This window comes from Shewanella sp. BJSY2023SW001, assembly GCF_047314685.1.
Classification (GTDB): domain Bacteria; phylum Pseudomonadota; class Gammaproteobacteria; order Enterobacterales; family Shewanellaceae; genus Shewanella; species Shewanella indica.
In genome coordinates, this window is sequence record NZ_JBKORF010000044.1 from 1 (window position 1) to 57671 (window position 57671).

45 protein-coding genes, 4 tRNA genes, 4 pseudogenes and 2 riboswitches (1 of these 55 running past the window's edge) are annotated in these 57671 nt (G+C 52.6%); of the genes and pseudogenes, 23 read left to right on the forward strand and 30 right to left on the reverse strand.

The window, feature by feature from the left end:
• Window positions 1-497 precede the first annotated feature (497 nt).
• Together ACMHXH_RS10495 and ACMHXH_RS10500 are read right to left on the reverse strand one after the other, a co-directional pair.
• Window positions 498-1934, reverse strand: a complete 1437-nt coding sequence (locus ACMHXH_RS10495) for a curlin (protein WP_335912696.1) — start codon at window positions 1932-1934, stop codon at window positions 498-500.
• A gap of 18 nt (window positions 1935-1952) precedes the next feature.
• Window positions 1953-2381: a curlin gene (locus ACMHXH_RS10500; protein ID WP_052248246.1), complete on the reverse strand. Its 429-nt coding sequence runs from the start codon at window positions 2379-2381 to the stop codon at window positions 1953-1955.
• A gap of 412 nt (window positions 2382-2793) precedes the next feature.
• On the opposite strand from ACMHXH_RS10500, the gene ACMHXH_RS10505 reads away from it, so the two are divergent.
• The 4 genes from ACMHXH_RS10505 to katB all read left to right on the forward strand — a co-directional run bounded on the left by ACMHXH_RS10505 (window position 2794) and on the right by katB (window position 8345).
• Window positions 2794-5295: a S8 family serine peptidase gene (locus tag ACMHXH_RS10505; protein ID WP_335912694.1), complete on the forward strand. Its 2502-nt coding sequence runs from the start codon at window positions 2794-2796 to the stop codon at window positions 5293-5295.
• A 252-nt stretch (window positions 5296-5547) separates the two neighbouring features.
• The gene (locus ACMHXH_RS10510; RefSeq protein ID WP_039035581.1) at window positions 5548-5985 is read left to right on the forward strand and encodes a PaaI family thioesterase; all 438 of its coding nucleotides are present in this window, start codon (window positions 5548-5550) and stop codon (window positions 5983-5985) included.
• A 267-nt stretch (window positions 5986-6252) separates the two neighbouring features.
• Window positions 6253-6534, forward strand: a complete 282-nt coding sequence (locus ACMHXH_RS10515; protein ID WP_039035580.1) for a YgjV family protein — start codon at window positions 6253-6255, stop codon at window positions 6532-6534.
• A 347-nt stretch (window positions 6535-6881) separates the two neighbouring features.
• Window positions 6882-8345 (forward strand): catalase KatB, encoded by a 1464-nt coding sequence (gene katB / locus ACMHXH_RS10520; protein WP_144361616.1) that lies wholly within the window; start codon window positions 6882-6884, stop codon window positions 8343-8345.
• A gap of 64 nt (window positions 8346-8409) precedes the next feature.
• On the opposite strand, the gene ACMHXH_RS10525 is transcribed toward katB, so the two are convergent.
• Window positions 8410-8967 (reverse strand): TMEM165/GDT1 family protein, encoded by a 558-nt coding sequence (locus ACMHXH_RS10525; RefSeq protein ID WP_162206895.1) that lies wholly within the window; start codon window positions 8965-8967, stop codon window positions 8410-8412.
• A gap of 93 nt (window positions 8968-9060) precedes the next feature.
• A riboswitch (yybP-ykoY riboswitch) is annotated at window positions 9061-9161 on the reverse strand.
• Between the two features lie 503 nt (window positions 9162-9664).
• Between ACMHXH_RS10525 and ACMHXH_RS10530 the strand changes: the two genes are divergently transcribed.
• On the forward strand, window positions 9665-10858 hold the full coding sequence (locus tag ACMHXH_RS10530; RefSeq protein ID WP_071476926.1) for an aromatic amino acid transport family protein: 1194 nt from the start codon (window positions 9665-9667) through the stop codon (window positions 10856-10858).
• Window positions 10859-10994: 136 nt separating this feature from the next.
• The gene (locus ACMHXH_RS10535) at window positions 10995-13151 is read left to right on the forward strand and encodes a S46 family peptidase (RefSeq protein ID WP_039035577.1); all 2157 of its coding nucleotides are present in this window, start codon (window positions 10995-10997) and stop codon (window positions 13149-13151) included.
• 239 nt (window positions 13152-13390) lie between these two features.
• Here ACMHXH_RS10535 and azu read toward each other — a convergent pair whose 3' ends face one another.
• Window positions 13391-13858, reverse strand: coding sequence for an azurin (gene azu, locus ACMHXH_RS10540; RefSeq protein ID WP_335912691.1), 468 nt, complete (start codon window positions 13856-13858; stop codon window positions 13391-13393).
• Window positions 13859-14066: 208 nt separating this feature from the next.
• Between azu and ACMHXH_RS10545 the strand changes: the two genes are divergently transcribed.
• A complete protein-coding gene (locus ACMHXH_RS10545; protein ID WP_144361612.1) occupies window positions 14067-14588 on the forward strand; it encodes a DUF2059 domain-containing protein in 522 nt (173 codons plus the stop codon).
• Window positions 14589-14655: 67 nt separating this feature from the next.
• On the opposite strand, the gene rbsK is transcribed toward ACMHXH_RS10545, so the two are convergent.
• A complete protein-coding gene (gene rbsK, locus ACMHXH_RS10550) occupies window positions 14656-15561 on the reverse strand; it encodes a ribokinase (RefSeq protein ID WP_039035575.1) in 906 nt (301 codons plus the stop codon).
• A 3-nt stretch (window positions 15562-15564) separates the two neighbouring features.
• On the reverse strand, window positions 15565-16503 hold the full coding sequence (rihA, locus tag ACMHXH_RS10555) for a pyrimidine-specific ribonucleoside hydrolase RihA (protein WP_039035574.1): 939 nt from the start codon (window positions 16501-16503) through the stop codon (window positions 15565-15567).
• Window positions 16504-16650: 147 nt separating this feature from the next.
• Here rihA and ACMHXH_RS10560 point away from each other — a divergent pair, with 147 nt between their 5' ends.
• From ACMHXH_RS10560 to ACMHXH_RS10580, 5 genes are all read left to right on the forward strand, one after another.
• On the forward strand, window positions 16651-17916 hold the full coding sequence (locus ACMHXH_RS10560) for a DUF3592 domain-containing protein (protein WP_335912689.1): 1266 nt from the start codon (window positions 16651-16653) through the stop codon (window positions 17914-17916).
• Between the two features lie 252 nt (window positions 17917-18168).
• A complete protein-coding gene (locus tag ACMHXH_RS10565; protein WP_039035572.1) occupies window positions 18169-18516 on the forward strand; it encodes a DUF805 domain-containing protein in 348 nt (115 codons plus the stop codon).
• A gap of 148 nt (window positions 18517-18664) precedes the next feature.
• Window positions 18665-18858, forward strand: a riboswitch (cobalamin riboswitch).
• A gap of 91 nt (window positions 18859-18949) precedes the next feature.
• Entirely contained in the window at window positions 18950-20899 is a 1950-nt protein-coding gene (locus ACMHXH_RS10570; protein WP_335912688.1) for a TonB-dependent receptor, read from the forward strand.
• Window positions 20900-21007: 108 nt separating this feature from the next.
• Window positions 21008-21628: a GDSL-type esterase/lipase family protein gene (locus ACMHXH_RS10575; RefSeq protein ID WP_071477368.1), complete on the forward strand. Its 621-nt coding sequence runs from the start codon at window positions 21008-21010 to the stop codon at window positions 21626-21628.
• Window positions 21629-21773: 145 nt separating this feature from the next.
• Window positions 21774-22496 (forward strand): HDOD domain-containing protein, encoded by a 723-nt coding sequence (locus tag ACMHXH_RS10580; protein ID WP_039035569.1) that lies wholly within the window; start codon window positions 21774-21776, stop codon window positions 22494-22496.
• Between the two features lie 48 nt (window positions 22497-22544).
• On the opposite strand, the gene ACMHXH_RS10585 is transcribed toward ACMHXH_RS10580, so the two are convergent.
• Window positions 22545-23447 carry a LysR family transcriptional regulator gene (locus ACMHXH_RS10585; protein ID WP_039035568.1) on the reverse strand — a complete coding sequence of 301 codons (903 nt, stop codon included), beginning with the start codon at window positions 23445-23447 and terminating at the stop codon, window positions 22545-22547.
• 165 nt (window positions 23448-23612) lie between these two features.
• Between ACMHXH_RS10585 and metE the strand changes: the two genes are divergently transcribed.
• On the forward strand, window positions 23613-25883 hold the full coding sequence (gene metE / locus ACMHXH_RS10590) for a 5-methyltetrahydropteroyltriglutamate--homocysteine S-methyltransferase (RefSeq protein ID WP_335912686.1): 2271 nt from the start codon (window positions 23613-23615) through the stop codon (window positions 25881-25883).
• A 74-nt stretch (window positions 25884-25957) separates the two neighbouring features.
• Here metE and ACMHXH_RS10595 read toward each other — a convergent pair whose 3' ends face one another.
• Window positions 25958-26284 carry a hypothetical protein gene (locus ACMHXH_RS10595; RefSeq protein WP_039035566.1) on the reverse strand — a complete coding sequence of 109 codons (327 nt, stop codon included), beginning with the start codon at window positions 26282-26284 and terminating at the stop codon, window positions 25958-25960.
• Between the two features lie 132 nt (window positions 26285-26416).
• Between ACMHXH_RS10595 and ACMHXH_RS10600 the strand changes: the two genes are divergently transcribed.
• A complete protein-coding gene (locus ACMHXH_RS10600) occupies window positions 26417-26620 on the forward strand; it encodes a dodecin (protein WP_335912684.1) in 204 nt (67 codons plus the stop codon).
• Window positions 26621-26628: 8 nt separating this feature from the next.
• Here ACMHXH_RS10600 and queG read toward each other — a convergent pair whose 3' ends face one another.
• Window positions 26629-27774, reverse strand: coding sequence for a tRNA epoxyqueuosine(34) reductase QueG (gene queG / locus ACMHXH_RS10605; RefSeq protein WP_260852994.1), 1146 nt, complete (start codon window positions 27772-27774; stop codon window positions 26629-26631).
• A gap of 158 nt (window positions 27775-27932) precedes the next feature.
• On the opposite strand from queG, the gene ACMHXH_RS10610 reads away from it, so the two are divergent.
• Window positions 27933-28754 (forward strand): substrate-binding periplasmic protein, encoded by an 822-nt coding sequence (locus ACMHXH_RS10610; protein ID WP_083399901.1) that lies wholly within the window; start codon window positions 27933-27935, stop codon window positions 28752-28754.
• 22 nt (window positions 28755-28776) lie between these two features.
• Here the strand turns inward: ACMHXH_RS10610 and ACMHXH_RS10615 are convergent, their stop codons facing one another.
• Window positions 28777-30633, reverse strand: coding sequence for a diguanylate cyclase (locus tag ACMHXH_RS10615; RefSeq protein WP_413738029.1), 1857 nt, complete (start codon window positions 30631-30633; stop codon window positions 28777-28779).
• A 264-nt stretch (window positions 30634-30897) separates the two neighbouring features.
• On the opposite strand from ACMHXH_RS10615, the gene ACMHXH_RS10620 reads away from it, so the two are divergent.
• Window positions 30898-31335 carry a DUF3069 domain-containing protein gene (locus tag ACMHXH_RS10620; protein WP_335912682.1) on the forward strand — a complete coding sequence of 146 codons (438 nt, stop codon included), beginning with the start codon at window positions 30898-30900 and terminating at the stop codon, window positions 31333-31335.
• 57 nt (window positions 31336-31392) lie between these two features.
• Here the strand turns inward: ACMHXH_RS10620 and ACMHXH_RS10625 are convergent, their stop codons facing one another.
• From ACMHXH_RS10625 to ACMHXH_RS10645, 5 genes and pseudogenes are all read right to left on the reverse strand, one after another.
• Entirely contained in the window at window positions 31393-33081 is a 1689-nt protein-coding gene (locus ACMHXH_RS10625) for an NAD-dependent malic enzyme (RefSeq protein ID WP_039035563.1), read from the reverse strand.
• Window positions 33082-33306: 225 nt separating this feature from the next.
• Window positions 33307-33771, reverse strand: coding sequence for a DUF1456 family protein (locus ACMHXH_RS10630; protein WP_039035562.1), 465 nt, complete (start codon window positions 33769-33771; stop codon window positions 33307-33309).
• Between the two features lie 104 nt (window positions 33772-33875).
• Window positions 33876-35039 carry a serine hydrolase domain-containing protein gene (locus ACMHXH_RS10635; protein ID WP_335912680.1) on the reverse strand — a complete coding sequence of 388 codons (1164 nt, stop codon included), beginning with the start codon at window positions 35037-35039 and terminating at the stop codon, window positions 33876-33878.
• Window positions 35040-35048: 9 nt separating this feature from the next.
• Window positions 35049-35585: pseudogene (locus tag ACMHXH_RS10640) on the reverse strand (divalent metal cation transporter); the annotation flags it as partial.
• Window positions 35577-35819, reverse strand: a pseudogene (locus ACMHXH_RS10645) (PH domain-containing protein); the annotation flags it as partial. The pseudogenes ACMHXH_RS10640 and ACMHXH_RS10645, both read right to left, overlap by 9 nt.
• 214 nt (window positions 35820-36033) lie before the next feature.
• Between ACMHXH_RS10645 and ACMHXH_RS10650 the strand changes: the two are divergent.
• Together ACMHXH_RS10650 and ACMHXH_RS10655 are read left to right on the forward strand one after the other, a co-directional pair.
• On the forward strand, window positions 36034-38616 hold the full coding sequence (locus tag ACMHXH_RS10650; protein WP_039035560.1) for a TonB-dependent receptor: 2583 nt from the start codon (window positions 36034-36036) through the stop codon (window positions 38614-38616).
• Window positions 38617-38858: 242 nt separating this feature from the next.
• Window positions 38859-39485 carry a glutathione S-transferase family protein gene (locus ACMHXH_RS10655; protein ID WP_028780886.1) on the forward strand — a complete coding sequence of 209 codons (627 nt, stop codon included), beginning with the start codon at window positions 38859-38861 and terminating at the stop codon, window positions 39483-39485.
• A gap of 44 nt (window positions 39486-39529) precedes the next feature.
• Here ACMHXH_RS10655 and ACMHXH_RS10660 read toward each other — a convergent pair whose 3' ends face one another.
• From ACMHXH_RS10660 to ACMHXH_RS10675, 4 genes are all read right to left on the reverse strand, one after another.
• Window positions 39530-40033: a DUF4447 family protein gene (locus ACMHXH_RS10660; protein WP_025888809.1), complete on the reverse strand. Its 504-nt coding sequence runs from the start codon at window positions 40031-40033 to the stop codon at window positions 39530-39532.
• Between the two features lie 60 nt (window positions 40034-40093).
• A complete protein-coding gene (locus ACMHXH_RS10665) occupies window positions 40094-40498 on the reverse strand; it encodes an SMI1/KNR4 family protein (RefSeq protein ID WP_039035558.1) in 405 nt (134 codons plus the stop codon).
• A gap of 68 nt (window positions 40499-40566) precedes the next feature.
• Window positions 40567-41349, reverse strand: a complete 783-nt coding sequence (locus ACMHXH_RS10670; protein WP_335912679.1) for a RelA/SpoT domain-containing protein — start codon at window positions 41347-41349, stop codon at window positions 40567-40569.
• A gap of 142 nt (window positions 41350-41491) precedes the next feature.
• Window positions 41492-43591, reverse strand: a complete 2100-nt coding sequence (locus ACMHXH_RS10675; protein WP_071237054.1) for a M13 family metallopeptidase — start codon at window positions 43589-43591, stop codon at window positions 41492-41494.
• Between the two features lie 289 nt (window positions 43592-43880).
• Between ACMHXH_RS10675 and rsuA the strand changes: the two genes are divergently transcribed.
• Complete coding sequence (gene rsuA / locus ACMHXH_RS10680; RefSeq protein ID WP_335912678.1) at window positions 43881-44573, forward strand: 16S rRNA pseudouridine(516) synthase RsuA; 693 nt, start codon at window positions 43881-43883, stop codon at window positions 44571-44573.
• Window positions 44574-44620: 47 nt separating this feature from the next.
• On the opposite strand, the gene ACMHXH_RS10685 is transcribed toward rsuA, so the two are convergent.
• The 5 genes from ACMHXH_RS10685 to ACMHXH_RS10705 all read right to left on the reverse strand — a co-directional run bounded on the left by ACMHXH_RS10685 (window position 44621) and on the right by ACMHXH_RS10705 (window position 48917).
• Window positions 44621-45559, reverse strand: a complete 939-nt coding sequence (locus tag ACMHXH_RS10685; RefSeq protein WP_144361600.1) for a DUF4097 family beta strand repeat-containing protein — start codon at window positions 45557-45559, stop codon at window positions 44621-44623.
• Window positions 45556-46080: a hypothetical protein gene (locus ACMHXH_RS10690; RefSeq protein ID WP_039035554.1), complete on the reverse strand. Its 525-nt coding sequence runs from the start codon at window positions 46078-46080 to the stop codon at window positions 45556-45558. Before ACMHXH_RS10690 ends, ACMHXH_RS10685 begins: the two co-directional genes overlap by 4 nt.
• Window positions 46077-46634, reverse strand: a complete 558-nt coding sequence (locus ACMHXH_RS10695) for an RNA polymerase sigma factor (RefSeq protein WP_371873330.1) — start codon at window positions 46632-46634, stop codon at window positions 46077-46079. The genes ACMHXH_RS10690 and ACMHXH_RS10695 overlap by 4 nt, the downstream gene beginning before the upstream one ends.
• 325 nt (window positions 46635-46959) lie before the next feature.
• Window positions 46960-48063 (reverse strand): metal-dependent hydrolase, encoded by a 1104-nt coding sequence (locus tag ACMHXH_RS10700; RefSeq protein ID WP_082014351.1) that lies wholly within the window; start codon window positions 48061-48063, stop codon window positions 46960-46962.
• Between the two features lie 218 nt (window positions 48064-48281).
• Window positions 48282-48917: a hypothetical protein gene (locus ACMHXH_RS10705; RefSeq protein ID WP_143078420.1), complete on the reverse strand. Its 636-nt coding sequence runs from the start codon at window positions 48915-48917 to the stop codon at window positions 48282-48284.
• A 188-nt stretch (window positions 48918-49105) separates the two neighbouring features.
• Here ACMHXH_RS10705 and ACMHXH_RS10710 point away from each other — a divergent pair.
• Both ACMHXH_RS10710 and ACMHXH_RS10715 read left to right on the forward strand, forming a co-directional pair.
• Window positions 49106-49465: pseudogene (locus ACMHXH_RS10710) on the forward strand (transposase); the annotation flags it as partial.
• Between the two features lie 499 nt (window positions 49466-49964).
• On the forward strand, window positions 49965-51827 hold the full coding sequence (locus ACMHXH_RS10715; protein ID WP_039035553.1) for a methyl-accepting chemotaxis protein: 1863 nt from the start codon (window positions 49965-49967) through the stop codon (window positions 51825-51827).
• Between the two features lie 209 nt (window positions 51828-52036).
• On the opposite strand, the gene ACMHXH_RS10720 is transcribed toward ACMHXH_RS10715, so the two are convergent.
• Window positions 52037-53659, reverse strand: coding sequence for a methyl-accepting chemotaxis protein (locus ACMHXH_RS10720; protein WP_335912675.1), 1623 nt, complete (start codon window positions 53657-53659; stop codon window positions 52037-52039).
• A 225-nt stretch (window positions 53660-53884) separates the two neighbouring features.
• Here ACMHXH_RS10720 and ACMHXH_RS10725 point away from each other — a divergent pair.
• Window positions 53885-55083 (forward strand): annotated as a pseudogene (locus ACMHXH_RS10725) (ISL3 family transposase).
• Between the two features lie 48 nt (window positions 55084-55131).
• Here ACMHXH_RS10725 and ACMHXH_RS10730 read toward each other — a convergent pair.
• The 5 genes from ACMHXH_RS10730 to ACMHXH_RS10750 all read right to left on the reverse strand — a co-directional run bounded on the left by ACMHXH_RS10730 (window position 55132) and on the right by ACMHXH_RS10750 (window position 56622).
• Window positions 55132-55218: transfer RNA gene (locus ACMHXH_RS10730), tRNA-Leu, on the reverse strand.
• Window positions 55219-55251: 33 nt separating this feature from the next.
• Window positions 55252-55338 (reverse strand) — tRNA-Leu (locus ACMHXH_RS10735).
• A gap of 40 nt (window positions 55339-55378) precedes the next feature.
• A tRNA-Leu gene (locus ACMHXH_RS10740) sits at window positions 55379-55465 on the reverse strand.
• A gap of 52 nt (window positions 55466-55517) precedes the next feature.
• Window positions 55518-55593: transfer RNA gene (locus ACMHXH_RS10745), tRNA-Phe, on the reverse strand.
• Window positions 55594-55860: 267 nt separating this feature from the next.
• Window positions 55861-56622, reverse strand: a complete 762-nt coding sequence (locus ACMHXH_RS10750) for an outer membrane protein assembly factor BamD (RefSeq protein ID WP_071475756.1) — start codon at window positions 56620-56622, stop codon at window positions 55861-55863.
• Window positions 56623-56744: 122 nt separating this feature from the next.
• Here ACMHXH_RS10750 and rluD point away from each other — a divergent pair, with 122 nt between their 5' ends.
• A protein-coding gene (gene rluD / locus ACMHXH_RS10755) for a 23S rRNA pseudouridine(1911/1915/1917) synthase RluD (RefSeq protein WP_039033048.1) crosses the window boundary here: on the forward strand, window positions 56745-57671 show its 5' portion. It continues 48 nt past the right edge of the window; the window shows 927 of its 975 coding nt (coding positions 1-927); its start codon is at window positions 56745-56747; its stop codon lies off the right edge, out of view.

Genomic DNA, 57671 nt, shown 5'->3' on the forward strand with positions numbered 1-57671 from the left:
GAATTGGTGTAATTCTGTTAGCACTGAGTAGCTTGAAACATCTGAAGTGTCTGCAGACATACACCTCATTTTCAGGCACAGGTGGAACTGTGACCGTCGAAAACAGGGACGTTTTCGTCGAGCGCCCAGGGATGGGTTCACAACAACTTCCTTGTTTAACGGCCAGCTCACCATCCCTGGCTCGCGCTCGAAAGCATGTTGCTGCGCAACTCTCGCCTTGTCACAGGATCGCCTGTGCATAAGCCTGCGGTAGGCAATGAGAAACATCCGTCGCCGGAGGCTCTGCCAATACTAATTAGTAACTTTTAGTTAGAAGCCATGATAGCCACTGTTCCAGCGGCGAATACTCGCCTTGTTATTCGATGCTTATGGTATGGGGTTCCCAGGAAACCGCTGGAATCATGAGTTTTCAAGCCACAATGACTCACGCTCAGTTGGCAATTGGGCAAACAAAAAGGGAGCCAAGAGGCTCCCTTTCGCATAAAGCACCAGAGTGATTAGTTCTGGATAACAGTGGCAACGTTGTAGTCGCCGCTTTGGGTTACGCTGATAGCGTTGCTGGTACCGGCCTGAGAACCGACAACCAGGTTTTCGTTACCGCTTTGGGTGATCATCAGGCTGTTACCTGTACCAACCACGGCGAAGGCGCCGCCGTCAACACCGCTCACCCAGTTGTTGTCACCGCTTTGAACGATTTGAGCCAGGTTGTCATCACCGAGGATCAGCAGGTCTACCAGGTTGAGGTCACCGCTTTGAGTGGTTTCGATATCGGTATTGTCATAGCCAACAACAGTGACCAGAGCTTCGTTGGCGCTGCCATCTTGCTCCATATCAACTTCGTTGTTCTCACCTTCCAGCTCGGCATAGGCAAAGTTCTCAGTGCCTTCCTGATGGATTTCGATCTGGTTGTCTTCGCCTGTGGTGAAGGCGACCAGTTCGTTGTAATCCCCCTGCGAAGTCAGGTCCATGCTGTTGTCAGTGCCATAGGCGGCGGCAGTAGCGAAGTTGGTGCTGCCATCCTGCTCCAGGTCGATGTTGTTGTCGTCACCCCAGATTTGGAATTCAACGCCGTTGGTGTCGCCTTCCTGCTGGATATCGACTACGTTGTCGCTACCTTGAATATCGGCAACCAGCAGATCGCCTACCGCGTTGCCATCACCTTTCTGGTAGATTTCAACGTCGTTGTCATCACCTGTGGTGAATTCGAGCACTGCGGTGTTGGCAGTGCCGGTTTGCATCATTTCGATGTTGTTTTCAGAGCCGGACAGGGCGTAAACAAAACCAGTGTTCAGAGCGCCAGCCTGATCGATTTCGATACTGTTGTTATCACCGGCAACGCCGCGAACGCCACCTATGTTGCTGTTGCCTTCCTGCAGTACGGTCACAGAGTTACCGTTGCCTACGTTGGGGCTGAAATCAACGGCTATCATGCCGGCTTCGTTGTTGTTACCGTTTTGGCTGATATAGCCGGAGTTGTCGTTGCCGTTGACACGGAATACTGCGAAGTTGGTGTCACCGTTTTGGTTTACTTCGGCACTGTTGTTGTCACCGATCAGCTCAACATTGGCTTCGTTGAAGAAACCGGATTGAGCGACAGTTGCTGTGTTGACGTTACCGTCTACATCGACGCTGGCCACGTGCCAGTCTTCATTCTGAGTCACTATAACTTTGTTTTCGTCGCCCTTGGAATCAACATAGGCTTCGTGCCAAACACCGTCTTGAACCACGGTGGCTTCCTGGGCAGAACCTTCCTGATTGATGACTGCCAGGTTCAGAATGCCGGTTTGCTCGGCATAGACTTCCTGACCTACAGTGCTGCGGCTCTGCTGGTTAACTGAGATTTCATTGACACTGCCGGCGAAGGCTTGGGCACTCATACCCAGACCCGTTGTGATAGCCAGTGCAATCAGTGACTTTTTAGCTTGAGATTTCATTAAACGCTCCCTGTGTTTTTAATACTGCGTGATGCTGATAGTGGCAGCATCGGCAATTTGTTGTATCGAAAAATTGGCGCTGCCAAGCTGGTTGAGTTGCACCAGATTGTCATTGCCTATTTGAGTGATGTTTGCCTTATTGGCGTCACCTACCTGCATCATTTCAACCTGGTTATTGACCCCGAGTTGTACTACTTGCGCCTGATTACCCAATCCGACTTGGGTGAGGACGGCGCCGTTGTCAATTCCGGCTTGAATTATGATGGCTTGGTTGAAACTGCCTTGTTGCATCAGGTCGACCAAGTTGTCACGTCCCTGAGTTTCCAGCAGTGTCTGGAGGGTGACTGGCAACTCCTGTAATGCATTCACCTGGCGCTCTGTCGCTGCTGTACCAAGACTGGTCAACAAAACGGTTGAACCAAACAGGATTTTTGCGAGTACCGACACCTAAGACTCCTTTTCGTACATATCCTTGATTGAACCAGAGTGGAACAAATCAGCAACAAAAGTTACGCGTATAGGATGGGTGCCGCAATTGGAGTTAAAGGCTATTTAGGCTTTAGTCGATATTGCTTTTTGTAATAATGGTGGTTTGACTTATTTTTGTTTTAAAACAATGCATTGTGTTTTGTTTTTGGCGGCTTATAAGATTATCTATACCTAACACGTCTAGTATCAAAGTCGTATTTTACCGTTTGCTACTATCGCTATCGTTTTCATTGCGGTAACAATCTATTTGCAATAAATAAACGCCGGATTTCACTCGCTGGTCACTGTTTGCCTGTCGTTTCAAGGAAGTGCCGCAGATGCAAGCCGTTCCGGATACCAAGGGATTATAAGGACTATAGGAAACCCGAATATGTTGAAAAAATTCTCGCCATTGGCAGTAGCTGTCGCTGGGGTTATGGCGCTTGGTAGCGCGCCTGCAATGGCTAAAAACGAGATCCGTTACGCCAAGGACTCTATCCTGGTGGTTTACAAGGATAATGCCACCAAGGAGGAGCGCATCGCGGCTCAGCGCCTGGTACGTGGTACTTTGCGTGATGCCAATGCCGATGGTATAGATGACAAATTTGCCCGCTTGCTTGATGGTCGTCTGGCCAAGCTGAATCTGCGTCAAGGAGCCGATATTGAGCAGGCGATCAAGATGATTTCCAGTCACCCGGCGGTTAAATATGCTGAACCCAACTACATTCTGCGGGCCATAGGCATGCCGGATGATCCCCGTTTCCCTGAGCTCTGGGGCATGCACAACACTGGGCAAACCGGTGGTGTGGCTGACGCCGATATTGATGCTCCCGAAGCCTGGGATGTCACCACAGGCAGCACGGATGTGATCATCGGAGTTATCGACACCGGGGTTGACTATAACCATCCGGACTTGCAGGCCAATATGTGGGTTAACCCGGGTGAAATTCCCGGTAACGGCATAGATGATGACGGCAACGGCGTGATTGATGATGTTCACGGTTTCAGCTCGGCCAACAACAATGGCGATCCCATGGACGGCAACGGCCATGGTACCCATGTATCCGGCACCATTGGCGCCAAGGGAAATAACGGCCTGGGTGTCGCCGGAGTCAACTGGGACGTGACTATTATTGGCTGTCAGTTTCTTACTCCTGCCGGTACAGGTTCTACCGCAGATGCCATCGCCTGTATCGACTATATGACAGATCTTAAGGTGAATCATGGTGTCGATATCAAGGCCACCAACAACTCCTGGGGTGGTGGTGGTTTCAGCCAGGCTCTGAAGGATTCCATTGAAACTGCCGGTGACGCCGGTATTCTGTTTCTGGCTGCGGCCGGTAACGACACCACAAATAATGATGCCAGCCCTCATTATCCGTCCAACTATGAATCGGACATAGTGATGTCTATCGCCAGTACCAATAGCTCGGATGATATCTCCTGGTTCTCCAACTGGGGTGCTACCAGTGTAGATATGGCCGCGCCAGGCAGTGCCATTCTGTCAACGGTTCCTGGTGGTGGCTACGAGAGCTATTCGGGCACCTCAATGGCGACACCTATGGTGAGTGGCGTCGCGGCTCTGGTATGGTCTATCAACCCGGATCTGACACCGCTTGAGATGAAAGCACTGTTGATGAATTCGGGTGATGCCAATGCGGCCATGACAGGTAAGAGTGTTGCCGGTACCCGTCTGAATGCGGCCAATGCACTCGATCAAGCTAATCCAAGCCCAAGTTATCGCTTTAGCGTGAGCCCGGCTGCCCGCACCATTGAAGCCGGTGAAAGCACCAGCTATGACTTTAGTGTCGGTAGTGTCGCCGGTTGGAATGGCAGTGTTGAGCTGAGTGTCAGTGTGGAACCCGCTCTGGAAGGGGTATCTTTGTCTGCTACCAATGTTGGTGCCGGTGACAGCTTTACCCTGAACGTCGCCAGCACAGCCGAGACTCAGTGGGGTGATTACGCCATCACGGTATCGGGTAATGACGGCAGTATTGAAAAGAGCAGTGTGGTGAGCCTGGAAATCATCCCTCAAGGGCTGAATGACTTCCCGTACAGCAATGATACCCCGGTGGCTATTGCCGATAACACCACAGTGACCAGCACCATTGAGATCGCCGATCCGCTGCAGATCTTCGGGGTCAACAGCAACGTCAACATCAGCCACACCTGGATTGGTGATTTGACTGTGACCCTGACTTCGCCATCCGGTACCGAAGTGGTGTTGCATAATCGTGAAGGCAGTAGCAATGATGATATCGTCAAGAGTTGGGATTTGAGTGACTTCAACGGTGAAATTGCCCAAGGAACCTGGACTCTGAGTGTGACTGACCATGCCGGTGGTGACAACGGCACCCTGAACAACTGGGGGATGGTGATCACTGCGTTGGGTGAAGCCGGTCCTTCAGCACCTAATGCCGGCTTTGACTATCAAGCCGAAGGTCTGAGCGTCAGCTTCAGCAACAGCAGCTCTGATATCAATGATGATATCACCGGCTACCACTGGGATTTCGGTGACGGCTCTGTTTCCAGCGAGGCAAACCCTCAACATGTGTATGCCCAGGCTGGTACCTACACAGTGACCCTGACAGCGACCGATGCCACCGAGCTCAGCGACAGTGTCAGCATGGAAGTGCAGGTATTTGCCCACAGCATCTCTGCCGATATCAGCCGCGCCCTCAAGTCCCGTCGTGGCAGCGCCATGGTCGATGTTAACTGGAATGGTGCCCTGGGTGATGAAGTGGCGATTTTCCGCGATGGTGAGCAGGTTGCGACCACCGCCAACGATGGTCAGTTTCGTGATCGCTTCAGCACTGAAGCCGAGAGCGTGACTTATCAGGTTTGTGAACTGGAAGCCGAGCTTTGCTCTGATCCTGTTGTTGCTCAATTCTGATAACCCAAATGGATGAAAGCGGCCAGCTGGCCGCTTTTTTTATAAACACATCGCGCAAAAATTAATTTTTGATGACAGGGGGAGATAACTTCAGAACTTCGCAATCATTTACGCAGGGGGGCGATTGCCCCATTGCTTTACCTTTCATTGAAGTTGCGTCGGTGCAAGCTTATCTGCTTGGTCGGGTTTACTTGGATGTTGGCGGCCAAGTACACTGATTTTCCTAATTGGAGTACTAAGGATAACAATAAGATGAGTATTTGGTTTCGCCCTATCACCCTGGAAGATTGTGCCAAACTGGATGTTGGTATGAGTGGCAAGGGCACCCTGATGCAGACCCTGGGGATCCGCATCACAGAGATAGGTGATGACTATATGGTAGCCAGCATGCCGGCGTCTCCGGCTATCCACAACCCACTTGGGATAGTCCATGGTGGTGCCAATGTGGCGCTGGCAGAGACGGTGGCCAGCTATGCCGCCAATTTTGCGGTGGACTTTGAAAACTACTATTGTGTCGGTCAGGAGATCAACGCCAATCACCTGCGGGCAGCCCGTAATGGAGAACTCAAGGCAACCGCCAGAGCGGTACATTTGGGCAAACGTAGCTCTGTCTGGGAAGTGCTTATTCATAATAGCGCCGGTGAGCTGACCTGTATCTCCCGTATGACCGCGGCCGTGATCAAGCGTTAGGGCCATATGCTAGCGCTGAGTTTGCGTAAAAGCATAGATTAAGGCCAATGTATCGCCTGTTTTTCAAGATTATTTCACTCGCATGGACAACGGGCCTAGTTGCAATTGGGTAGATTGCCAACAGGCCCAAAGCCAATTTTTTAGCTCCAGTATTCATTCTTGCTCCTGTTTGTAAGCGACTATCCTTATAGGCGAGGGGTTGGGAATTTGGCATTCAGGGGCGTCATGATTCGAAGACAGTTGCTGCTGTGAAATAGGGGAGCTTGGATGGATACAATCAATATATGGGAGTGGGTCGGATATCTGGCATCAGTAGTGGTGGCTATCTCTCTGATGATGTCCAATATCAAACGGTTGCGCTGGTGGAACCTGCTTGGAGCGGCACTGTTTGTTGCCTATGGTGTGGCCATTGCTGCTTATCCTGTGGCTTTGGTGAACTTCTTTATTGTGCTTATCGATGCCTATTACCTGGTTAAACTCTATCGCACACCAGCGCCTGAATTGCAGTCAAGTGATCAAATAAACGGCGAAAAATCAGATGATAAGTAAGGCTGGCAAACCACCGGCGCCCGAGTAATCTCATGGTGCCGGTTTCTATAAAGTTTGTTTCTTGCTTTCGTGACGATGTCAGCTTGTTCTGCTTCAGCCGTTTTTCATCTCGACTGGTAGTCACTGCTATCTCGGTTATCCATTTCTTTATCCTCCACTTATTAAGCCAGCCCCAAAGCAATCTATAAATGGAATTATGACAATCAGTTTTAATCGTTTTTAAAAAAATGGTCGTTTGACTAAGATGACCACATCGCCAATATGACTGCTCAAGGGAGCACCTATGGCCACCCTATATGATGTGATTGAAAACTGGTTAAACAAAACAAAGGACTAAGGAGCACGAGATGAGTCAGAAGCAATATATCACCAGCCAGAGCGGCGCCCCTATCGCAGACGATCAGAATTCCCTCTCCGCCGGAGAGCGTGGTCCTCTGTTGCTGCAGGACTGGCACCTGATTGAAAAGTTGGCCCACTTCAACCGCGAGCGGATCCCAGAGCGGGTTGTGCATGCCAAAGGCACGGGGGTTTATGGCACCTTCACAGTGACCAATGATATGAGTCAATACACTATAGCCGAACATTTCCAGGGTGTAGGCACCCAGACCGAGGCTTTTGTTCGCTTCTCGACCGTAGGCGGTGAGATGGGCAGCGCCGATGCCGAGCGCGATCCCCGTGGTTTTGGAGTGCGTTTTTACACCAAACGCGGTAATCACGACATTGTGGGCAATAACACCCCCACTTTTTTCCTGCGTGATGGCATCAAGTTTCCTGACTTTATCCACACTCAGAAGCGTAACCCGCACACCAACTTGAAAGATCCTCAGGCGATGTGGGACTTCTGGTCGCTCAACCCGGAGTCCTTGCATCAGGTGACGGTCTTGATGTCTGACCGGGGCATTCCGGCCAACTATCGGCAGATGCATGGCTTTGGCTCGCACACCTTCTCATTTTGGAATGCCAAGGGTGAGCGCTTCTGGGTCAAGTTCCACTTCAAGACTGAGCAGGGCATAGCCAACCTGACTGAAGAGCAGGCCGCCAAGGTGAAGGGAATCGATCCGGATCATGCCCAGCGCGACATGGTGGCGGCAATCCAGGATGGTAACTTCCCCCGTTGGAAGCTCAAGGTGCAGATAATGCCGGAAGCCGATGCCAATACGTACCATATCAATCCGTTTGATTTGACCAAGGTATGGCCACATAAGGACTACCCGCTGATTGAGGTTGGGGTACTGGAGCTCAATCGTCTGCCACAGAACTACTTCGCTGAAGTAGAGCAGGTGGCACTGGCGCCAAGTAACCTGGTTCCCGGTGTTGGCGCGTCGCCGGACAAGATGTTGCAGGCTCGCCTGTTTGCCTATGCCGATGCCCAGCGTTATCGGATAGGAGCCAACTATAACCAGTTGCCGGTGAACTGCCCCCATGCGACTCAGGCCAATCACCATCAACGTGCCGGTGCCATGGCCGGGGCTCAGTGCCCTTATCAAGGAAGCCAGACAGGTGGCGATGCGGCGGCAAACTATGGCCCCAACTCGCAGCCAAGCGGCCTGCAGGATGCCACAGAGTTCAAAGAGCCGCCGCTGCGCCTGGATGGTGAAGCTGACAGATACAGCCGTTATGGTCAGGATGACTACACTCAGGCTGGCAACCTTTACCGCTTGTTGCCGGAAGAAGAAAAGGCCAGGCTTATCAGCAATATCTGCGGTACTCTGAGCCAAGCGACTCAGGATGTGCAGCAGCGAATGATAGGTCACTTCAGTCAGGCCGATGCCGACTACGGCCGCCGGGTGCAAGAGATGCTGGCCAGCTGATAATTGCACGCCGGAAATAACAGGGGCAGCTTGAGCTGCCCCTTTTGCGCTGTCAGCGGTTGCCCTATTCCCACAACAGGGTGGCAATCCCCAATAGGGCAAACAGCAGGGCGCAACCTCTGTGGATCCAGGTCATGGGCAGCTTGTCGGCACTGAAATGGCCGGCCAGTACCACAGGAACATTCGCCAGCAGCATGCCGACAGTGGTGCCTGATACTACCATCAGCAGGCTATCGTATTTGGCTGACAGCACCACGGTTGCGACCTGGGTCTTGTCACCCATTTCGGCGATAAAGAACAGCAAACAGGTGGCCACGAAAGGGCCATAGCGGTAGAAGCGGCTTTCTTCGGCATCGACCTTATCGGGCACCAGCACCCAGAGGGCGATGACAAAGAAACTACCGGCAACAAGGTAACGGCCGACATCGGCGCTGAGCCAACCCATGGCCCATTGGCCCAGCCAGGCGGCGGCAAAATGGTTGAGCAGGGTGGCGATAAGGATCCCTGAGATGATTGCGGTCTTGTTTTTGAAACGGGCGGCCAACAATAGGGCCAACAGCTGAGTCTTGTCACCGATTTCGGCTACGGCGACAGTGAGAGTTGAGGCGATGAGAGCTTCCAAAATGGGCGTTCCTTCGGGGTGGCAAAATTCCAAGCACAGTCTACCGCCCACCCCTTTATAATTAGTGCGGTATACCGTACTCAGGTCTTGCCGGGCAAGCCTAAGCTTGCTGTAAGCACCATGGCATGAGGCCAAGTGTGTTGATACTTACCCCTGGGCGGGACCCAGGTTAGCTACTCCCCTAAGACAGAGGCGGCCATTATAACGATAAAGTTCGTTATGGCAACACTGCTCTGATTTCGATAAAAATGAGATTTCTTTATCTGGGAAAGAGGGGGGCTGTCGATTTTTTACGCCGCTGAAAGTCGAGAAAATGGTTTATGTTTCCGTTTGACAGCCCTGTATCAGGAATCAAGTCGAAGCATAGGGTAACTGGCTGATAGTCGCGCTTCCCTGCTTGCCCAAGGGCTGTGGCTCTGTTAATGTCCCGGTTAAGTTAATTTTTGAGAAAGAGCCTCAGTGTTGAGTTTGCATCTTTGCAGTCCCCAATTCCGCTGTCCACGATTTAGTTAGCCCCAGTGGCTTGGTGGCATACCTCTTCTGTTTGCTGAGCTGTTGGGGCCAATGAAACTCCGTAAGGCGGAATTTCATCTGCGGCCAAGACGTTACAGCTTGCCAGCTGCGCTGACAATTCGCCTTTCCCCTTGGGTAAATCTGACCTTAAAGATAACAAGACAAAAGAACAGGACGAATTTTAGTGAACTTTAAAATATTGGGCTCTGTAGCCATAGTCGCAGGTACAGCGATAGGCGCCGGTATGTTGGCCTTGCCATTGGCAACGGCTGCTCTGGGCTTACTGCCGGCCCTGCTATTGATGTTGGTCATTTGGGGCATTTCTGCCTACACCTCATTGTTGATGTTGGAAGTCAATCTGCGCTCCGGCGTGGGGGATAACCTGCATGCCATCACAGGTAAAGCCTTGGGTAAGACGGGGCAACTGATTCAAAGCGCCGCCTTTCTCAGCCTGCTGTTTGCCCTGACCGCTGCCTATCTGACCGGCGGCGCCGATCTCCTGGTGCTCAAGGCCAAGGCCTGGTTCGATATGACCCTGGATGGCCAGGACGCGGTACTCTTGTTTACCCTGGCTCTGGGCAGTTTTGCCGCCTTGGGAGTCGGTTGGGTCGATAAGCTCTCCCGCGGGCTGTTTTCCGCCATGATAGTCATGCTGGTGCTGGTGGTACTGTTTCTGTTGCCTGAGGTGAATATGAACACCTTACTGGAGCAGGCGCCGACCGATTCCTATGCCAATGTGTGGCTGGCCGCCGTGCCTGTGGTATTTACCTCTTTTGGTTTCCATGTCTGTATTGCTACTCTGGTGCGCTATCTCGATGGTGACACGGTTTCCCTGCGCAAGGTGCTGCTGATAGGCTCCGGCATTCCGCTGGCCTGTTATCTGCTTTGGCTGCTGGTAACCCTGGGTACCGTCGGCGGCGATACCATTCACGGCTTTGGCGGTTCACTGTCGAAACTCATCAGTGCCTTGCAGGCTATCAGCGAGCAGCCTTTGGTGAGCAAGTGCATTGGGCTGTTTGCCGACTTGGCGTTGATCACCTCGTTTCTTGGAGTGACCCTGAGCCTGTTTGACTTCAGCGCCGAGCTTATCCGCGCCAAGAGTAACTTTGTCGGCCGCTTGCAGACTTGGTTGCTGACCTTTATTCCGCCGCTGGCCTGCGCCCTGTATCTGCCGGAAGGTTTTTCAGCGCTGCTGGGGTTTGCCGCCGTGCCTTTAGTGGTGATCATCATCTTCCTGCCGATAGCCATAGCGCTGAAACAGCGGCGTGAGTCGCCGGAAGGCTACAAAGTTGCCGGTGGCAAGCCGGCGATGGCGCTGATGGCCCTCCTGGGGATAGGCATTATAGCTGCCCAGCTGTATGCGACGCTGGGGGCCTAAGCTAAGCCCTTTGTAAGGGAATTTTTCCGAGTCTGTAGCCGCTTGGTAGTCTGTGTTAAAGTCGGGACTTGTGCCCGGCTTTTTTGTTGCACAAAAACAACAAATTGAACTAATACCAGCGAATGGACTTACTAGAATGAAAAAATGGTTACTTGCAACGGCCATAGCCACCAGTTTTGGTGTACAGGCCGATGAGGGCATGTGGCAGCCCTACCAACTGCCGGCCATGGCCGATGAACTCAAGGCCAAAGGACTGGAAATAGACGCCAAGTCTATCTCCAAGCTGACCGAATTCCCGATGAACGCCGTGATAAGCCTGGGCGGCTGCACCGCGTCTTTCGTTTCGCCCAAGGGTCTGGTGGTAACCAACCATCACTGTGCCTACGGCTCCATCCAGTACAACTCCACCCCGGAGAAGAATCTGCTGCATGATGGCTTCCTGGCGAAAAACTTTGCCGAAGAATTGCCGGCAACTCCGGGCTCGCGGGTATATGTCACCGAAGAGGTCACCAATGTGACCGACAAGGTGAAGAAAGGCCTGGACAACAAGCAGGGCGACGCTTTCTACAAGGGCGTCGAGGCGGCCGAGAAGTCACTGGTGGCCCAGTGTGAAAAAGAAGATGGCTATCGCTGTCAGGTTTACAGCTTCCACGGTGGTCTCGAGTACTATTTGGTGAAGCAGCTGGAAATCCGTGATGTTCGCCTGGTGTATAACCCAGCGGCCAGCGTGGGTAAGTACGGCGGTGATGTCGACAACTGGATGTGGCCGCGCCACACGGGCGATTTCTCCTTCTACCGCGCCTATGTCAACAAAAATGGCAAGCCGGCCGATTTCTCCAAGGATAACGTACCTTATGAGCCCAAGAGCTTCCTCAAGGTGTCGGCCAAAGGGGTCAAGGAAGGGGACTTTGTGATGGTGGCCGGTTACCCGGGACGCACCAACAGATACCGCACCGGCAATGAAGTGGAAAACCAGTTTGAGTGGTCCTATCCACAAGGCAAGGAGCTGCGTGAGCGCTTTATCGAGATCATTAAAGAGACGGCCCCGGAAGGCAGTGACGAGCGCATCAAGTACGAGAGCCTGATCGCCGGTCTGGCCAACTATGCCAAGAACTTCACCTCAATGATCGAGTTCTACGGCAAGTCGACCATGCTGGAAGACAAGCGTGCCCTGGAAGCCAAGCTCAAGAGCTGGATCGATGCCGACAGCAGCCGCAAGGCCCAGTATGGCGAGGTGTTGGCACAGCTGGACAAGCTGGTCGCTCAAAGCCAGGCGGATCAGCAGCGTGATATTATCCTGGGCTATCTGGGGTATACCACCATGTTGCCAACGGCCCGCGAACTCTATCGTCTGGCCAATGAAAAGGCGCTGCCGGACATGGAACGCGAGCCGGGTTTCCAGGAGCGTGACATGATCCGCTTCAAGGCCGGTATGGAGCGTATCGATCGCCGTTATGCCGCCAGTGTCGACAAGGCGCTGGTGTTTGAGATGCTCAAGCGTTATGCGGCGCTGCCCAAGTCTGAGCGACTGCCGGCGCTGGACAAGTACTTCGGCATAGGCAACAAGCTCGATGAGGCCAAGCTGAAGAAGACTCTGGACAAGATGTACAAGAATACCAAGCTGGATAACAAAGATGTGCGTCTGGCCTGGATGGACAAGTCGGTTGCCGATTTCAAGGCCTCGAAAGATCCTATGATCCAGTTTGCCGTGGCCTTCTATGACACAGGTATGCAGCTGGAGCAGAAAAAGAAAGAGTTGGCCGGTGAGCTGATGAAGGTGCGTCCTCAGTACATGGAAGCCATCATTGCCTACAACCGTGAGCAGGGTAAACCTGTGTATGCCGATGCCAACTCCAGCCTGCGGGTGACGGTGGGTCATGTGAAGGGCTACTCACCCAAAGACGGTCTCTACGCCGTACCTTTCACTCGTCTGGAAGGCATAGTGCAGAAAGACACCGGGGTTGAGCCTTTCGATGCTCCCAAGAAAGAGCTGGAGCTTATCAAGGCCAAGCAATACGGTGACTTCTACTTCAAAGATATTGACTCGGTACCGGTCAACTTCCTCTCAACTCTGGATACCACAGGCGGTAACTCAGGCTCGCCAACCCTCAACGGCCGCGCTGAGCTGGTGGGACTGCTGTTTGACGGTGTTTATGAGAGCATCATAGGTGACTGGAACTACGACGATAACATCAACCGCTCCATTCAGGTGGACAGCCGTTACATGCTGTGGGTGATGAAGTATCTGGATAATGCAGATAACTTACTGCAAGAGATGGAAATCGTTAAGTAAGCTTCGCCATTAATCTGAATCCCCGCCAAGTTGCGGGGATTTTTTTAACTAGCGCTGGGGGGGGGAGAGTTGCAGGGCCTGATTCAACAGCTGGCATACCTCGGCGGCCGGGCGCTCAACCTTATCGGGCAAACATTGCGGTACCCCGCGGGCCTTGACCAATGATGATTAGGAAGTCTGCTGTCTTACGGTAGGGAAATGTTTCTTTGGGCCCCTTGCAGGGCCCAAAGCGCGCAGGCTTAGCCTTTGATACTGAAGCTGCCTTGCATCACGGCCCAGTGGCCAGGGAAGGAGCAGAAGAAGTTATAGCTTTCTTCCGGTGTCATGCCTTCGGTGCTAAAGCTGATGCTGACTGATTCGCCGCCACCAACCAGAGGTGTGTGGGCAATGACCCGTTCATCACCGGCTTTAACATAGGCGGCATCGGCGCCTGCTGCCATACCATCAGTGGCAATGCCCTGCATATCGGCGCTCTTGCTCAGAACCCAGTTGTGGCCCATGGCTGTCACAGGTAGGGTGCCGGAATGAGTCAATGTCAGTTCTACCGTCTTGCAACTGGCGGGAACGCTGAGTTCTTTGGTATCAAATTGCATCGCATCGTTGGCTGTGATGGTCAGGCTGCATTCGTTGGCGCTGGCAGTACTGCTGATAACGGCGCCGGCTCCCAATAGGGCAATACCCGCGAGTCTCTTGGTTAACTTATTCATTTTCAATTCCTTTTCTGGTTTTAGGGTCGATATTTCTCTCGACAGTACGAGAGCCCCGCAGGCTCCCGCCTGGGTTAATCATAACGGTATCTAGCTTAAATGAGAATTAATCTCAGAATTTTAACTATCAGCCGCGGCCGGAGCAGCTGACAGCTGTTTGGGTTGTGATAGACTGACAGTCGAATCAATATTTGCCACGGAGGCACTCATGAAAGGTCCTGGTTTTTGGTCATCTCTTGTTCTGGGTGGTGTATTGCTCACCAGCCCTTTGGCGTTGGCCGATGACAGCGCTCGCCGGGCCCAGGTGGAGCAACTGCTGCTGGAAATGCAGATGGACTCCATGATGGACACGGCTTATACCCAGATGGAACAGATGATTTTGAGCATGCAACAAGAGTTCAATATCAAGGAGAGTGAAAAGCCTTTATTTGAAGAGTTTGCCCGCAAGAGTACGCAGATCTTCAAGCAGGAGCTGGGCTGGGACCGTCTGAAGCAGCCATTGACAGATATTTATGTAAAGCACTACAGTGACAAGGAAATTGCCGATATGCTGGCGTTTTATGCCAGTGACACAGGGCGCTCCATGGTTGCCAAGATGCCGGCCGTGATGCAGGAGTCGATGATGATGACTCAATCGCTGAGCCAGGGACTGCTGCCCAAAATGGAGCAACTGCAGCAAGAGTTTACCAATAAGCTCAAGGCTCATAGAGAAGCCAATCCAGGCGAATAACTTGAGTGGCAGCCAGCATAAAAAACGGGAGTCTATGACTCCCGTTTTTGTGTTGTTAGTGGCTTGATTACAGCTCGCGGCGGTAGGGAATACCGCGCTGGGCGCCATGACGGGTCACGGCTATGGAGGCTGCCTTGTTGGCAAAATCCACAGCTTGCTCCATGACCAGCCCTTCACTTAAGGCCACCATCAGGGCACCGTTGAAAGTGTCTCCTGCGGCTACAGTATCAATCACCTTGACCGGATAGCTAGGCACCAGGCCCTCAAACTCTGGGTGACGCACGTAGGCACCGCGGCTGCCGAGGGTGATTACCACTGTACCAACCCCTTTGGCTTGCAGAGCGGCTGCCGCTCTGGCAGCGCCGGCCTCATCTTCGACCTCGATACCGGTAAGCGCTTCTGCCTCAGTTTCGTTGGGAGTGATGATATCCACCAAGGCCAGCATATCGTCTGCCAAGGGGCTTGCGGGAGCCGGGTTGAGTATGGTCACTGTGCCCTGTTGCTTAGCCAGTTGCAGTGCAGTTTTGACTGATTCCAGAGGCGTTTCCAGCTGTGCCAACAGATGGCTGGCGTCTTCGAACAGGTCTTGATGACAGTGGACATCGGCAGGTTCCAGGCTGGCGTTGGCACCCGCGGCCACTCCGATACAGTTTTCACCGTTATCACCGATGAAAATCATCGCACTGCCGGTCGCCATTGCCGGCATCTTCTTCAACCCCTGTGGGTGAATGCCATCGTCCAACCAACTCTTAATCATGGTATCGGCAATGGCGTCGTCCCCAAGATGGCAGATAAAGTCCACTCGGGTACCAGGCTGTGCCAGTCTGGCGGTGGCGACCGCTTGGTTGGCCCCTTTGCCGCCATGTTCCAACCGGTAGCTGCGGCTCATCAGTGTTTGCCCAGGCTCGGGCAGGTGACTGAATTCCATCACATGATCGGCGTTGGCACTGCCGATTATCACTAGTCTGCTCATATTTTAATCCTGATAGGCGTAGAGGCTATCAACCAGCAGATCCACAAAGCCTTCACGATCCAGATGCATCAGCACCTTGGCGTTTGCGGGTTTACCGGTCAGGTGGTAACGATCGACAACAGTCATCCCTACAGTCAGTTCGCTCTGGGTTTCGATGGCCACATGGCAGTCCAGGCCGATGAACAGCTCAGGCTTGAGCAGCCAGGCTATGGTGCAGGGGTCATGCAGTGGTGCGCCATCAAAGCCCCACTTGGGATCCTTGTGGTAGATAACAAAGAATTCCAGCAGATCGGCAACACACTTGGCAACCTTGTTGGGAATAGCGCGGAAACGGGCCACATCCTGTTCCATGATCTGCGCCTCATGGGTCACATCCAGCCCGGCCATGACGATGGGGATACCTGACTTGAACACCATGTCGGCCGCTTCCGGGTCAACAAAAATGTTGAATTCGGCGGCAGGAGTCCAGTTGCCGACACCGGCGGCGCCGCCCATCAGCACTATCTGTTCGATACGGGATTTGAGTTCGGGATAGGCACTCAGGAAAATCGCGATATTGGTTAATGGCCCGGTGGGCACCAGAGTCACCGGCTGGCTGCTTTGGCGGATTTTTTCGGCCATCAGTTCCCAGGCCATTACCGGCTGAGGTTCAAAGGCGGGATCCGGTAGTTCAGGACCATCGAGCCCGGATTCACCGTGAACATTGTCGGCAATGATCAGCTCCCTTGCCAAAGGCTTGGGGGCACCGCTGGCTACAGGTATATCGGTTCTGCCCAGTAGAGTAAGCACTCGCATGGCATTGTTGAGTGTTTTTTCCTGGGTTTGGTTACCGGCGCTGGTAGTCACGGCCAATAGTTCCAGTTCAGGGTTGGCCAGGGCCAGGATCAAGGCAATGGCATCATCATGGCCGGGATCGCAGTCGAGAATGATAGGGCGTTTCATGCTGTTACTCCTTTCGCAATTTGCCCGAGCATAGCATGACTCTGTGGCGTGCGCAGACCCCAATGGCAAACTGTGAAGTGTTCCTCAACTGATTGTTGAAATCTGCTACAATCCGCGGCCTTAAAGGATTGAATCAAAGGGGGCTCGGTGGGAAAGATACGGGCAATCTGGAAAGACCTGGCTTTTATCGGCTCTTTTGCGCTTGCCGGTGGACTGTTCTCGGCTCTTGGGCTCTTTTTTGTCAAGGACAGTGTTGAATCCTGGCAGGAAGTGAATATCCTGCTCGAGCGAGGTGTCGAGACCCAAGGTTATATCGCCCGGCGTGCTCAACAATATGTGCCCCCGGGGCGCTGGGGTGTCGGCCGTTATGAGTGGGATTGCCTGGTGCATTACCAGTTGCCTAACGGCGGTGAGCATTATATCTGGAATCCCCCAGGCCTGCTTTGCGACTCAAAAAGCGTCGGTGAGGCTGTGACCCTTTGGTATTTGCCTGAGGAACCTGGCATAGCGCGCACCGATATCCAGTACTATCGAGAGCAACAAAATACCTGGCACGAACTGTTGGGTATTCTATTGGCGTTGCCTATGTTGGCGCTAGGCGGTTGGACTCTGGCCAAAGCGGGTCAATGTTTACGCTTTTTCCTGGCCAGAGAGCGACTCTCTCCTCGGCTTGAGCCGTTGCTGGAGGCCGATAACCCCGACGAGTTACTGGCATTTCTTGAAGTCAACCGGGCCAGCCCGGCCAGTAGCTATTTGGGGCGGCAGGCCCTTGGCTATATTGCCGCCAGACCTGAATGGCAGACGCGTTTTCTTGCCTGGTTTGTCCCTGTGTGCCTCAAATGGGAGTCGCCAAATAAAAGAGAAGAGATCTGGGAAAGCTCAGTTCTCGGGCTTTCATTGCAATGGACTCTCGGTCGTCGTTACCCTGAGTTTACTCTGGCACTGCTCGATGGCATTCGCAGCCTGTTTACTGAGCATGAACTGGCGAAGATGGTCTTCTCCCAGCATCTGACCGAGCTGCAACGCAAACCTTGGAGCACTGAAATTCAGGGGCAATTCAATGCCTTGTTATTGGGGCGGCAAATGCCTTTGGGTGACAACGGATTTATCCACACCGAGGTGAGTCGCTTGGTATGTCTTGGCTGGCTTTTGAATAACCTGGAATCGCTGCCAGAGGTTTGGCGCGGCGCTACTGCAGCCTTGCTCAAGGCGCTCGCAGCGCAGCGGCCACTCAATCCTTTGAGCCGTAAACAGCGTAAAAAACAAGTGTCATACTGGCGCAATATTCTCACCAGTCTGGCATCCAAGTCTAACTCGGGGGCAATAGGTCGAAAGCGCCAGGCACAGCTGGATCAAATGGAAGCCGATATCCAGGCTCTGGCCGCCAGCCGCGGTTTTAAGCTGACCAGGTAAGATGAAAAAGCGTCGATGTGCTATCTATTGGCGATATCTGTAAACCAATGACGACTGACGGGGTGAGATATCTCTGATTCTGTGGCGAACGGAATGTAAATCTCTTTTCTGTCACTTTGCAGTTCATTCAGGTATGTTAAAATTGTTTGCTGTTTCAGGGAGTCAGAAACTCTGGTGAAACTTTGGTTGCCTTAAGCCATTCAATAATTGGTGCGGCGTTTTCGGATCTTGGATCTGTTATTGGGAGAAAACATGGAACATTTCATCGGAGCCATCAAAAAATACGCCGACTTTACCGGTCGAGCCCGACGGACAGAATACTGGATGTTTGTTCTGTTCTATATCATTTTCAGTATGGTTGTCAGTGCTATCGACTATGCTCTGGGTACCACAGTGCTGGGGCTGATTTATTCTTTGGGTCTGCTATTACCCTCTATTGCGATTGCGGCGCGTCGACTGCATGACACTGACCGCAGTGGTTGGTGGCAGCTGTTAGGGCTAATCCCTGTTATAGGTTGGATTGTACTGCTGGTCTTCTACTGCCAGGACAGCGAAGTGGGTGACAACCGTTTTGGCAGTAACCCCAAAGAGCTGGGTTAATAGCTAAGAGCATAAAAGGGGAGCCTCGGCTCCCTTTTTGTTTTTCAGGGTAAATCTGCGGCGGTCCGTCGTCGTCAAAATTAGACATTTATCCATATAGACGTCTATAATGCCCGCTCTCGGCCAGGCCGGGAATGACAGCACAGTATTTCAGTCAACCTCTCGTGGTGCCCCGGAATTAAAGACCGGGGATAATCGGGAAGCCGGTGAGAATCCGGCACTGCCCCCGCAACGGTAAATGGTGAGAGACAGGCGCGCCCAAGCGGCGTCATAAAAGCCGGTTCTTGCGCGGTCAACCGCATAGCCAAAGTCCGGAGACCGGCCCTGGAGGTATTTCGATGATTTCGGTGGGCAGATCTCGAAATGCGGCAGCCAAGGGGCTCTCCCTGCCGTGGCACTCTTGCCCCGTTTCCCTTTCAGGAGTCAAAGGAAAATGGGTTTCAAACTAAATCATCTCGCGCTGCTTTGCGGTGCATTTACCTCTGTTCCCGTCATGGCGAGCGTGACGCCCAAGGCTGTGGATGAACAGCTGGTGGTCATTGGCCGTCAGGATGACACGCCGCTCAATATTGCTGCCAATGTGGTGGTCATAGATGCCGCCGATATTCAGCAAAGTGGTGCCAGTAATCTGAGCGAGTTGCTGCGTGGCCGCAGTGGCATTCAAATATCCGACAATAACTCAGGGCCTGTGCTGGCGATGCGCGGTTTTTCGGCCAGTCAGGCGGTGAATAACACCCTGATACTGATTGATGGTCGCCGACTCAACAATATCGATATTGCCGCTCCCAGTCTGAGTGCCATTGCAGTCAATCAGATTGAAAGGGTGGAGATCCTATCCGGCAGTGCCGGGGTGCTTTATGGCGATCAGGCCGTCGGTGGGGTGATCAATATTATCACCAAGGCGCCCAATGCCAGCGGTGGCAACCTGACCCTATCAGGTGGCAGCTTCGATACCTACGAAGGCCGTGGCGATCTGTCCGGTGCCATCAATGACAACTGGCGTTACTATTTGGCTGCTGCTTATAACGAGAGTGACAACTACCGTAAAAACAATGCCAACGAAACCGGTTCGGTACTGGGGCGTCTGCAATATGATTCAGAGCTGACCAATTTCTTTGTCGAAGGCAGTTACTACGATAATAAGCGTCAGACCCCTGGTGCGTTGACCAAGGCACAGTTTGAGGTCGATCCTCGCCAGGCGACATCGACGCCGGGGGATTACAACCATGAGATGACTTCCGCCTGGCGTGCTCATATTCAGCGCCAGGTGCACGCCAACTGGGCTTTGGTTGCGGACCTTAACTACAGTGACACTCTAGTGTCCAGCGTCAGCTATGGCAGCCCAGGTCGGAATGAGCGCTCGTTGTTGGAATTCAACCCCAAGGCGCTTGGGCGTTATCAGACCCGCAATGGTGAGCTGAGCATAGTCATAGGTGCAGATATTCAACGGGGTGAAACCGAGTTCGATCTCAGTTATATGCAGCGCAGCAATACCCAAACCATGACCAGCACCTATCTACAGGCCAATGTGCCACTGACCAGCAGCCTGAGCTATGTGGTGGGTGGGCGCTATGCCAAGGTCAAGGATGAACTCAAGGATGGTAAAGTTTATCCCAATGGCATAGATCTGGATGAAGACGCTCACGCGCTCGAGTTGGGGCTCAACTATCGGCCGCTGGAAGGCCACAGATTTTATCTTCGCGGTGATGAGAGCTTCCGTTTCGCCAAGGTCGATGAGCAAGCTTATACGCCGCCAACGGTCGTCGGCCTCAAGCCGCAGACCGGCCGTTCCATTGAAGCCGGCTGGGATTGGACCTTGAGCAACCAGAGCCTGCGTCTGAACCTGTACCGGCTGTCGCTGGAAGATGAAATTGTCTTTGATCCCAGTGCCGATATGCCTATCGGCGGCGCTTTCCCCGGTGCCAACGTCAATGCCGATGCTTCCCGTCGTTATGGCGCCAGCCTCGACTGGGACTGGCAGCTCAATGAGATGCTGCAGTTGGGACTTGAGTACAACTATATCGATGCCGAATTTACTGAAGGCGCCAACAAAGGCAAATCTCTCTCCTGGGTGGCCGAGCATTCAGGGCGTGTCTACACCAGTGTGGACTTTGGTCAGCACTGGCAGCTATTTGTCGAGGGCCAGTATTTGGGTGACAGATATATGGAAGGTGACAATGGCAATCAGCACGATAAACTGGACAGCTACTGGCTGGGAAATATCGCCCTCAACTACAGCCGTGATGCCTGGCTTGCCAGCCTGAGGGTCGACAACCTGTTTGACAAGCAATATGCCAGCTCAGGTTATTTCAGTACCTTGGGCGATGGTTATTACTCAGGAAGCGGCCGGGCGCTGAGATTCAGCGTCAGCTATCGCTTCTGATAGCATAGAAAGCCGGGGTTTCCCGGCTTTTTTCTGCCCGTATTTCTATCGGTTGTAGTTTAGAACCTGGGCCTTTTCGAGCACCGACAAGGAGGCAAGAGTCGAAATATGAAAGCTGATTTTAGGTATGGTTTGAGAGGCGGGGTTATAGCCCTGTTGTCGCTGTTTTTGCTGGCGTGCTCAGAACCCAAGCTGGCTTATATCGGCAGTAATGGCAAACTGCTGGCCTTCGGTGACAGCCTGACCCAAGGCGTGGGTGCCAAGGCCGGGCATGATTATCCCAGCCGTCTGGCTGAGTTGTGCCGTTGTGAGGTGATCAACGCCGGGATTTCCGGTGAGCAATCGGCTGCCGGGCTTGAGCGTTTGCCGGCGCTGCTGGATGAAACCAAGCCGGATCTGCTTATTTTGCTTGAAGGCGGTAACGATATTCTCCGCGGTCGCAGCCAGGCGCAATTGACGCAAAACATTGAGACCATGTTACTTGAGGCCAAAGAGCGGCAAATTCCGGTAGTGCTGCTGGCTGTGCCGCAAAAGAGTCTGTTGCTGTCACCTCTGCCTTTATATGCCGAACTGGCCGACAAGCACGGTGCCATATTGCTGGAGGATACTCTATCTGAGCTTTTGCGTTCAAACGAGCTCAAGTCAGATAATGTACATCTTAATCAACAGGGTTATTTACGTTTGGCACAAATCATCTTCTCCAAGCTGCAGGAGGCGGGCGCTTTTTGATGCTACTTTTTTGATTCTATTTAGCAAAAACCGGGCTAATTATCGATTGAACTTGACCCTGGTGGGCGTTTTGTGGGTAAATTCTCTGCCATAATAAATGGCAATAGTGCCTTCATAATAAATAACAGCAGGTTTAAAGAATCACATGACAGATCTTGAGCAGCAGGTTTTTACTCAAGTGCGTGCCATTATTGCCAACGAAGAGCAGGTGATAGGGCGCCGCGGCATCCTGATCCCGCTTAAGAAGGCTATTATTGCCGATGGTGATATCCGCAATGTGATCGATATTGTCGCGACCGATCCCGCGCTGGCAGCCCATTTGCTGTGGCGCAGCAATAACGCGCTCTCACCTTCAGTCCAGCCCAACCGCAGCCTCAAGGATGCCTTGGTGCGCCTTGGACAGGTCAATATCTACCGTTATGCCTTTAGTTTCTATCTTAAGGAGCGGCTCGATGAATTGCCGCAGCCATATCGCAAGCTGGTACAAGGCTATTGGCGTTTGACCGAGTCAGTGGCGATCGAATCTGTGGACAGTTTGCATCAGATGCAAGGGGTACAGATAGACGCGGACGAAGTGCAGACTCTGGCACTATTCAGCGTATTCGGTCAGATAATAGCCCTGACAGCGTTTGCTTATCTCAACGCCGAAGCCGAGCAATGCTTTCCGCTGGGCATTATCAAGACATTAATAGATACCCAGCAGCAGACGCTGACGGTGGAAGCCTTTGAATCTCTGGGGTTGGATGATGAGCTGCAAAGCGAGTTTATGGTTGCTCATAACCTGAGACAGACCCGGGATCCCAATTCGCCCGGACTGGTACTGAGAAGGGTATTGTCCCAGCGCGGTCTGCTGCTGAATCCTCTCTAGATGCTTTGTGACTGCCGCCGCCTTTAAGGGACGGTGGCAGCCGCTCAGTCAGTGTCTGTCCTGACGCTGTAATCCCTCTTTGGCAATCAATTCCAGCAGCCTTTGCAGTTGCACTCTATTGCTGCTGTCGCGGCGGTAGGCACCGAACAGCGGCCGTTTCAGGCCTTCCTGCCCGAGTTTCACCGAGGTCAGGCTCAAGCCCTGGGCTTCGGTCAGTGACCAGCTGGGTAAGGCCGCTACCCCTTCTTTACAGGCGATGCGTTGCAGCAATACATTGGTGAGATCGCAGCGTTTTTGTGGGCCAGGCACTACCCCGGCCGGCTCAAGGAAGTGACGGAAAATATCCAGCCTTTCCAGCGGTACCGGATAACTGATAATCGCTTCCCCGGCCAACTGCTGCGGCAAAATATAACTGTTGCCTGCCAGCGGGTGATCTTTGGCCATCACCAGTCTCACCTCAAAATCAAACAGATGCTGGTAGGCAAGGGCATGGCCGGGTACAGGATCTGAGGTTAGCACTATATCCAGCTCACCGGTTTCCAGCGCATTAAGTGAGTCGAACAGGTGGCGGCTGGAGAGATCCAGATTGGCATCCGGATAAGACTGATGAAAGGCTTCCATCACAGGCATTAACCAGCGAAAGCAGCTGTGGCACTCAATACCCACCTTCAAGGGGCCGCAGTTTCCTGATAGGCCTCGCTTGAGTACAAATTCGGTTTCCTGTACCCGAGGTAATATCTCTTCTGCCAGGGTCAGCAGACGACTACCTTCAAGCGTGAAGGTCAGAGGTTTGCTTTTGCGGACAAATACCTGGGAGTTAATCCGGGTCTCCAGCTCTTTAATTTGGTGCGACAGTGCCGACTGGGTGACAAAACGTTTCTTCGCCGCGCCGGCCAGACTGCCACTTTCTTTCAGTGCTATCAGAGTACGAAGGTGTCTCAGTTCTATCATTTCCTCTCCACATGAATGCCGCTCATGTTGCCCTTGAATTCAATTCGGTTGCCTGTGCTGAGACTAGCACAATAAACTTCTAGACGTCCAGACGCCCATGTTTATTTGTTGTATTCCGGCGTCATCAGTCATTTGCCGCATGTTTTATAAAGGATGGTATACATTATGCGATTAAACAGTCTTGGCTTTCCCCGTATCGGGCGTCGACGTGAACTCAAGTTTGCTTTGGAGAAGTATTGGCGTGGTGAGTCCAGCGTGGCCGAATTAGAAAGCGTTGCCAATGAGCTTAGGCGCACCCATTGGCAGTGGCAGGCTGATGCCGGGGTGGAGCTGTTACCGGTCGGCGATTTTGCTTACTATGATCAGGTGCTGACCCTGAGTGCGACTCTGGGGGTAATCCCAGAGCGTCACAGTGATGGCGGCGCTGTCAATCTCGATACCCTGTTCCGGATTGCCCGTGGCCGAGCGCCCAGTGGCAAGCATGCGCCGGCGTCTGAAATGACCAAGTACTTCAACACCAACTACCATTATCTGGTGCCTGAGCTCAGCGAAGATCAACGCTTCGATATCGCCTGGGAACAGTTGTTTGAAGAGGTGACCGAGGCTCAGGCGTTGGGTCACACCGCCAAGCCGGTACTCTTGGGGCCGGTCACTTTCCTGTATCTGTCCAAAACAGTGGGTTCAGAGTTCGACCGTTTGACACTGCTGCCGGCGCTGCTGGAATGTTATCAAACCATTCTGGCCCGATTTGCCGCCCAAGGCGTTGAATGGGTGCAATTGGATGAACCTGCGCTGGCACTTGAGCTGGATGACAACTGGCAGCAGGCCTTCCATCAGGCCTACGGCGTGCTCAAGTCGGCGCCGCTCAAGCTGTTGCTGGCAACCTATTACGGCACTGTAGCTCACCATCAAAGTCTGTTGTCGGCACTGCCGGTGGCGGGTATTCACCTGGATCTGGTCACCGCGCCCGAGCAGTTGCAGGCCTTTGCTGGTGCATTGGCACCCGAGCAGGTGTTGTCGGTTGGGGTGATCAACGGCCGTAACGTCTGGGCCGCCGATCTGGATCTTGTGGCCGAGCAGTTGGCGCCACTGGCACGGGATCTGGGAGACCGGCTCTGGCTCGCTACTTCCTGCTCCCTGTTGCATACCCCGGTGGATCTTGAGGTGGAAACCGCGCTGGCGCCCGAGCTCAAGAGCCTATTGGCCTTTGCCCGGCAAAAACTCACCGAGTTGCAGGAGCTCAAGGCGCTTTTGGAGGCGCCTGAGACTGAAAATGCCAAAGCCGTGGTCACCCGTTGCCGGAGTCGGCGCGCGGCCAGGGCGCAGGGGCGTAATCAACCGCTCAGTGCCAGAATTGATGCCTTGATTGCGGCTGATTACGACCGAAACCATGAGTTTGAGGTGCGCAGACAAGCCCAGCAGGCCAGGTTCAAGCTGCCTTTGTTGCCGACGACTACCATAGGTTCATTCCCGCAGACGGCGGCCATTCGTAACCTGCGTAGCCGCTGGCGCAAGGGGGAGTTGGACGATGCTGTATACACAGAGCAACTGCAACAGGTGACCCGGGATACCATAGAACGGCAGCTCAAGCTGGGAATAGATGTGCTGGTACACGGTGAAGCCGAGCGCAACGACATGGTGGAATACTTTGGTGAACAGCTCGACGGCGTTGGTTTTACCAAACATGGCTGGGTGCAGAGTTATGGTTCTCGTTGCGTTAAGCCGCCGCTGATCTATGCCGATGTGACCCGTCCCAAGGCGATGACAGTCGACTGGGCCGAGTATGCCCAGAGTCTAACCGATAGACCGGTGAAAGGCATGCTGACCGGGCCTGTGACCCTATTGCATTGGTCCTTTGCCCGCGAGGATATTAGCCGCGAACAGATAGCGACTCAGTTGGCTCTGGCGATACGCGATGAAGTGGTGGCATTGGAGCAGGCGGGCATAGGCATTATTCAGATTGATGAGCCGGCGTTTAGGGAAGGTTTGCCGCTCAAACGCAGCGATTGGGCCCATTATCTCGATTGGGCTGTGGCCGCCTTCAAGCTCAGCGCCGCCGGTGTCAGGGACGAGACCCAAATTCACACCCATATGTGCTACAGCGAATTCAACGACACTATTGCCGCAATTGCCGCCATGGATGCCGATGTGATCACCATAGAAACATCGCGCTCACGGATGGAGTTGTTGAATGCCTTTGAAGACTTTGACTATCCCAATGAAATCGGCCCCGGGGTTTACGATATTCACTCCCCCAACATTCCAACAGTGGAGGCCATGGTGAGCCTGATTGAAAAGGCGGCGCAGAAAATTCCTCTGCGCCAGCTCTGGGTTAACCCGGATTGCGGCTTGAAGACCCGTAATTGGGAGGAAGTTGAGCCGGCTTTAAAGAACATGGTTGATGCCACCAGGGAGTTGCGACGTCGACTCGGGTGATAAAATTCTGTGGTTAATAACAGTCAGGGGCGCAATGCGCCCCTGATGTTGATTGACTTCAACGCGGTAAAGATTCAACTCATGCTTATTCCCAGTATCATCAGGCCCACAGTGCCCATGATGATCAAGCTTGAAAAGATTGTGCCCAGAATGGCGAAGATTTTCTGCCGCTCTTTTTGTACCAGGCCACCAATACCCAACCCCAAAGACACCAGACAGACCAGCATCATAAAGATGATCATTAACCCTACAAGAACCGCTTCCATGGAGTTTTCATCCATGCCGCCCGGTGTTGTTGTTTCCAGGGTTCCGGCAACAATAAAAGTAATAAACAGGGCGATTCCACTCAATATGCTGGTGACAAATGAGGCTATCCCTGGACCTGAATGTTTTAATTGCATGGCAATCCCTTGATTTTTTCTGATGGTTATCCAACTGAGAAATATACAGAAACTGAGGGAAATATGCCATCGGCCATTTCTGTCTATACTCAGGTCACCAACCGGACTCAGATAACTATCAGGAGAAGCCCCATGGGTCATGTATACAAGATAATAGAACTGACAGGTTCATCCCCCATCAGCTCAGATGAAGCGGTCAAGAATGCCATCGCGGCGGCCAGTCAGTCGCTGCACAATCTGCGCTGGTTTGAAGTGATAGATACCCGCGGCCACCTGGAAGCCGGTGTCATCGCTCATTGGCAGGTCACCATCAAAGTGGGTTTTACCCTGGATTAGACTTGAATTTAGGCATCTCTTGGCAGGCCTTTTTCCACTATCCGGATCAGGCGTCCTGTCTTGCGGGCGGGAATGGGCACTGTGTCCTTGCCGCTGAGTTTTTCTGCCTGCTGCGCCAGTGCCCACGTTATGTGCTCGGCGACCAGCTCCGAGGCATCTGTCAGTCGCGCCTGCAGGGCGACAACTATGGTTTCACTGCCGGGGGCATTGCCCAGCGCCACTGCAATATTACGTAGCCAGCGTTCATGACCTATGCGGCGAATGGCGCTGCCTTCGGTGTTTTTCAAAAACTCGGTCTCGCTCCAGGCGAACAGCTCCAGCAGTTTGGGTTGCTTAAGTTGTGGCCTTAGATGAAAGTCTGTCTCTGCGGTCAAGGGGGCGGCGCGGTTGATGGGGCATACCAGTTGACAGTCATCGCAACCGTAGATGCGATTGCCGAGCAGTGGTCGAAACTCCAGCGGAATGCTGCCGGCCAGCTCTATGGTGAGGTAGGAGATACAGCGGCGCCCATCGACCACATAAGGCTCGACTATGGCGCCGGTTGGGCAACTTGTGATGCAGGCAACGCAGGTGTTGCAGCCTTCGGCTATGGCGACATCCAAGGGTAGCGGCAGGTTCACCAGCAGTTCGCCGAGGAAAAACCAACTGCCGGCCTCATGGTTGAGGATCAGTGAGTGTTTACCTGTCCAGCCGATCCCGGCCTTTGCTGCCAGCGGCCGTTCCAGAATGGGAGCCGAGTCGACGAAGGGCCGAAAGCCACTGCCTTCAAGTTGCAGGGTTTTGAGCGCTTCATCTATGCGCTCGCCCAACTTTTTCAAGCGATTACGCATCAGCTTGTGATAGTCGCGGCCACCGGCATAACGGGAGATATAGCCAAGGTTAGGATCTTTGAGATTGAAGGCAAACCCCGCTTCTGGCGGCAGATAGTCCATCCGTACTGAGATGACTCGCAAAGTGCCGGGATGCAGTTCGGCCGGGCGGGCCCGCATCATGCCGTGGCTGGCCATATAGCCCATTTCACCGTGATAGCCCTTATCGAGCCAGGCCTGTAACCTGGGCTCTTCGCGGCGAAGATCTGTATCTGTGATCCCCACTTGAGCAAAACCCAGCTCTTTGCCCCAGGCTTTTATGTCGCGGGCGAGCTTTCCAAGCATACAGGGATCAAATTGTGGTGGTTGAGGAGCTGACATGAACAGAGGCTGACCGGGGAAAAGACCTGATTATATCAGTAAAGCAGAATCGCTCACAGTTGCCGCAAACGGCGATTTTGGCTTTTGTCGGTGCTATGCTGAAACCGAGGGGGAATGAATATATGCCGACAATTAAGCCTCTGTTTTGGGCCTGCTTGATTGTGTGTGGCTGCATTTTTGCTGGTTTCGTCCAGGCCGGGAATGAGCCTCCCGAGTCCAGACTTGTGCCTCTGAGGCTTTTGACCGAAGCCTGGCCACCCATGAGTTATGAATACCAAGGACAAACTGATGGTTATGCCGTTGCCTTGGTAAAGGCGTTGAACCACAAAGTCACCGCCACCGATGATGAGCCAGTCATAGAGATCTTGCCTTGGGCCCGCGCCATAAATATGGCAACTCATCATGCCAATATCCTGTTATTTGCCACTTCTATTGATAAACAGCGACGGCAGCAATTTGATTTTGTTGGCCCGATTGCCGAAACCCGTATCCAGCTTTATGCCCGCATGGATGATGACTTCACTCCGGCAGATCTATCACAGGCGGCTGCGGCCGGTAATATAGCGATTTATCGTCACTCTCCGGCGCAAAGGTTGTTGAGGGATATTGCGGATGAGCGGTTGCTAATCTCGGGGTTTCCTCAGTATTCGGCCAGGCAGTTGCTGCATAAGCGGGTGCGTTATTGGTGTCAGGCAGAGATCGCGGTTCAGGGCGTCTTGCGGCAATTGGATCAACCGTTGACTGCTGTGAGACCTGTGCTGGAATTGGCACACTTGCGGTTATATCTGGCGTTCTCCAGTGGCACAGATCCTGCGCGAGTCGAAGCCTGGCACAAGGCGCTGCTGGCATTGCAGCGAAGTGGCGAATTTGATGCTCTGTATTTTGAATGGTTTGGAGCAAAGGCGTCACTGCCTGAGGCTGAAGTGTTATGGCATAGCCACTGAATTACTGATTGGTGGGGGAGGTTCAGGCGCTTTCTACCCTATTACGCCCTTTATTTTTGGCGCGGTATAGAGCGTTATCTGCCAGTTTCAGCAGCTCTGAAAATTGTAACTCGGTATTGAGAGTCGCCACCCCGGCACTGATGGTGACTCTGGACTCGCCTGCAAGCGCCTCTGGACTTGACTCTGCCAAGGTTTGACGTAAACGCTCAGCAATCTTCAGGCATTCTTCTCGACTGGTTTCCGGCAACAGCAGCAGAAACTCTTCACCACCGATCCGCCCCAGTAGATCTTGCTCACGAATAAGCGTTTGGCTCACGCTCGCCAGGTGTTGCAGTACCTTATCACCGCCATCATGACCAAACTGGTCGTTGATATCCTTGAAGTTATCGGCATCAAACAGAATAACAGACATAGGTACGCCTGAATGTTTGGCCTGATTGAATAACGCTTCTCCCCTTTGATAGGTATAGCGTCGGTTGGCCAACTGAGTGAGATGATCCGTATGGGCTATCTTCTGAAATTGACGTGACCTTCCGGTTTGTTTATAGGCCAGAATCGCCATAATGAAAATAATGATGCTGGCAAGGATCAGCACCGCCAGCTGCAACAGGCGGTTTTGCTGCAGTATCTGCACCTCCTGTTCTTTGAGACGCTCGCTTTCCAGCAGACGTTGGTTTTCTTTTGCCATGCGGTCGGCATTGAAGCGGGTACGCATCTCTGTGGTGCGGTATGACTGAAGCTTACTATCCAGTTCAGAATGCAGGGAGATATATGATTTGAGCACGTTTGTTGATTCTTGCCAAAGTCCCTGTGCGGCCAATACTTCACTTTTGAGCAGATAGAGTTCGGCCAATCCCCTGTCATTACTGATATCCCGAAAACTCTGTTCTGCCTTGGCCAAGGGGACCATAGCTTGTTCCGCCTGACCTTGGCGCAGCAGCACATCGGCGCTGTAGAGTTGCATAAAGCTGTAAAAGCCACCCTGTTGCTCGGTCACAAATGGTTTGGCGCGTTCCAATGCCTGTTTGGCATCCTCTATTCTGTCGAGTTTCAACAGCGAACCTGCCATATTGACCGAAACTCCTGCGGCTTCGACAGTCATTCCTTGTCGTTTGAGATAGTTGTAAGACTGCTGGAATTTGGTCACAGCCGCTTCGAAATCTCCCAATTCCTCGAGAGCTATGGCCATCTCGCCATTGACAATATAGGCTTGTTCTTCATGGCCTCCTTGGCGATAAGCCTGTTCCAATTGGCGGTAATAGTTGAGTGCACTCTGCGGATCGCCGAAACGACGAAAGCTGGTAGCGAGATCAACCAAGTTGTAGCGGCTCCAATAATCCAGTTTGAGTTGTTCATAGAGCTGTTGGGCGGTCAGAAGATCTTCCAATGCCAGTGCAAAATTGCCCTGAAAAGAATACATGGCACCACGCATACTGCGGGCATCCGCGATTAACCGGCGGTCTTCGAGTTGGTAGGCTTGTTGTAAGGCTTGGTCATAGTCGGCTTTGGCCTGCTCCATATTACCTTTGAGTTGAGAGTACCAACCATGGCACAGGCGAAAGTCGGTCAGGGCTTCCGGATAAGCTTGATTTTCAGCCACCTGTTCTTGGGTATTGGCGTAATCTATTGCTGCATCAACCTTGGCATTATTATTGATGTCATAGCTCCAACAGCGGGCGCGCCTGAGTCTTACTTGGCGATCAAGATCGTTATCTGCCAACAATTGGGCTATCCGCTCTAGAGTTTGCTCCACCTTGGCAACATTATTGACCTGCCCATTTTCAAGCAGTTTGAATAACTTATCTGCCTCGGGGTTATCCAATGCCTGAGCGAGCGGAACCATGCCGGACAAAAGTAGCAGAGCGAAGGCTGATTTCAAAAAGTATGACTTCACGCTTACCGATAGAGATATGTTTATATTATGTTACTAAGCATACGCACCAGGGCATTGGCTGACCAGCAATAAATCGTTAAATTTGCGCACCAAGTAGGGTTTCATCCAATGCCTGTTACCTGGTTTTGAGCCCGCTTGGCTCCGTTATTTCGCTGACTTTTTGGTATTTTCATGGTGCCAATTGGAGATGGATTGCTGTTTCATGCCGGTGCTATACTCGCCGCCAATCGCTTTTAGACGGAATACACAATGACTCAAGTTGATGCTCAATACCGGCAACAGGCACATAGTGCCGCCATCAATATCTGCTCTCAAGTTCTGCCCATGGATAAGTTGCCGACGGCGCTGAAAGAAGCCTATGACAATCTGTTTGAACAACTGCTGGATGATAAGGAGTCTGAGTTCAAACAGGCTTGGGACAAGCTGCCGCCAAGTGCTGCCAAGTTGCTGCCCAGAGCCGATTTTCACGGCTTTTTTATCGCTTCGGCCTGGTTGCAACTGAGTTTGATGGCCCAGGATATCGCCCAATTGGCGGATACCGACGAGGCTATTGCCGAGCAGGAATATAGCGGCATATATGATCGTATTTCACAGTCGGCGCTCAAGGAGAGTGTGCGCAAGTTGAAAAAGGCCCGTACCGATAGGCGCTTGCTCAACAGTATTCGAGATGTGATAGCCAATGGCTAAATAAAAAAACCGGCATTATCTTCTTAATATGCCGGTTTTTTATGTGTGCGGACGCTCTTAGAAGGAAGTACGCTTGTAGCGGCGATACTCAGGCTGCCAGAAATTACTCTCGATAGCCTGTTGCAACATCTCATCGGAAGTCGGCAATGCGTGGCCTTGCTCGATGGCGACCTTGCCGACGGCAAAGGCGATGTGCTTGCTGACCTTCTGGATCTCTTCCAGCTTAGGCAGCAGGGAACCACTGCCGTTGAGCGCCAGCGGCGAGCATTCTGCCAAGGCGCGGCTGGAGGCCATCAGCATCTCATCGGAGACCCGCTTGGCACCACTGGCCAATACCCCAAGGCCTATGCCGGGGAAGATATAGCTGTTGTTGCACTGGGCGATTTCATAGGTCTGGTTGTCTATGACCACAGGCTCAAAGGGGCTGCCGGTGGCAACCAGCGCCTGGCCATTGGTCCAATGCAGAATATCTTTGGGCGTGGCTTCAACCCGGCTGGTGGGGTTGGACAGCGGGAACACTATCGGTCTTGGGCAGTGGCTGTGCATGGCGCGGATGATCTCCTCGCTGAACAGCCCAGGGGCGCCGGAAACCCCGATAAGCACTGTCGGCTTGCCGTTGTTGACCACATCCAGCAATGAGATGTTGTCACCGAAGTTGCTCCATTGCTGCAGCTCTTCGCGCTTTTGCGCCAGCTTCTGCTGGAATGGCAACAGGTTGGGCATATTGTCCTGCAACAATCCCCAGCGATCGACCATAAACACCTGGCGTCTGGCCTGCTCATCACTTATCCCTTCGGAAACCATCTGCGCAATAATCGCTTCGGCGATGCCGCAACCTGCGCTGCCGGCGCCGAGGAAGGCAACTCTTTGCTGGCTCAACTGAGTGCCGGCGGCCTTACAGGCGGCGAGCAGTGAGCCAACTGTGATGGCGGCGGTTCCCTGAATGTCATCGTTGAAACAGCAGTATTTATCCTTGTAACGCTCCAGCAGCGGCATGGCGTTTTTCTGGGCGAAGTCTTCGAACTGGATCAAGGCCTCGGGCCAGCGGCGATGAACCGCCTGCATAAAGGCTTCAATAAATTCCAGATATTCTTCACCGCCTATGCGCTGGTGGCGCCAACCCATATACATGGGATCTTCCAGCAGATGCGGATTATCTGTTCCCACATCCAAGGTGATGGGCAGAGTGTAAGCCGGGCTGATGCCGCCGCAACTGGTATAGAGCGACAACTTTCCAATCGGGATCCCCATACCGCCGATCCCTTGATCGCCGAGTCCCAAAATACGCTCACCATCGGTAACTACTATCACCTTCACCTTGTGACGGGTGGAGTTGTTGAGTATGTCGTCGATGCGATCCTTGTTCGGATAGGAGATAAACAGGCCGCGGTTACGGCGGTAGTCTTTGGAGAAGCGTTCACAGGCCAACCCGACGGTTGGGGTGTAGATGATAGGCATCATCTCTGTGATGTGGTTCTGAACCAGACGATAGAAGAGGGTCTCGTTGGTGTCCTGGATATTGCGCAGATAGATATGCTTGTCCAGATCATTGCTGAAGTTCTTGAACTGATCGTAGGCACGTGAGGCCTGCTCTTCGATCGTTTCAATCACGTAGGGCACCAAGCCTTCGAGGTTGAAGAAAATACGCTCTTCCTCGGTAAATGCACTACCTTTGTTGATCAACGGCGCTTCGAGAATAGCCGGACCGGCAAAAGGCAGATATAAGGGGCGTTTATTATCGTCCATGGCTAACCTTTTATGTTCTTTGTTGGTGGATGACGGGCTGTGATCTAAATCCGCATAGATTACCACGAAATGTGATCTTTGTTGCCTGCGGGCGAGGGCTTGAGCAAAAATTTTGTTTAAAACGCGGCAAACCGGATTGGCCTGAGCCTAAGAGGGTAACGACACAAAACAAAGAACCAGGCGGATGCCTGGTTCCAAAGGAGAAATCAGTCGTTGCTTGTTGGCTTACTTACCGCGATATTTAAGTGACAAGCCTTTGATAAAGTTACGCATTAACTGATCACCACAATAGCGGTAATGCTTGTGCTCCGGGTTGCGGAACAGGGCGCTCAGCTCAGCCTTGCCGATACGGAAGTTGGCCAGTTCAAGAATGGCAATAATATCTTCTTCTTTCAGTTCCAAGGCGATTCTGAGTTTCTTGAAGATGATGTTGTTGTTCAGGCTGGATAGCGGCTGCGGAATGCCACTGCCGGGACGCAGGCCGCGTTTGTCGATGATCACGGCATCGAGAAATTGGCACAGGGTGCGATCGTCACAGGGACGGAACCCTTCTTCATCTTCTTTCTTGAGCAGGCCGGCCAGCTCAGCTTCACTCATTTCACGCTTCATTTTAGCGTAGAGACGCAATACCTTGGAGTCGTTGAAATTAAAGACAAAGCGCAAGCGGCGCAGAATATCGTTGTTGGTCATGAATGTCCCTGGGCCGGTTTGACTCCCGGCTTAGTTTTAACACTGTCTGGCGATTGACTTAGGTGCGTTAGGCGCGGAGGCTCCGCAGTATTGCGGCATTATACCTAAAAGCCGGGCAGATTTGCCGCTTTTTCCAGTGGACAGTTCGCGGCCGTTTCGCGCACCGCTTGTCGCAGCTTGTCGTGAAGGGCGAACACCCGGCCTATATCTTTGAGTGACCAAGAGGTGTTTTCCAGCACCACCAGATTGAAGCCCGAGTCCGGATAATAAATCGCCGTGCTGATATAACCCGCTATGTAACCACTGTGGCTGAACTCCAGGGGCAACTCAGGGCTCAGTTGTATTCCGGCGGCATAATTCAGCTCGCCCCAACGATGGGGGCGTTTGCCTCTTGGCGCCAGCAGTTGCAGATAGCCGCCAGGGCTCAGTAGTTGCCCCTGATGCAGGGCCTGCTGAAAGTCGGCAAAGGCAGAGGCGGAGCCAATAAGGGCGCCGCTGGCCAGCAGCTTATCTGTGAGAGTCAACTGCTCGGCCACGCTCTCAAAGCCGCTGTCTGTCTCGGTTCTTCCTATCGCCAGATGGGGTAACTGTTCCTGGATACTTTCAATACTGCCGGTGCGGGCCTTGAGCTCAAGCCCCTCGGCATCAAAGAAGCGTTGCAGCAATTGAGTACTGCTGCTGCCGTTACGCTTGAGGATCTCGGCCAGCAGCCAATAATTGTCATTGCTGTATTTAAAATCGCTGCCCGGGGTGAACAGCAAGGCTTGTCCTTGGATGCCTATGCCGGATGTGTGGCTCAGCAACATGGCGACAGTGATGGCCGGATCCAGTTCGGCCTTTTTGCCGAGCAGGGCGGCGGCGCTGTCATTGAGCTTGAAATCGCCTCTTTCTATCGCCCGCATCACCAAGACGGCAAACACTTGCTTTGATAGTGAACCCAGCACAAATTGGCTATCAGAGGTGATGGGTTTGCCCAGGCTTTCTCCGGCCGCATGGCTCAGCAGTGTCTTTTTACCTTGCCTTAACTCGATTACGCCGCTGAAGGGCAGGGGGTTTTGCTTGATTATCAGCTGTAGCTGTTGTGTCAGCTCTTGGCTGTGGCAGGCAGATGGCGCCGAACCCTTGCCTGGTGCCGGCTCTTGTTTGGGCCCTGGCGCCGCGCTCAGGCTTAAAGTGAATCCCAGCATGCAGGCCATGGTGATGCCTTTGACTGTCGATGAGAGGTTTGGCCCTAAAAAGCGCGGCTTTGCCAGCGGTGAGCAGTTCATGCAACTTCCTTATTTGATGTAGCAATACCAATAGATAAACAGCAGCGCAAAGCCAAACAGGTAACCGAGTCCCAGCCAGCCCCAGAGTTGCATGCCCTTGCCGTAACGAGCCTCAGTCGGCAGGGTTTTGGAACTCATCAGCCGTAGATTCAACCAGGCAAAAATGCAGGTGGTCATAAAGGCCTGGATCATCACCAATTCCAACAGTGATAGCAAGGCACCCTTGAAGAACAGGAACAGCAGCAAGGCCAGCAGCGACATAACCAGCAGGATCACCGCCAGGCGTTTACCGCTGGGGCGGCGCTCAAGCAGCAGGCGCCAACCGGCATCCAGGGGGCGGCTGTAACCATTGAGCACAGTGACAGTGGTGGAGAAAATACACAACAGCGCCACCAAGGCGATAAGCATACGGCTCCACTCCCCGAGCACGCTGGCGTAGAGGGAGATCAACTGCCCGGTAAACTGGGCTCCAGAGTCGGCAAAGGAGGCTCCTGAGTCATGCATGATACCGGCACCCAGGCTGAGAAACACCAGTGCCAGCACTGCGGCGCGAAATCCGTCAGCATCGACTATGCCAACCAGGCTTATCAGGGCGTCATTGCCGGATTGTCCGGCGGTTTCCTGCTTGAGTTTCTTCAGACCGAACAGGCGCATCAGTGGCCGCTGAATAAGCGCCATGTCGGTGATTTTATCCAAGGGCACAGTATTTTCGGTGCGGGTCAGTAGGCCGCGGCGCACCACTAGCTTACGCTCGGTCAGCTCGGCGCTTATGTTGGCGATATTATCGGCAAAGCGAGCCTGAAGCAGTGGCGCGGCGGCTGTGGACATGGCGACTTCCTATATCAGTAAAATCAAATTTACCTCGGGTAGAGGCATTGACTTTAGATATTAAAGAGTTAAGTTGAATCGGTAAATGTTAAAAAAATATGACAACACGGAAGTTTGTAGTCGTGGTTGTTTTCCACAAAAACAGCTGAAAAAATTAGGGATAATTATGAACAGACCTCACCTTGTCCTGAGTGCCTGCGCCGTCGCACTTGCCTTGACCCCTACCGGAGAATCCTTCGCGGCCGAGGAGTCTGTGGAGCGTATCGAAGTCACAGGCTCGCGGATTAAACGTACCGATATGGAAGGCCCATCGCCCATTCAATCCATAGGCAAGGAAGATATTGCCAACATGGGCTACGACAACCTGCAGCAGTTGCTGGAAAGAATGCCGGCGGCCGGGGCCGGCACTTTCTCCACCCGCGGCAACAGCCAGGACTCTACCGCCAACGGTGCCGCCGCCATCAGCCTGCGTGGCATGGGGCCGGATGCAACCTTAGTGCTGATCAATGGTCGCCGGGTTTCCATCAGCGCCTTTGCCGAAGGGGTCAGCAATTCTTTTGTCGATATCAACAGCATTCCCGTATCGGCCATTGAGCGGATAGATATACTCAAGGACGGCGCCTCGGCCATCTATGGCTCGGATGCCATCGCCGGGGTGGTCAACATAGTGCTGAGGAAAAACATCGAGGGCATTGAAGTCAATCTCGGCTATGGCGCCACAGATGGCCCCAATTACAACGAAAAGACCGCCAGTCTGGTGTGGGGCACCATGAGTGACAAGGGCAGCGCGTCTGTGATCCTGGATTACTTCAGCAACTCGACCCTGAGCGCCGATGAGATGGGGCAGTTTGGTACCGCCAATCAGTCGCCCTGGGGCGGGGAGGATTTCCGTTCCTCGCGGGGCTTTCCCGGGTATTTCTATGTCAATGGCGTCAAGACCATAGATCCGGCTTGTCCGGCCGATTCCGCCACATCGAGCGGCAGCTGCCTGTTCGATTATGGCCCCTATAACTTGGTGATCCCCGAGGCCGAGCGCATAGGCGCCATAGGTCAGTTTGAGTATCACCTGAGTGACGCCCTGACCGCCTTTTTGGAGTTGGCGGCTCAGCACAATACTTCCAAGGCCGGTGGCGCCGCCACACCGCTGGATGAAACCGCCGGTTTGACGGTTCCCGGTTCACATCCCAACAATCCTTTTGGTCAGGATATTGACATAGGTCGCTTCCGCACAGTGGATGCCGGTCCCCGCCGCTGGGATATCGAGTCCGACAGCTTGAGATTAGTGGCCGGTCTGCGCGGCAGCTTCAAGGAGTGGGACTGGGAAGTCTCGGCCCAAAAGGGGCGCAGTGAGTCGACCCAGACAGGGGATCGCAGCCAGGGCTGGGTGCGGGTGGACTATCTGCAGGAGCAAATCAATCTCGGCAACTACAACCCCTTTGGCGGCACCATCAACTCACCCGAGGTGATAGATGCCATTACCACCAGTCTGGTGCGTCAGGGCAAGTCACATATTACCGCCTATGATGCCAGCATTTCGGGGCATGCCTTTACCCTGGCAGACAGGGATATCATGCTGGCCGCCGGGATGGAATATCGTGAAGAGGATGTCAGCGATGTGCCCGATGAGCAGTTCCAGCGCGGGCTTATCTTCGGGACTGAAGCGGTTTCCGCCGCGGCCGAGCGCGATCAGTATGCCGCCTACCTGGAGTTTTCCATTCCGGTGACCGACAGCTTTGAGCTGCAACTGGCGGGGCGCTACGATCATTACAGCGATTTTGGCTCCACCACCAATCCTAAGGTGGCATTCCACTGGGGCATGACGGAAGACTTGAGTATGCGCGCCTCCTGGGCCCAGGGATTCCGGGCACCATCGTTGGCTCAGATAGGCCTGGGCCCTTCGGAAAAGAGTAACTTCTTTAAAGATACCTATGCCTGCGCCGCTCAGGGTATCTCCGAGGCCGACTGTGAGGTACTGGATTACAACACGGTATTTGCCGGTAACCCGGATCTGGACGCCGAGGAGTCGGAAACCTGGAACATAGGTATGATCTGGGCGCCGAGCCAGAAGTTCGATATCGGCTTCGATATCTGGAACATCACCCAGGACAACAAGATAGACGAGCAGCCTCTGGGCGATATCTATGCCGCCAACTGTAATGATCAAAACAGCGCTATCTGTGTGCGCCTGCCCCCCGCCGGTGGCGAGCCGCTCGGGGTGCTTGATGTGATTCACTCAAGCTTTGTTAACTTAAGCTCCCAGGAGGCCCAGGGCCTGGATATCTCGGCTCACTACGGCCTGGAGCTGGACAGCTATGGCGATCTCAAGTTTGGCCTTGAGTGGAGCTATCTGGATAAGTTTGAAAAGGACGGCCTGGATTATACCGGCGAGTATGAGTATCCCCAGTACCGCTGGCTGGCCAGCACTAACTGGACCATGGGCGACTTTGCCGCCAACCTCAATGTCAGCTACATAGGTGAATTTGAGGATACGCCGGATATCAACTTCGACGGCGCCCTCGACTTTACCGAGAACAAGTCACGTATGGTGGATGCCCAGTTCCTGGTGGACTTGCAGGCTTCCTACCGTTTCAACGAGATGTTCAAGTGGACGCTCGGGGTCAACAACCTGTTGGATGAAGAGCCGCCGTTTGCCATAGGTGATGGCGATGGCGATCTCTATGGCTATGTGATGTCTGTGCATAACCCCAGAGGCCGTTTCATCTACACCAAGGTTAGTCTTAACTTCTGAGCAGGCCCCCGGCCCTTGATGGCAAACTGGCAAGGGCCGGATGCTGGAGAGTTAAGATAAGAAGTGAGACATAAGAAGTGAGACATAAGAGCCGAGAAACAGGGACAGAGTGACAAGCTTGAGGCAGTGGGAGTATCTTGTTGCTGTTGACCTTATCATCATGGCGCCTGCGGGCGCCTTTTCTGCCACCATACCTGCGTTAGCCATTGCTTATGGCGACAGGGCAATTTAAGGAAAGTAATATGATTCGACTCTATGGCACGCCGCGAAGCCGGGCGCTGCGGGTTTCCTGGTTGTTGGAAGAGCTGGAACTGCCCTGGGAGTTTCACTTTGTGGATATGGCCAAGCAGCAGAACCGCACTCCTGAGTTCCTGGCGCTTAATCCCTGCGGTAAAATCCCCGTGCTCGAGGATGACGGTCTGGTATTGACCGAATCGGCGGCCATTATGCTCTATCTGGCCGAGCGTTACGGTGAGGGGCGTCTGTTGCCCAAGCCAGGCACGGCAGCCTCCGGGCATCATCATCAATGGTTGAGCTTTGTGATAACCGAGTTGGAGCAGCCGTTGTGGACCATGGGCAAGCACAGGTTTGCCTTGCCGGAGGAGCAGCGGGTGGCGGCGATTCAAGCCACTGCCGTATGGGAGTTCAACAAGGCCGCGGCGATTGCCGAGCAGTGGCTGCCTGATAGCCCATTTTTGCTCGGTGATGAATTGACTGTGGCCGATATACTGCTGGCCCATACTCTGAACTGGGCCACCATTTTTGAGCAGCAGATCCCGCCCAAACTGGCGGCTTACCGAGACAGGCTTAACCTGCGTCCGGCAATGAAAAAGGCGCTGGACAAAGCCAGCGCCAATTTAACTGATTAATCAAACTCTGGTTTAAAGCCGCAGTATTTCGGGGCCGTGATATTTCAGAGCTGTGCGGCCGCCCACTTGGCGCGGCTTTCGCGGCTCTCCCCCAGCCCGCCTTGCTGCTCTCTGAAGGCCTTGTAGGATTCCACATCCAGTGGCACCAGGCTGATATCCACTTCCAGCACCAGTTTGCACTCTTTCTTGATCCGCCAGGCGGCGGTATTGTACAACTCAGTGAGTGGCAGCGAGCTTAAAAACTCAGGGTTGTACTGGGTGTAAATCGCCTGGGTAGGATAAACCACAAAGGCCAAACGGCGCTTGGGTTCTTTCTTGAACATGGCCTCGATACCATCACAGGTGTTCAGCACCTGCATCTCGATAATATCGTCGATTTCCAGCAGTTTTTTCTGAGCCAGTTCGCTTACCTGCGCCTCGCCCGTTTCCCAGGAGAGCAACTCGGCTTCATCGACTTTCAGCAACTCGGCGGCCTGGGCGGTGCCCAAGCCAAGAGATTGGCGCAGGCACTGAAACTCGATGGCGTTGAGCGGATATTGTTTGGACATAATGCTTCCTGTTTTTTCTATGTGTCTGATGGCGTGGCGCCTAGGGAATGCCGACCTGTGTCAGCTTTGCAGCCAGACGTCTTCGACCCATTGCCAGAATGACTCCCAGCAATCTTCTTCATCCAGGCCGTCCTGGTTCCAGAAGTAGACCACACCTTCCTGATCTATGCAGTAAAAGTCATCACCGGTTTGGCAGATGGCAATCAGATCTCTGGGCATTCCCAGCGACCAGGCATAGGAGGTCACTTCCGGCAGATAGGTGTGGGACTGGGGATCGGCAGCGGTCACCGGCTCCAGGCTGCCATAGATAACATCGCTGGCATGCAGCAGATATTCTTTCAGCTCCGCAGGCAGAGGGATGAGTATTTGCTCTTCGATATCCACCAGATCGTCAAAGCCGGGCAGATCCAGCGGTACAGGAACCTGCTCTGACAGTTCCTGCAGTTGCTCTATGATTTCATGCATGATTTTACGCTTTGGCCGAGGGTCAATGCGCTGGAGTATAGCGGCTTGTTGGCCGCTGACAAGCTTTGTCAGGCGACTATGGTATTTTCTATGCCAAGAGTCTGGGTTTGTTGGCGTTTATAACCTAACCAGGCCTTGTGGTACAGCTTGTGTGATTCCTGGCGCAGCTTCTGGATCCGGGCCAGTTCCAGCTCGCTCAGCGGCCTTTGCTCGCGGGCAGCCTTATGTTCCATCGCCTGCACCTCTTCATAGACTTGGTGCTCGGCGCCGTTTTTGATGGCGGCAATCTCCCTTAAGTGCAACTGAACTTCGGCAATCAGGCCACTTTTCGGCAGTTGCAGCAGCAGGTTGATATCCCGATAGCCAGAGGCCTTTGGCTGGGCAAACCTGTCTTTGACCTGCAGCACATTGGCCTGTTTATTCAGGGTGTCAAAGGCCAGCTGCAGGTCATCAAGGTTGTCGGCTATCAGGGTGGCTCGCACCAGATCTGTCAGGGCGGCGGGGTCGTTATTCAGCTTGTGCGCCACCTTGGCTTCGGCCCGTTGACGCTCTTTCACTTTGGCAAGGAGCAGCTCAGTCTGGCTCTGATTGGCTATCTGTGACAGGAGACTGTGCAATTCATTTTGTGCCATCGGTGCCTGCTGGTAGAGGGCATTGAGGCTGGAGACGGGCTGCCTTGGGACGCTGAAGCTTTGTTTCTTGAGGGCATTGAATGGGAGGGCCGAGTTTTGGCGCTGGCTGTAGCCGCTGTCGTCTCTTGGTTCAGCTTCATACTCTGAAGGCTGAGCGTAGGCGGTGCGCGCCGAAAGCAATAACAGGAAAACCAGGAAAGTGCGGAATAATCGGGTCATGGGGCCTCGCATCCAGAATGACTTCTAAGTGGCTTTGACTCCAATGTAGCACTTGGCTCTGAACCCTTGCTGAACCTTAAATGAAACTTTATTCATCTAAAAACAAAGGCGCCTTGAGGCGCCTTTGTTGGCAAGCGTAAAATTACCAGATTTTTACGCGCTGGGCCGGCTCAATATACATGCCGTCACCTGGCTTCACGTCAAATGTGCTGTAGAACTGCGGCATATTGGACAGTGAACCTATGGCGCGGAACTTAGCCGGTGAATGAGGATCTGTGGCCACTCGGTTGCGCATGGCTTCCTCTTTGATCTTGGCACGCCAGATTTGGGCGAATCCGAGGAAGAAGCGTTCATCACCGCTCAGACCGTCGATTACCGGAGCCTCTTTGCCCGCCAAGGATTTTTTGTAGGCCTTGTAGGCTATGGTGACGCCAGAGAGATCGCCGATATTTTCACCCAGGGTCAGACTGCCGTTAACGTGTAGGTCGTCAAACACATAGTAGCCGTCGTACTGGGCGATAAGCGCCTTGCCGCGAGCGGCAAATTCTTTCAGATCCTGCTCGGTCCACCAGTCGCGCATATTGCCTTCGCCGTCGAACTTGGCACCCTGATCATCAAAGCCGTGACCCATCTCATGGCCGATAACCGCACCTATACCACCATAGTTGACGGCATCGTCGGCAGCCATATTAAAGAAAGGTGGCTGCAAGATGGCGGCCGGGAACACGATTTCGTTCATGGTCGGGTTGTAGTAGGCGTTGACGGTTTGTGGCGTCATGTGCCATTCGCCCTTGTCTATGGGGCTGCCCAACTTGGCCAGTTGTTTCTGATGTTCCACTTCACCGGCGCGGATCTCGTTACCGACCAGGTCGTCAGCCTTGATAGTCAGCTTGCTGTAGTCTTCCCACTTGTCGGGATAGCCGATTTTCGGGTTGAACTTGGCCAGTTTTTCCTTGGCGGCAACTTTGGTGTCTGCGCCCATCCACTCAAGTTCATCTATGCTGTCGGCGTAGGCACCGCGCAGGTTTTCCACCAGATGCTCCATCCGCTCCTTGGCTTCAGGGGCGAAGTGGCGCTTGACGTATACTTTACCCACGACTTCACCCAGCAGGCTGTTGACCTTGGCAACACCGCGCTTCCAACGAGGTTCCTGTTCTTGCTGGCCGTTGAGTGTCTTGGCGAAGAACTCGAAGTTTTCTTTATCCAGCGGCTCGCTCAGATCTGAGGCGAAGTGGGTCAACAGCTGCCAGCGCATATATGTTTTCCAGGTCGCCAGATCTGTGTCTTTAACTATCTGGTTCAGGCCTTCGATAAAGCTGGGCTGATTGATGATGATATCGGCTTGCTTGTCGGCGCCAAGCGCAGTCAGGTAGGCGTTCCAGTCGATGTCCGGCGCCAGTGTTGACAGTTCTTTGACCTCAAACTTGTTGTAGGTCTTGGTGCTGTCACGGCTTTCAACCACATCCCAATGCTTGGCGGCGATGGCGGTTTCCAGCTTCATGATGGCTTCGGCGCTTTGTTGTGGCTCGGCAAAACCGGCCAGGGTGAACATCTTGGCGATATGCTCAACAAAGGCCTTGCGGATGTTGACGAAACGCTCACCTTCGTTGAAGTAATAGTCTTTCTCCGGCAGGCTCAGGCCGTATTGCCAGATATGGGTGGCATAGCGGCTGGAGTCCTTGGCATCGACATCGATATAGAAGGCCATGGGCGTGCCGCCACCGAGAATTTGGCTCTTGCCGAAGTAGGCCGCCAGTGCTTGCTTGTCTTTGATGGCATCTATGATTGCCAGCTCGCTCTCCAGTGGCTTGATCCCCAACTGGTTGAGCGTATCGCTGTCCATAAAGGAGCGGTAAAGGTCGGCCACTTTTTGCTCGTCGCTGCCGGGCTTGAGATCTTTGCTCTGCGCCACCTCTTCAATAATGGCTTTGACATCGTCACGGGATTTTTCCCTGAGGTCATAGAAAGCGCCTGTGCTGGTGCGATCTGCCGGGATCTCTGTGTTCTTGATCCAGCCGCCGTTGACATAGGTATAGAAGTCATCCTGAGGACGAACAGACTTGTCAAAGTTGGCAAATTCAATTCCCGAACCCAGGGCTTGGCTGACGGCGGCGGCAGTTGCGGTTTTGGCGACTTCCGGCTGTTTGGCTGTTTCAGCCTGGGTCTCAGCCGTTTTGTCATTACAGGCAGATAGGCCTGCGATGAGTGAGGCACACAATCCCCCAATGAGTACTTTTCTCATGCTGTTTCCTTTTCTTTGTTCTTTGCTGTCCCGCTAGGGGACATTTTTATCAGATTGGCTGCACACCCGTTTGTTCGGGAAAAACCGCAGTGATGCCTATGTTAAGGCCTGTGTAGGAATGTAAACAAGTCCCGCTGCGACGACAGTGAGCTTCGGCGACGCGGGAGTTGTAAGCAAAGGTTACAGGCGCTTATTTGAGTGAGCGTTTGACAGTCTTTGCCCTTTAGCTTGTCAGGCTCCATAATGGCGCGCAATTGACACGGCATAACTCAAGAGGTTGGATAGCCAAGTGCGTTTAGATAAATTTATCTGTGAGTCTACAGAGCTGACCCGTTCCATGGCCAAGAAGGCGCTGCACCGCGGTGAAATCAGTGTCGATGGTGAAATCGTCAAGGACTCCAGCTTCAAGGTGCGTGACGGCATGAAAGTGTGCTTCGACGGTGAGCCTATCAGCTTGATAGGCAACAGATATCTGATGTTGCATAAGCCGGTCGATACTATCTGCTCAACCGTGGATGAGGCCTATCCTTCGGTCATCAGTCTACTGGAGATAGAAAAGCCCGAGAATCTGCACATTGCCGGGCGCCTGGATGCTGATACCACAGGTCTGGTGTTGATTACCGATGATGGTCAGTGGTCGCACAAGCTAACCTCTCCCAAGAAGGAATGCGGCAAACGCTACCGGGTGTGGCTGGCCAGCCCTGTTACTGAAGACTTGATCCCACAATTTGCCGCTGGCCTGGCGCTGCACCGGGAAGAGGGGCTGACCAGGCCGGCGCAGCTGCAGCTGATTAGCCCAACCGAAGTCTTGTTAACCATTACCGAAGGTAAATATCATCAGGTGAAACGTATGTTTGCCGCTGTGGGCAACAAAGTGGAAGCCTTGCATCGTGAGTCAATCGGCGCCATAGAACTGGATAGCGAACTGGAACCCGGTGAGTGGCGTTATCTGACCGAAGCGGAGATAGCCTCGGTAGGCTGAAGAAAAGGCACCAAGGCCAGCTGGAGGCCTTGGTGCGATACAGCTGATTATTGCTGCAGTTTAATCCGGCCACTGATGGTGTTGATACTGACATCGGCTTGGCCGGAACCGCTTTGGAATTGCAGCGATTCAGCCTTGGTGTACTTGGCTTTTTTCGGTGAGTCCTGGGTCAGTTGGTTGTCAATCTTGCCACCTGGGCCACCGCTGATATCAAAGGCGGCATTCGGCAGTTTGGCAAACTTGAGTTCAATATCGCCACTGACGCTATCGACATTGGCATTGCCGGCCAGGCTTTGCATGGCAATACTCAAGTCGCCACTGACGGTTCTGGCCTTGAGTGACTCGGGAGCCTTGAGGGTCAATTGACTCTTGCCCGAGACCTGATCCAGCTCCACTTCTATGGCATCACTCTCGGCGTTTAGTTCGCCGCTCACCAGGCGATAACTCACCTTGCCCAGACTCTGTTTATCCTCAATGTCGCCGGAAACGGTTTCCAGATACAGTTCACCCTGGTTGCTCTGGGTGTGGATACTGCCGGAAACCGTGGTCAGTTGCAGATTGCCTTTGAGATCCTGGCCCTTGATATCGCCACTGACATTGGCTGAGTTGATCTCACCCTCCAATCCTTGAAGGTCATAATCGGCGGAAACGCCTTTGAGCTTCATATTGACGGTGGCGGGCAGAAAGATCTCCAGCTTTGAGCCGTCTTTGTCCCGGCTGTTATAGCTCTTGGGCAGCTTGTCTTCGATAACAAAGCTGCCGCCCTGCTGACCAAACACCAGGCCTTCACTGAGCTCATCCAGCTTGCCCTTGATGGCGACTTCAGCCTTGTCCCAACTGCGGATCTTCACCTCTCCCCGTTGGATCTTGATATTCAATTTGGCTCCGGACTCCAGCGCCGCGCTTTGATCGACCTTCTCGGCCGCCTGCAATACCGGGCTCAGCAGCAGGGCTGAAGAGAGTAGGGTTAGTGATATCTTGTTCATATGCTGATTCCTTGTTGGTCGAGTTGAGTTGGCAGTTGTTCACCCCGGGTGAGCAGCTCTATCTCCCTTTGCTGTACCCAAAGCCAGAGTTGCCAAAGTTGTTGATCGGTCGGGTCTTGTTTTAGTGCCTGGAATATCTGCGTGGCGGCTTCCCTGAGTTCATCTATGCCGCGACTGAGCGGCGTGGTCATGCTGACCTTTTGCCATTGGCCGAAATTGACACTGGCTTCCAGTTGTTTCACCTGTTGTTGGTGTTGATACTGCAACTGCTCCAGCATGGCCAGCATCTGTGGGTCGACGCGGCTTTGGGGTTGTTGCTGCAAGCCCTGATAGCCGAGCAGAGACACCAATAGCAGGCTGCAGGCGATAGCCAGATTGCGCCAGCCGTTGCTGGCGTTTGCGGCCTTGGGTGGCTGAGATGGTTCCAGCCTGGCGGCGATTTCAGGCCAGAGGTCGCGCTCGGGTGTTTTTTCCCGTGGCAGTTGTTCTAGCAGTTGTTCCAATGTTGGCTGCTTGTTCATGACAACATCTCCTGAAGCAAGTTTCTTGCCCTGTGGTACTGCGCCTTGCTGGTACCGGTACTTGTGCCCATCATGGCGGCTATCTCTTCATGGCTGTAGCCCTCAATGGCAAACAGCACAAACACGACTCTGGCCCGCTCGGGTAACTTGAGGATCTTGCGCTCCAACACAGAGGTTTCCTCCGTGTGGGTTGTGGTTGACTCTTCTGTGTCTGCCTCTGTGGTCACAGGCAGAAATCTGGCCCAGAAACTGCGCTGCTTTTTCAAACTACTCAATGCCTGATTGACGCTCAGGCTGTGCAGCCAGGTACTGAATTTGCTTTCACCGCGGAATTGGTCCAGCTTCTCCCAGGCACGGATAAAGCAGTCCTGGGTCATCTCTTCTGCCAGTGGCACCTGGCCGGCCAGGTGCAAACACAACGCATAGACTCTGCCATGGTGCAGACGGTAGAGCTCGGCGAAGGCAAGTTTGTCCCCCAAACGGGCACGCTGCACCAGCGGGAAGTCCACTTCTTGCTGGTATCTGGTTTCTGTCAGCTGCGGGCTGGCATTCACTGGGCTGTCCTTAATGGTTTGGGCGAGTCATGGTAATTGGATAGTTTGACCCGCTTAAAAGGTTTAAAAAAGAATTAAAAAAACCAAGAATTTATCTGGTGGTGGAAAAGTAATTGTTAGGGAAGGTGCGAATAAGCCCTATCGGCGTTCTCTTTTGTAGAGAGCCGGTTGCTGTGAAAGCCCCGAAGAGAGTCGTTTACAGGGCCTGCCTGCTGTGTTGTGCTTCTTGCTAAGGATTTACGAACCACGCCTTGCATCCAGGTCTGTAAGCCGACGCAGAGAATACATGGGGCTTGTTCGCGCCTTCCTTAGAGCCACCTGTGATTTAGCTGTTTGTGATGGTCTGTGATGGTATTTGTGGTGATACCGCATTGCTACACACGAGCGTATTCGTATTGGAGAGATTTTGCTGTTGCCATTGCGTCAGTGGCAACGGGGGATCTTGTTGGAAGATTCGACCAAAAATCATCTGCGTTTCTGCTGATGAGGCCATACGGCTAGGCCAAGTCTCGGGTACACTTGCCACGAGAGAGCCAGAGTCTGTACACTCAGCGACTGAAAAGCGGAAGGTGTACAAAGTAGGGATCCCCATGCGCAAATCGCTGACTACTAAGTTGTTATCAATGATATCATAACGTAACCAGTCGCCCGTAAACCATTTAAGACGTTGGTGTAACTCGTTCCCGTCAAGTACTTGGGCGAGATCCAAGTTGAGTGGTTGCGTTATCCACTCTGGGTTGCCTTTGTCGAACCAACTGGTGATCACCTCATGATAATTACCATCAGGACTTTTTCCTATAACACGCCAAACTAAGGTGTTATAGGGGGTAGGTACGGCTCGCAACTCCGAAACTTCAATACCTTGGGTTTGAAAAAAGTTGGCAACACGGTTTTCAGCTGCATTTTTCCCTAACAAGCCAAATAACAGGTAGCCCGTCGAGAAGACTATAGAGATCACTAAGAGCCGCCGGATCTTGGACGAAAAACCTTTGTTTATAAAGCAAATAACGGCCGCCAATAGGGGAAGAGTATAAATGGGGTCAATAATAAAAATAGCTGACCAGCTTTCTGGCTTGATCCCAAGTGGCCAGAAAAGTTGCGTACCATAGATAGTAAACGAATCAAGTAGCGAATGAGTGATGAGAACTAGTGACAGTGTCACAAAAAGTCTGGTGTGACTGTACGAGATCCCTCGTTTACCGATCAACCAAGTCAGCAGTGCCGCGAGAAGGAGCAAAACAAAAATGGAGTGCGAAAAGCCACGGTGGTATGTCATGTTTGATACAGGATCGGCATAACGGATAAATACGTCTAAATCTGGCAGTGTCGCTAAAGCCGCCCCGTAAATTAAAGAGCGTCGCCCTTGCTGGTGCCCTAGCATTGCTCCTTGAATCGCACCACCTAAGAGTGCTTGAGATAATGAATCCATATTGCCCCCCTTTTTTTACTATCACGCTCGCGCCTTGTTGAGTGATGAGCAGCACCAGAACTCACAGATTGTGTCAATATCAGCAATCATATCGGTTCAATCAGAACGGCGAGTAGGCCTGAACGATGAACAGAAATTTTGTGTACAGAATAAACAGTCACACCTGCTTTTCTATACACTATCTATCATGGTTTCCACTTTAAATTAGACGATGGTGACTAATAGCCTTGATTGAGTAACCATTGATCATCCAACCAATATTCACTGCTGCGTTGGAATCTGATGTAAGACCAACCGACATCCCTTTCATAGGATAAGATTTGATTGCCATTGCCAACGACGACCCAAAACCAGTTACTGCTTGAGTTATTGTAGGCTTTAACCCTTACCCCAGAGACATCGACTGTCTCGTTAGTGGCGGTAAGACGTAGGGGTTTTGTATAGGTTGCTATAGAGGTAATACGCATGTTGGTGAGCAGATCGGGAGCCTGCGATGCAAGGAACTCACGGGCTACTCGCTCACTTTCTTTCTCGGAAGGCAAGGGGTGAGCCACCACGCTGGACGTAATATTCATAAAACCCATGAGTGTCCCATCTTTACTGTATAAGGTACTGAAATGCTCACCTTGTAAGCCCGTATTTTGCCCGTCTTGCCGTTCATAGCGTGTGAGTGTCATCGGCACGTCATCTTGGATAACGGAACGTTGATAGACGGCTTGATAACCCTCTGGGATAGGAAGTGAATTAGTTTGATCGTCTTGAGCCAATACAGGTGTGGCGAACATGCTCACTAAGAATAGATATCCTAAGTGATAGCTCAGCCTTCGCCTTGGTAAATAATAACTTGCCAACATGTGTAGCCCCTCAGTTAGTTTTTGTTGCTGATACCAACGGTTTATACCTCATGAGGTAACAATGGATTTGTAATGGTTATATCTTGAAATGTAAATGTAAACCATTTCAATTGGCAAACAGTTTGACATTTGAGAGTGTAACAATATCTGTGTAAGTGGCATTTTTAACTTCTTAAAAGGAATGTCGAATGCCAATAACAGACAAATTTATCAATCAGCTACTCGTTGGCTGTAATTCTCCCGATGATATTCTCGGTGACGCTGGACTTCTCAAGCAACTCACCAAAAAGGTCACTGAGCGTGCCTTAAATGCCGAAATGGAACAGCATCTTGGCTATGCAAAATATGCACCGGAAGGTAAAAACTCCGGCAACTCTCGTAACGGGAAGTCCACGAAAACAGTGCGCAGCGTTCACGGTGATATCAAGCTGGATATTCCTCGTGACCGCAAGGGCACCTTCACCTCTCAGCTGATAAAGAAAGATGAAAAGCAGTTAGGTGGTTTCGATGACCGCATCATCTCGCTGTATGCCCGAGGCATTACCACGGCTCCCAGATTGTTGTATTCTCAATCCCGTACGAAAGACTTGCCATCCAGACTCAGGGTTTCTTTATCGATTGCATTTTGGCTGTTGTATAAGTAGATCCAGTTGATATTACCGGCATGCAAAGGACTTAGCCATTTGCTGCGAACCACGCCTTGCATCCAGATCTGTAAGCCGACGCAGAGAATACATGGGGCTTGTTTGCACTTTCCTTAGATCTTTCTTGGATTCACTTCTGATTGTTGAATATCGCATGCAATTGCTGTTTGTAGGGTTAAAACCTTCCTTGAACGACAGATGCTTGGCGCTTTCGGTTTTTTTGACTCAGTTAATAGAAAAAATTTTAGTTTTTTTTGCACAGTGACAAGGCTAGTGACTGTTTTTCAATAGGTTAATCATTGACAATATAAGATGACATTTTTGTTACCGGATTAACTCAACTGACACGGGGACAGAATTGCGACTATTTTTTTAGAGTGACTCTTTTTATTGAGGTAACACCATGCTTATTCGCCACAAGTTGTTACTGAGTGCCGCCGTTTCGATCGGTGCCTTGGTATTGATGTTTGCACTGCAGCAATATTCCAGCTCGGTGCAGACAGAACTGTCCATCGCCATCCAGAAAGTGGTTGAGCTGGACAAAGAAGTATTAAGCATGCGCAAGAATGAAAAGGATTTTTTTGGCCGCCAGGATCTCAAGTATGTCGAGATACATCAGCAGGAAGCACAGGCCACGGCGCAGTTGATGCAAGAACTGGCACTGATCTTCAAGGAGTATGATCTCCCCGAGGCGCCGATAAACAGCTTTAATCGTGATTTTGCCAACTACCGGCAGTTGTTTACCGGGGTGGTGCAATTACAGCGTGAGATAGGTTTGAGCCCCAAGAGTGGCCTCTACGGTGAGCTACGCTCAGCGGTGCACAATGTCGAAAGCTTGGTGGCAGAGCATAATGTGTCTGAGCTTATGGTGTTGATGCTGCAACTGAGGCGTAATGAGAAAGACTTTATGTTGCGGCGGGATCTCAGCTACCTCAATAAGTTTGATACCAATATCGAACGTTTCAATGAGGCGCTCAATGCCAGTTTGCTGGACTTCAGTGTTCGTAGCAATATTGAGCAACTGATGAGCAAATATCAGCAAAGCTTTAAGAGTTTGGTGGCCAAGGAGCAGGAGTTGGGGCTCGACGAGTCCAAGGGCATGATGGGGCAGCTGCGAGAAGCGATTTTTGCCACGGAAAGCTCATCTACCAAGCTGAAAGAGTTGGCAATAGCCAAGGTGGAAAACGAGCAGCAGTACAGCTTCATGCTGGGGTTGGCACTATTTGGTCTTATTGCTTTGTTGTTGGTGGTCAGTACTGTGATGATTATCCGCAGTATTATGAGGCCGGTCGAGCGTATCACGGATGTCATTTCCCGCATCGAGCTTCAAAAAGATCTGTCGCTGCGCTGTGATGTGGGCTCCAACGATGAGCTGGGCATGATAGGACGTCATTTTAACAGCATGGTGGAGAGTTTCCAGAAGCTGATCGAACAGGTTATCGAATCAGTGGATGCCATGCGCCATTCCTGTGAAGAGCTGTCCCGCAATGCCATCAGCGCCTCGGAAGGCGTGTCGAAACAGCTGAATGAAACCGATATGGTCGCTACGGCGATCACCGAGATGGGCGCTACCATAGACGAGATTGCCAAGAATACTGAACTGGCCGCAGGTAAGGCGGAACAGACCCACAACAATGCGCAGGATGGTCAGGTTGAGGTTGAAGATACTATCAATAAGATCCAGTCTTTGGCGCAACAACTGAACGACTCTGCCAAGGTGGTGGCCGAACTTGAAAAAGACAGCCAGACCATAGGCAGTGTGTTGGATGTGATCCGCGGTATCGCTGAACAGACCAACCTGTTGGCATTGAATGCCGCCATTGAAGCGGCCCGTGCCGGCGAGCAGGGCCGAGGCTTTGCCGTGGTGGCCGACGAGGTGCGCAGCCTGGCGATGCGAACTCAGGAGTCGACCGAAGAGATTGCTGGTATCATTCAAACCCTGCAGAGCCGCACCCATTCGATAGTGGATATTATGGAGCAGAGCCAAAAGCAGGGCGGTGAGAGTGCCCAGCAGGCGGCCAGTGCCGGCACCTTGCTTGCGCAGATCAATGCTGATGTCACCAATATTATGGATATGAGCACTCAAATAGCTGCCGCCATTGAAGAGCAGAGTATGGTGGCCGCCGAGGTGAACAAGAATGTGGTGGTGATCCGCGATATTGCCGAGGAGTCGGCTCAGGCGGCAGAAGAGAATGCTACGGCATCCGATGAGGTTCGTCACCGCGCCGACTATCTGCATCAGGCGGTGAGCCAATTCAAAATCTAGTTTTCCAGGCACAGGCGAAAACCGCGGCATGTCCGCGGTTTTGTTTTAGTTGCAGTCGTAGTCTTTAGCGGTTGTGGCACTTTCTTGCTCTGCTGTGGAGACGGCTTTTTTCGAGGGGGCTGCCAGGAATGGCGGCAAAGTTTTTGGGTTCACAAAAGGCTTGGAGTTGGCAGGGAATAAAAAATAGGCCCCGAAGGGCCCTCAGAGAGTTAGAGACGGAAGCGGGCCACTTCGGCGCGCATGTTTTCCGCCAGATGGCTTAAGTTGCTGACCGACTCGGTTAACTCGTTGGCTGCCTGGGCCGATTGTTGGGTGATGTCGCTGATTGCCATAATGCTGCGATTGATATCTTCGGCCACGCAGCTTTGCTCTTCGGCGGCGGTAGCGATATGGGTATTGAGCTGGGCAATGGAATCGACAGACACCACTATCTCTTTCAAGGCCTCACCGGCCATATTGGCTTTGCTGTTGGCCTGTTCGACCTGAGTGATGCCTTGCTCCATCGCCGTCACCGCTTCCTGCACACCTGTCTGCAGTGTGGCTATCATGGATTCAATCTCCTGGGTTGAGCTGTGGGTACGACTGGCAAGGGTTCTTACCTCGTCGGCCACTACGGCAAAGCCCCGCCCCTGCTCGCCGGCACGGGCCGCCTCAATGGCGGCGTTCAGTGCCAGCAGATTGGTTTGCTCGGCAATTCCCTTAATCACATCCAATACCCTGCCTATGTTTTGGCTTTCATTGGCCAAGTGGGTGATCACCTGCGCTGTACCCTGAATTTGCGCTGAGAGGGCCACCATGCTGGCAATCGACTCCTGCACTATTGAATCGCCATTGGCGGCACTGGCATCGGCGCTGTGGGCGGAGTCGGCAGCGGCCGTGGTGCTTTGGGCTACTTCGGAGACTGTGGCGGTCATTTCATTCATGGCAGTAGCCGTCTGCTCTGTCTCAGCCTGTTGTCTGTGCATCCGCTCGTTGGTTTGTTGGGTGAAGCTGGAGAGCTCTGTCGCTGAGTCGCTGACCGTATTGGCGGCATTGGCGATATTGTTGAGGATCCCTCTGAGGTGAGATATTACATCTCTTAAGTTATCGGATATCTGCCCCAGTTCATCGGCGTTGAAGGTTTTGAATTGCACAGTTAGGTCCGAGTCGCTGCGAATCTTCTTTAACTGAGTGAGAATATCGCCTATGGGTAACATGACGCTGCGGTTGACCCAGACACTGAGTAGTAAGCTAGCAATAATGGCGACACTGACCAGGGAGATAAACAGCACAACGGAAGAGGAGTAGAGGTTTTGGGTTTGCTCTCTTTCTTGTTTAGCGACATCAAGTTGCAGGGTCACCAACTCGGCAATCTTGCCACTGATGGGATCTATCACCTGATAGAGAGGAATAATTTCCTGGCTGAGCTGGCCCTGAATATTACCGCTCAGGGTGGCCAATTTATTTTGCAGACGCTTTATCTGCTCATCGGCGGGAATAAACAGCCGCTTGGCTTCATTGACCAGTTGTGATTCTCTGGCGGTCAACTGAGTGGCTGTGTAATCCTGCCATTTCTGCTTGATGCTTCTGTCAGCTTCATTGAGCGCGGTACTGGCTTGTTCGGCACTGAAGTCTCCGGCATTGGCCTTGTTGATCGCGTCTATAACAAAGACGGCGTAATCATCACCTATGCTCTTGAGATCTTTGAGTGGGACAACCCGGTCGCTGTAGATATTTTCTACCCCTGAGTCGATTTGGTTCATGATATTGATGGCGATACCGCACAGTAGCAGCATCAAGAGAAGAGGCACGGCCATACCGAGCAACATCTTGTGTTTCAGTTGTAACTTCATGCTTGAGAACCTTGGTCCAGAAGGGAACTTGTCCTTGGATGAGGCCCTGTCATTCCAATTTGTTGAGCCATACAAAAGGTATAGCAAAAAAGTATGAAACGCGTGAGACGAGAGAGGGGCAAATTTGAGGTTCATCGCAGATTAGCGTGGACTGGAAATGAAAACGGTTGGAGAGTTATTGTTTAGTCGCCAAACCAAAACAATAACCAACCCCAACCGTTCTCAATGTCGAATATTACTTTTCCCATTGTGCTCTGGGAAGGCTTTGAAGCCGTCCATACCGAGCAAAATCAACAAACCCTCATCATCCACCTAAAGCCGATTGATAACGGCTACTGTGCTTGCGGCAAACCGGCTAAGGCCGTTCACGACGCTTCACTTCACTTCGCAGCGTATCGGAACGAACCATACTGGCGTTTCAGGTTCAGTTACGGCTACCTGTCCGCCGTATTCTTTGCCCCGATTGCGGTATCGTTCGGGAACATATCAGCTGGTTAAAGCCCTATGCTCGCCAGACCACACGGCTCATTGAGCATGTCGAGGCGCTACTCAAGCTCTTGCCGATTAAACATATTTCGCAACTCATTGGCCTGCACTGGCATACCATCAAGACTATCGACAAACGTCGGCTGGCAAGGGAGGTCACAGAGCCTGATTGGAGTCGTGTCAAACGCCTGGTCATGGACGAGTTTGCCCTGTTCAAAGGCCATCGTTACGCCACCGTGGTGGCCGATGCAGATACTCATCAAGTCCTTTGGATAGGTGAAGGCCGCAGTAGAGAAGCTATCCGGCCGTTTTTCGTTAAGTTGGGTCAGTACTGCCAACAGATTGAAGCCGTTGCTATGGATATGAATACTGCCTTTGACCTGGAGGTACAGATGCACTGTCCCCAAGCCAAAGTGATCTACGACTTGTTCCATGTTGTTGCCAAGTCTGGCCGTGAAGTCATCGACCGAGTCAGGGTTGACCAGGCTAATCAACTCAAGCACGACAAACCAGCCCGCAAACGGGTGAAACGGGGGCGCTGGGTCTTACTCAAAAACAGAGATAATTTGACAGACAAACAGGCGGGTTATCTCAACGAGCTGTTGGAGTCGAACAAAAGCTTAATGACAGTTTACCTGCTCAGGGAGCAACTCAAGGAGATGTGGTACTGCACAGATGAAGCCGAAGCCATGGCTCAATGGAACCTCTGGTGGCAACAAGTCAGAGAGAGCGGTATCAGGCCGTTACTCCAATTTGGCCAGCGTCTTAAGAACTATCTTCATGGCATAGTTGCTTCAGCGGTTCATCCGTTGCACACCTGCCGACTAGAAGGGATGAACAACAAAATCAAACTGCTGAAGCGAATGGGCTATGGCTACCGGGATACCGAATACTTCTTTCTGAAAGTCAGAGAGGCGTTCCCCGGAGATCCGCGATGAACCAAATTTGAGGCACAAAAAAACCTCGCATTGCGAGGTTTAAATGATTGGTACAGGTGAGAAGACTTGAACTTCCACGCCCGTGAGGGCACCAGCACCTGAAGCTGGCGTGTCTACCAATTCCACCACACCTGCACTGTTTTCATTTCGACTCTTTCATGTGTTAATTGGTACAGGTGAGAAGACTTGAACTTCCACGCCCGTGAGGGCACCAGCACCTGAAGCTGGCGTGTCTACCAATTCCACCACACCTGCACATTGAGAGTCTAACGTACAGCTAACTATTATTGCAAAGTGGTACAGGTGAGAAGACTTGAACTTCCACGCCCGTGAGGGCACCAGCACCTGAAGCTGGCGTGTCTACCAATTCCACCACACCTGCACTGTACTGCCTTGCAATTTTCTCAGTCGCCTGAGCACCTTAAAGTTGAAGGTGGTGCCCGAACCCGGAATCGAACCAGGGACACGCGGATTTTCAATCCGCTGCTCTACCAACTGAGCTATTCGGGCGACGGCGTGCATTAAAAGACTTTTACGGTTTTGAGTCAACTCTTTTCTGAGAAATATTTCAAAATAACGCGTGTTTGAGCAAGTTTTACTCGAAAAGGCGCATATTGCTTAGCTTTTGAACGAAAGCCGCGTCATTGCTGGGCTAGGGGTAAATTAGCCCAATCGAAAACTCAGGCTGTAAAGCCGGGATTTCGAGGTTTAAGGGCAGGCTGGTTTTATCTTCTTCTGGAAACAAAACGCCCCACGGTAAAGTGGGGCGTTAAGGGATTAATTCTTGAGGAGGTCGTTCCCCGGATAGTTGGCACGCATGACTGTAAGTACATGCTGTTTTAACTGTTCCTGACCCAGCTCACCATAGGCGGTGGCCATGATCTCGAGCGCGCGCTCTATCGATGGGGTGCCGGGATAGGTTTCCATCACCGACTGAGCCCTGATGGCGGCAGCGCTCCAGGCATTCATCTTCAGATAGTATTCGGCCACTTTAACCGAATACAGCGCCAGACGATTTTTCAGGTGCTGCATTCTCTTCTGGGCGTCGGCCGCATACTTGCTGTTGGGATAGGTCTTGAGCAGGCGCTCGAAGTCCTTGAAGGCATCGAGGGCAAATTGAGGATCCCTGTCGCTTCTGTCTATATTGAGCATGTCATGAAACAGATAGTTGTCGGCCTGCATATTCACCAGTCCACGCATATAGTAGACATAGTCTATATCCGGGTGAGTGGGGTTGAGGCGGATAAATCTGTCGATGTTGGCGACTGCCGACGGGGTATCATCCAACTTATAGTAGGCATAAATCAGATCCAGCTGAACCTGAGTCTTGTGTGGGCCAAAGGGGAAGCGGGAATCCAATGCCTCCAGTGAACGCACAGCCTTGGTATAGTTACCCAGCTCCATAGAGGTGCGGGCCTGGGAGTAGAGAACGTCCGGAGACAGCTTGCTGCTAATTAAGTCGTCTTCCGGTTTGCTGCTACAGGCCACAATGGCCAGCGAAAAAAAGGCTATGGCAGCGCCTTTGGCAATATTATGCATACTTGAATTCGATTCTTGAGTAAGTTGTTGTTAAGAATTTTTCCATTTCACGATAAAATGGCCGATTCCGAGTGTACCAGAAAGTACACAGTTTTTGACCCCATTAACTGGGGACGGTTCCTATGACGCAAGAGATTAATCTAAAAAGCGAGATATCAGCAACCCAAACAGGTCTGAGATTGGATCAGGCTTTGGCCGAGTTGTTCCCCGATTACTCCCGTACCAGGATCAAGGAATGGATCCTCGATGGCAAAGTATCCGTTGATGGTACTGTGGTAAACAAGCCCAGAGAGAAGGTATTGGAATCTCAGGAGATAGAGGTTCACGCCACTCTGGAAGAAGAGGTGCACGCTGAGGCTCAGGCTATCGATCTGAATATCGTCTATGAAGATGACCATATATTGGTGATCAACAAGCAGGCGGGTTTAGTGGTGCATCCCGGTGCCGGTAACAGTGACGGCACTTTGATGAATGCCCTGCTGCATCATTGCCCCGAGATAGAACATGTGCCCAGGGCCGGTATTGTCCATCGTCTCGATAAGGACACCACAGGCCTGATGGTGGTGGCCAAGACAGTTGAGGCTCAGACTCATCTGGTGGCGGCGCTGCAGGCGCGCGACATTACCCGTGAGTATGAAGCCATAGTGCTGGGCACCATGACAGCCGGTGGTACAGTGGATGAGCCTATCGGGCGTCACCCCACCAAGCGTACTCATATGGCGGTGCACCACAGCGGTAAGCCGGCGGTGACTCACTATCGTGTGGCGGAAAAATTCCGTGCCCACACCCGCTTGCGCTTGAGGCTGGAAAGTGGCCGGACTCACCAGATCCGGGTGCATATGGCTCATATAGGGCACGTGTTGGTGGGCGATCCCGTCTATGGCGGTCGTCCAAAACCCCCCAAGGCCGCCAGTGAAGCCTTTTTCGAAGTGCTGAAAAACTTCAAGCGCCAGGCGTTGCATGCGGTGCGATTGGAGTTGGTGCATCCCATCACCTGTGAGCTGATGAGTTGGCAAGCACCTATCCCCGAGGATATGGTTGAGCTGACC

Coding starts and splice junctions, on each gene's coding strand:
- ACMHXH_RS10705 (WP_143078420.1), bottom strand. CDS start 48,917: ATGTTGGCAAGTTATTATTTACCAAGGCGAAGGCTGAGCTATCACTTA.
- ACMHXH_RS10610 (WP_083399901.1), top strand. CDS start 27,933: ATGCCGACAATTAAGCCTCTGTTTTGGGCCTGCTTGATTGTGTGTGGC.
- ACMHXH_RS10575 (WP_071477368.1), top strand. CDS start 21,008: ATGAAAGCTGATTTTAGGTATGGTTTGAGAGGCGGGGTTATAGCCCTG.
- ACMHXH_RS10670 (WP_335912679.1), bottom strand. CDS start 41,349: ATGACCCGATTATTCCGCACTTTCCTGGTTTTCCTGTTATTGCTTTCG.
- ACMHXH_RS10700 (WP_082014351.1), bottom strand. CDS start 48,063: ATGGATTCATTATCTCAAGCACTCTTAGGTGGTGCGATTCAAGGAGCA.
- ACMHXH_RS10570 (WP_335912688.1), top strand. CDS start 18,950: ATGGGTTTCAAACTAAATCATCTCGCGCTGCTTTGCGGTGCATTTACC.
- ACMHXH_RS10585 (WP_039035568.1), bottom strand. CDS start 23,447: ATGATAGAACTGAGACACCTTCGTACTCTGATAGCACTGAAAGAAAGT.
- ACMHXH_RS10635 (WP_335912680.1), bottom strand. CDS start 35,039: ATGAACTGCTCACCGCTGGCAAAGCCGCGCTTTTTAGGGCCAAACCTC.
- azu (WP_335912691.1), bottom strand. CDS start 13,858: ATGAATAAGTTAACCAAGAGACTCGCGGGTATTGCCCTATTGGGAGCC.
- ACMHXH_RS10715 (WP_039035553.1), top strand. CDS start 49,965: ATGCTTATTCGCCACAAGTTGTTACTGAGTGCCGCCGTTTCGATCGGT.
- ACMHXH_RS10565 (WP_039035572.1), top strand. CDS start 18,169: ATGGAACATTTCATCGGAGCCATCAAAAAATACGCCGACTTTACCGGT.
- ACMHXH_RS10685 (WP_144361600.1), bottom strand. CDS start 45,559: ATGAACAAGATATCACTAACCCTACTCTCTTCAGCCCTGCTGCTGAGC.
- queG (WP_260852994.1), bottom strand. CDS start 27,774: ATGCTTGGAAAGCTCGCCCGCGACATAAAAGCCTGGGGCAAAGAGCTG.
- katB (WP_144361616.1), top strand. CDS start 6,882: ATGAGTCAGAAGCAATATATCACCAGCCAGAGCGGCGCCCCTATCGCA.
- ACMHXH_RS10505 (WP_335912694.1), top strand. CDS start 2,794: ATGTTGAAAAAATTCTCGCCATTGGCAGTAGCTGTCGCTGGGGTTATG.
- ACMHXH_RS10545 (WP_144361612.1), top strand. CDS start 14,067: ATGAAAGGTCCTGGTTTTTGGTCATCTCTTGTTCTGGGTGGTGTATTG.
- ACMHXH_RS10620 (WP_335912682.1), top strand. CDS start 30,898: ATGACTCAAGTTGATGCTCAATACCGGCAACAGGCACATAGTGCCGCC.
- ACMHXH_RS10750 (WP_071475756.1), bottom strand. CDS start 56,622: ATGCATAATATTGCCAAAGGCGCTGCCATAGCCTTTTTTTCGCTGGCC.
- ACMHXH_RS10660 (WP_025888809.1), bottom strand. CDS start 40,033: ATGTCCAAACAATATCCGCTCAACGCCATCGAGTTTCAGTGCCTGCGC.
- rihA (WP_039035574.1), bottom strand. CDS start 16,503: ATGAAACGCCCTATCATTCTCGACTGCGATCCCGGCCATGATGATGCC.
- ACMHXH_RS10665 (WP_039035558.1), bottom strand. CDS start 40,498: ATGCATGAAATCATAGAGCAACTGCAGGAACTGTCAGAGCAGGTTCCT.
- ACMHXH_RS10580 (WP_039035569.1), top strand. CDS start 21,774: ATGACAGATCTTGAGCAGCAGGTTTTTACTCAAGTGCGTGCCATTATT.
- ACMHXH_RS10495 (WP_335912696.1), bottom strand. CDS start 1,934: ATGAAATCTCAAGCTAAAAAGTCACTGATTGCACTGGCTATCACAACG.
- rbsK (WP_039035575.1), bottom strand. CDS start 15,561: ATGAGCAGACTAGTGATAATCGGCAGTGCCAACGCCGATCATGTGATG.
- ACMHXH_RS10650 (WP_039035560.1), top strand. CDS start 36,034: ATGAACAGACCTCACCTTGTCCTGAGTGCCTGCGCCGTCGCACTTGCC.
- ACMHXH_RS10690 (WP_039035554.1), bottom strand. CDS start 46,080: ATGAACAAGCAGCCAACATTGGAACAACTGCTAGAACAACTGCCACGG.
- ACMHXH_RS10630 (WP_039035562.1), bottom strand. CDS start 33,771: ATGACCAACAACGATATTCTGCGCCGCTTGCGCTTTGTCTTTAATTTC.
- ACMHXH_RS10600 (WP_335912684.1), top strand. CDS start 26,417: ATGGGTCATGTATACAAGATAATAGAACTGACAGGTTCATCCCCCATC.
- ACMHXH_RS10595 (WP_039035566.1), bottom strand. CDS start 26,284: ATGCAATTAAAACATTCAGGTCCAGGGATAGCCTCATTTGTCACCAGC.
- ACMHXH_RS10655 (WP_028780886.1), top strand. CDS start 38,859: ATGATTCGACTCTATGGCACGCCGCGAAGCCGGGCGCTGCGGGTTTCC.
- ACMHXH_RS10625 (WP_039035563.1), bottom strand. CDS start 33,081: ATGGACGATAATAAACGCCCCTTATATCTGCCTTTTGCCGGTCCGGCT.
- ACMHXH_RS10675 (WP_071237054.1), bottom strand. CDS start 43,591: ATGAGAAAAGTACTCATTGGGGGATTGTGTGCCTCACTCATCGCAGGC.
- ACMHXH_RS10535 (WP_039035577.1), top strand. CDS start 10,995: ATGAAAAAATGGTTACTTGCAACGGCCATAGCCACCAGTTTTGGTGTA.
- ACMHXH_RS10510 (WP_039035581.1), top strand. CDS start 5,548: ATGAGTATTTGGTTTCGCCCTATCACCCTGGAAGATTGTGCCAAACTG.
- metE (WP_335912686.1), top strand. CDS start 23,613: ATGCGATTAAACAGTCTTGGCTTTCCCCGTATCGGGCGTCGACGTGAA.
- ACMHXH_RS10720 (WP_335912675.1), bottom strand. CDS start 53,659: ATGAAGTTACAACTGAAACACAAGATGTTGCTCGGTATGGCCGTGCCT.
- ACMHXH_RS10515 (WP_039035580.1), top strand. CDS start 6,253: ATGGATACAATCAATATATGGGAGTGGGTCGGATATCTGGCATCAGTA.